The 57,671-nt window shown below is 62.0% G+C and carries 42 protein-coding genes and 1 riboswitch (1 of these 43 running past the window's edge); of the genes, 33 read left to right on the forward strand and 9 right to left on the reverse strand.

The window, feature by feature from the left end; translation table 11 throughout:
* Window positions 1-138: 138 nt before the first annotated feature.
* The 4 genes from C8D82_RS15565 (at window position 139) to C8D82_RS15580 (ending at window position 6,915) form a co-directional block, all read left to right on the forward strand.
* The gene (locus C8D82_RS15565) at window positions 139-906 is read left to right on the forward strand and encodes a prepilin-type N-terminal cleavage/methylation domain-containing protein (RefSeq protein WP_116885212.1); all 768 of its coding nucleotides are present in this window, start codon (window positions 139-141) and stop codon (window positions 904-906) included.
* Between the two features lie 40 nt (window positions 907-946).
* Complete coding sequence (locus C8D82_RS15570; RefSeq protein WP_116885213.1) at window positions 947-3,949, forward strand: sugar-binding protein; 3,003 nt, start codon at window positions 947-949, stop codon at window positions 3,947-3,949.
* Between the two features lie 19 nt (window positions 3,950-3,968).
* Window positions 3,969-5,816, forward strand: a complete 1,848-nt coding sequence (locus tag C8D82_RS15575; protein WP_116885214.1) for a beta-galactosidase — start codon at window positions 3,969-3,971, stop codon at window positions 5,814-5,816.
* An 88-nt stretch (window positions 5,817-5,904) separates the two neighbouring features.
* The gene (locus C8D82_RS15580) at window positions 5,905-6,915 is read left to right on the forward strand and encodes an AraC family transcriptional regulator (RefSeq protein ID WP_133245235.1); all 1,011 of its coding nucleotides are present in this window, start codon (window positions 5,905-5,907) and stop codon (window positions 6,913-6,915) included.
* A gap of 75 nt (window positions 6,916-6,990) precedes the next feature.
* Here the strand turns inward: C8D82_RS15580 and C8D82_RS15585 are convergent, their stop codons facing one another.
* From C8D82_RS15585 to C8D82_RS15600, 4 genes are read right to left on the reverse strand one after another with little or no spacing between them, the layout of a single operon-like run.
* Entirely contained in the window at window positions 6,991-8,400 is a 1,410-nt protein-coding gene (locus tag C8D82_RS15585) for an MFS transporter (RefSeq protein WP_116885216.1), read from the reverse strand.
* A gap of 4 nt (window positions 8,401-8,404) precedes the next feature.
* A complete protein-coding gene (locus C8D82_RS15590) occupies window positions 8,405-10,468 on the reverse strand; it encodes a glycoside hydrolase 5 family protein (RefSeq protein WP_116885217.1) in 2,064 nt (687 codons plus the stop codon).
* Between the two features lie 25 nt (window positions 10,469-10,493).
* Window positions 10,494-11,393 carry a type II secretion system protein gene (locus C8D82_RS15595; RefSeq protein ID WP_419643467.1) on the reverse strand — a complete coding sequence of 300 codons (900 nt, stop codon included), beginning with the start codon at window positions 11,391-11,393 and terminating at the stop codon, window positions 10,494-10,496.
* Between the two features lie 5 nt (window positions 11,394-11,398).
* Window positions 11,399-12,535 carry a GntR family transcriptional regulator gene (locus tag C8D82_RS15600; RefSeq protein WP_116885219.1) on the reverse strand — a complete coding sequence of 379 codons (1,137 nt, stop codon included), beginning with the start codon at window positions 12,533-12,535 and terminating at the stop codon, window positions 11,399-11,401.
* 292 nt (window positions 12,536-12,827) lie between these two features.
* Here C8D82_RS15600 and C8D82_RS15605 point away from each other — a divergent pair, with 292 nt between their 5' ends.
* The 3 genes from C8D82_RS15605 to C8D82_RS15615 are packed head-to-tail and all read left to right on the forward strand — an operon-like array spanning window position 12,828 to window position 18,717.
* Window positions 12,828-13,937: a substrate-binding domain-containing protein gene (locus C8D82_RS15605; protein WP_116885220.1), complete on the forward strand. Its 1,110-nt coding sequence runs from the start codon at window positions 12,828-12,830 to the stop codon at window positions 13,935-13,937.
* A gap of 17 nt (window positions 13,938-13,954) precedes the next feature.
* Window positions 13,955-14,653, forward strand: a complete 699-nt coding sequence (locus tag C8D82_RS15610; RefSeq protein WP_116885221.1) for a prepilin-type N-terminal cleavage/methylation domain-containing protein — start codon at window positions 13,955-13,957, stop codon at window positions 14,651-14,653.
* A 17-nt stretch (window positions 14,654-14,670) separates the two neighbouring features.
* A complete protein-coding gene (locus tag C8D82_RS15615) occupies window positions 14,671-18,717 on the forward strand; it encodes a beta-galactosidase (RefSeq protein WP_116885222.1) in 4,047 nt (1,348 codons plus the stop codon).
* 70 nt (window positions 18,718-18,787) lie between these two features.
* Here the strand turns inward: C8D82_RS15615 and C8D82_RS15620 are convergent, their stop codons facing one another.
* Window positions 18,788-20,062: an aspartate aminotransferase type Ic gene (locus C8D82_RS15620; protein ID WP_116885223.1), complete on the reverse strand. Its 1,275-nt coding sequence runs from the start codon at window positions 20,060-20,062 to the stop codon at window positions 18,788-18,790.
* 434 nt (window positions 20,063-20,496) lie between these two features.
* On the opposite strand from C8D82_RS15620, the gene C8D82_RS15625 reads away from it, so the two are divergent.
* The 5 genes from C8D82_RS15625 to C8D82_RS15645 are packed head-to-tail and all read left to right on the forward strand — an operon-like array spanning window position 20,497 to window position 25,485.
* The gene (locus C8D82_RS15625; RefSeq protein ID WP_261798337.1) at window positions 20,497-20,811 is read left to right on the forward strand and encodes a (2Fe-2S) ferredoxin domain-containing protein; all 315 of its coding nucleotides are present in this window, start codon (window positions 20,497-20,499) and stop codon (window positions 20,809-20,811) included.
* Window positions 20,812-20,858: 47 nt separating this feature from the next.
* Window positions 20,859-22,577, forward strand: coding sequence for a [Fe-Fe] hydrogenase large subunit C-terminal domain-containing protein (locus tag C8D82_RS15630; protein ID WP_116885225.1), 1,719 nt, complete (start codon window positions 20,859-20,861; stop codon window positions 22,575-22,577).
* A 2-nt stretch (window positions 22,578-22,579) separates the two neighbouring features.
* Window positions 22,580-23,770 carry a SpoIIE family protein phosphatase gene (locus tag C8D82_RS15635; protein WP_116885226.1) on the forward strand — a complete coding sequence of 397 codons (1,191 nt, stop codon included), beginning with the start codon at window positions 22,580-22,582 and terminating at the stop codon, window positions 23,768-23,770.
* Window positions 23,771-23,822: 52 nt separating this feature from the next.
* Window positions 23,823-24,101, forward strand: coding sequence for an NAD(P)H-dependent oxidoreductase subunit E (locus C8D82_RS15640; RefSeq protein WP_116885227.1), 279 nt, complete (start codon window positions 23,823-23,825; stop codon window positions 24,099-24,101).
* 25 nt (window positions 24,102-24,126) lie between these two features.
* Complete coding sequence (locus C8D82_RS15645; RefSeq protein WP_165833123.1) at window positions 24,127-25,485, forward strand: monomeric [FeFe] hydrogenase; 1,359 nt, start codon at window positions 24,127-24,129, stop codon at window positions 25,483-25,485.
* Window positions 25,486-26,164: 679 nt separating this feature from the next.
* Here the strand turns inward: C8D82_RS15645 and prfH are convergent.
* A complete protein-coding gene (gene prfH / locus C8D82_RS15650; protein WP_116885229.1) occupies window positions 26,165-26,779 on the reverse strand; it encodes a peptide chain release factor H in 615 nt (204 codons plus the stop codon).
* 1 nt (window position 26,780) lies between these two features.
* Window positions 26,781-27,875: an RNA ligase RtcB family protein gene (locus C8D82_RS15655; RefSeq protein WP_207776153.1), complete on the reverse strand. Its 1,095-nt coding sequence runs from the start codon at window positions 27,873-27,875 to the stop codon at window positions 26,781-26,783.
* 297 nt (window positions 27,876-28,172) lie between these two features.
* On the opposite strand from C8D82_RS15655, the gene C8D82_RS15660 reads away from it, so the two are divergent.
* Complete coding sequence (locus tag C8D82_RS15660) at window positions 28,173-29,474, forward strand: MFS transporter (protein ID WP_116885230.1); 1,302 nt, start codon at window positions 28,173-28,175, stop codon at window positions 29,472-29,474.
* A gap of 1,163 nt (window positions 29,475-30,637) precedes the next feature.
* Here C8D82_RS15660 and gcvH read toward each other — a convergent pair.
* Window positions 30,638-31,012, reverse strand: coding sequence for a glycine cleavage system protein GcvH (gene gcvH, locus C8D82_RS15665; RefSeq protein WP_116885231.1), 375 nt, complete (start codon window positions 31,010-31,012; stop codon window positions 30,638-30,640).
* Window positions 31,013-31,313: 301 nt separating this feature from the next.
* Between gcvH and C8D82_RS15670 the strand changes: the two genes are divergently transcribed.
* From C8D82_RS15670 to C8D82_RS15685, 4 genes are all read left to right on the forward strand, one after another.
* Window positions 31,314-32,426 (forward strand): LacI family DNA-binding transcriptional regulator, encoded by a 1,113-nt coding sequence (locus C8D82_RS15670; protein ID WP_116885232.1) that lies wholly within the window; start codon window positions 31,314-31,316, stop codon window positions 32,424-32,426.
* Between the two features lie 516 nt (window positions 32,427-32,942).
* Window positions 32,943-33,632 carry a DUF1559 family PulG-like putative transporter gene (locus C8D82_RS22370; protein ID WP_207776154.1) on the forward strand — a complete coding sequence of 230 codons (690 nt, stop codon included), beginning with the start codon at window positions 32,943-32,945 and terminating at the stop codon, window positions 33,630-33,632.
* Between the two features lie 19 nt (window positions 33,633-33,651).
* Window positions 33,652-34,764, forward strand: a complete 1,113-nt coding sequence (locus C8D82_RS15680) for a hypothetical protein (protein WP_116885234.1) — start codon at window positions 33,652-33,654, stop codon at window positions 34,762-34,764.
* A 220-nt stretch (window positions 34,765-34,984) separates the two neighbouring features.
* The gene (locus tag C8D82_RS15685; protein ID WP_116885235.1) at window positions 34,985-36,940 is read left to right on the forward strand and encodes a hypothetical protein; all 1,956 of its coding nucleotides are present in this window, start codon (window positions 34,985-34,987) and stop codon (window positions 36,938-36,940) included.
* An 88-nt stretch (window positions 36,941-37,028) separates the two neighbouring features.
* Here the strand turns inward: C8D82_RS15685 and C8D82_RS15690 are convergent, their stop codons facing one another.
* Complete coding sequence (locus C8D82_RS15690) at window positions 37,029-39,017, reverse strand: hypothetical protein (RefSeq protein WP_116885236.1); 1,989 nt, start codon at window positions 39,015-39,017, stop codon at window positions 37,029-37,031.
* A gap of 295 nt (window positions 39,018-39,312) precedes the next feature.
* On the opposite strand from C8D82_RS15690, the gene C8D82_RS15695 reads away from it, so the two are divergent.
* The 16 genes from C8D82_RS15695 to cobM form a co-directional block, all read left to right on the forward strand.
* Entirely contained in the window at window positions 39,313-40,809 is a 1,497-nt protein-coding gene (locus C8D82_RS15695) for a hypothetical protein (RefSeq protein WP_116885237.1), read from the forward strand.
* Between the two features lie 41 nt (window positions 40,810-40,850).
* The gene (locus C8D82_RS15700; protein ID WP_116885238.1) at window positions 40,851-41,792 is read left to right on the forward strand and encodes a type II secretion system protein; all 942 of its coding nucleotides are present in this window, start codon (window positions 40,851-40,853) and stop codon (window positions 41,790-41,792) included.
* 56 nt (window positions 41,793-41,848) lie between these two features.
* A riboswitch (adenosylcobalamin-variant (AdoCbl-variant) riboswitch) is annotated at window positions 41,849-41,929 on the forward strand.
* 77 nt (window positions 41,930-42,006) lie between these two features.
* Window positions 42,007-42,825 (forward strand): prepilin-type N-terminal cleavage/methylation domain-containing protein, encoded by an 819-nt coding sequence (locus C8D82_RS21335; RefSeq protein WP_147835503.1) that lies wholly within the window; start codon window positions 42,007-42,009, stop codon window positions 42,823-42,825.
* Complete coding sequence (locus C8D82_RS15710) at window positions 42,818-44,119, forward strand: radical SAM protein (protein ID WP_165833124.1); 1,302 nt, start codon at window positions 42,818-42,820, stop codon at window positions 44,117-44,119. Before C8D82_RS21335 ends, C8D82_RS15710 begins: the two co-directional genes overlap by 8 nt.
* A complete protein-coding gene (locus tag C8D82_RS15715; RefSeq protein ID WP_165833125.1) occupies window positions 44,116-45,054 on the forward strand; it encodes an ABC transporter substrate-binding protein in 939 nt (312 codons plus the stop codon). Before C8D82_RS15710 ends, C8D82_RS15715 begins: the two co-directional genes overlap by 4 nt.
* The gene (locus tag C8D82_RS15720) at window positions 45,051-45,992 is read left to right on the forward strand and encodes an ABC transporter substrate-binding protein (protein WP_116885241.1); all 942 of its coding nucleotides are present in this window, start codon (window positions 45,051-45,053) and stop codon (window positions 45,990-45,992) included. Before C8D82_RS15715 ends, C8D82_RS15720 begins: the two co-directional genes overlap by 4 nt.
* Window positions 45,989-46,996, forward strand: a complete 1,008-nt coding sequence (locus tag C8D82_RS15725) for a FecCD family ABC transporter permease (protein WP_116885242.1) — start codon at window positions 45,989-45,991, stop codon at window positions 46,994-46,996. Before C8D82_RS15720 ends, C8D82_RS15725 begins: the two co-directional genes overlap by 4 nt.
* Window positions 46,986-47,786, forward strand: coding sequence for an ABC transporter ATP-binding protein (locus C8D82_RS15730; protein WP_116885243.1), 801 nt, complete (start codon window positions 46,986-46,988; stop codon window positions 47,784-47,786). Before C8D82_RS15725 ends, C8D82_RS15730 begins: the two co-directional genes overlap by 11 nt.
* Window positions 47,783-49,042 (forward strand): sirohydrochlorin cobaltochelatase, encoded by a 1,260-nt coding sequence (locus tag C8D82_RS15735; RefSeq protein ID WP_116885244.1) that lies wholly within the window; start codon window positions 47,783-47,785, stop codon window positions 49,040-49,042. Before C8D82_RS15730 ends, C8D82_RS15735 begins: the two co-directional genes overlap by 4 nt.
* Window positions 49,035-50,069, forward strand: coding sequence for a hypothetical protein (locus C8D82_RS15740; protein ID WP_116885245.1), 1,035 nt, complete (start codon window positions 49,035-49,037; stop codon window positions 50,067-50,069). Before C8D82_RS15735 ends, C8D82_RS15740 begins: the two co-directional genes overlap by 8 nt.
* A complete protein-coding gene (locus tag C8D82_RS15745; RefSeq protein ID WP_116885246.1) occupies window positions 50,059-52,584 on the forward strand; it encodes a cobyric acid synthase in 2,526 nt (841 codons plus the stop codon). Before C8D82_RS15740 ends, C8D82_RS15745 begins: the two co-directional genes overlap by 11 nt.
* Window positions 52,584-53,114, forward strand: a complete 531-nt coding sequence (locus C8D82_RS15750) for a cob(I)yrinic acid a,c-diamide adenosyltransferase (protein ID WP_116885247.1) — start codon at window positions 52,584-52,586, stop codon at window positions 53,112-53,114. The genes C8D82_RS15745 and C8D82_RS15750 overlap by 1 nt, the downstream gene beginning before the upstream one ends.
* Complete coding sequence (locus C8D82_RS15755; RefSeq protein WP_116885248.1) at window positions 53,114-53,767, forward strand: precorrin-8X methylmutase; 654 nt, start codon at window positions 53,114-53,116, stop codon at window positions 53,765-53,767. Before C8D82_RS15750 ends, C8D82_RS15755 begins: the two co-directional genes overlap by 1 nt.
* Window positions 53,760-54,791 carry a cobalt-precorrin-5B (C(1))-methyltransferase CbiD gene (gene cbiD, locus C8D82_RS15760; protein ID WP_116885249.1) on the forward strand — a complete coding sequence of 344 codons (1,032 nt, stop codon included), beginning with the start codon at window positions 53,760-53,762 and terminating at the stop codon, window positions 54,789-54,791. The genes C8D82_RS15755 and cbiD overlap by 8 nt, the downstream gene beginning before the upstream one ends.
* Window positions 54,788-55,999 carry a precorrin-6y C5,15-methyltransferase (decarboxylating) subunit CbiE gene (cbiE, locus tag C8D82_RS15765; RefSeq protein WP_116885250.1) on the forward strand — a complete coding sequence of 404 codons (1,212 nt, stop codon included), beginning with the start codon at window positions 54,788-54,790 and terminating at the stop codon, window positions 55,997-55,999. The genes cbiD and cbiE overlap by 4 nt, the downstream gene beginning before the upstream one ends.
* On the forward strand, window positions 56,000-57,671 hold the 5' portion of the coding sequence (cobM, locus tag C8D82_RS15770; RefSeq protein WP_116885251.1) for a precorrin-4 C(11)-methyltransferase. The gene runs 134 nt beyond the window's last position; 1,672 of the gene's 1,806 nt are visible here — the first part of the coding sequence; its start codon is at window positions 56,000-56,002; its stop codon lies beyond the right edge, outside the window.

Genomic DNA, 57,671 nt, shown 5'->3' on the forward strand with positions numbered 1-57,671 from the left:
GACAAAAATCAGAACAGAAAACGCCGGAAAATCTGGCAAAAAACAACGTTTGAATCCGCATGAAAAACACATGGACAAAATTTCACGGATTCAGGATATAGGATAAATCAACTTGCACACAAGAGAAAGGGAACGGCAATGAAGATAGATTTCAAATCATCCGGCGGCAGAACTTGCAACTTTACATTAATCGAACTTTTAATAGTTATTGCAATCATCGCCATTCTTGCGTCAATGCTGTTGCCCGCTCTGAACCGGGCACGTGAGAGCGCCCGCGGCACTACCTGCCTCAACAACAAGAAGCAGGCAATCACGGCGCAGTTGCAATATGCGGGAGATTTTAACGACTATCTTGTCGGCTTTCTCCCCAGCAACGGAACTTCCGGCCTCTGGTGTTCGGTACTCGCCAACGGTCAGGGGACGGACGGCGTATTCAATGTCAAAGGCAAGGGATACCTGAATGAAACGTGCATCCAGTGCCCATCCGTCAGCAACCGCTCCAAACCGGGAGACGATCCCTTCGATTTCTGGCGCAGCTCCTATGGAGTCGACTGGAGTTACAGCAACGGCAGCGAGATGGAGAACAGCCGCCGGGAAACGTTGGGGCGTTACATTCTCAGCGTTGCAAGCCCGGAATCCTATGTCTTTTTTCTGGCGAGAATGAAACGGCCGACAGATACGCTGATTTTCGCCGATACTTACTGGAAAAAGAACAACTCCGGCATTCCGCGCTTTATTTTCGATAAAAGTCTGGACAGCGGCGCCGTCGTTCAAGCTCACGGCGGCCGGGTCGCAACCGCCTTTGCCGACGGACACGCGGCAATGCATACCGGCGTCGAGCTTAAAAACATGCCGTTCAATCTGCAATACTGGTTTAAAAGCACTGCCGGAGACATCGGCAACTGAAACTCCGGCATCCCTTTTATTCTGAAAACAAGGAGAATTTATGTTCAAGCGATTTCTGCTTTCCGCCGCCCTTCTTCCGGTTGTCTGCACCGGAGCCGTTCCGCTGGGGAATTTCAGCACGGCCGCTCCCTGGGTGGTCAACGATTCCGAAAAACGAAACCAGAGTCTGACGCCGCACTCGCTCCCCGGGACCGGCGAAAAGGGGCTGAAGCTGGCCTGGGACGGCTATGCGTTCCCCTATGCCGAACTGCATTTACGCAAGCCCCTGCCGCTGCCGGCGGATTTCAGGCAGGGGAGCGTTTCTCTGCGGCTCCGGCTTCCGGCCCGGGCTCCGGTCCGCAGCGTCAGCTTGCGGCTGGTCGATGCCACCGGGGAGATTTTCCAGTACCAGTTGCGCACCCTGCCGCCGGCCGAGGCGAAAACCCTCACCGTGGATTATCCCGTTAATCTGGCGGAGAGCAAAAACTCCTCCTGGGGCGGAAACAACGATAAAAAATTTGACCTGCCCGTTGCATTGAAGGGGTTCTCGATCGATTTCGAGCGGGAGTCCGGTGCGGGCGAGGCGCTGTTTCTCGGCGTTGAAGCCGCGGCGAAAACCCCGGCGGCTTCCGCCGCCGACAGCATACGCCTGGAGATCGAGACCGGCAATCCGGTTCATGTGCTTACGCCCGAAAAGGCAGATCAGCTCCGCCTCTCTCTCCGTAATACCGGCAGCGTCCGGTTCCGTGGGGAAGCCGAAGCTGTTTTCGAGGATTTCTTCGGGCGTACCTTCTCCGAAAAACTGCCGTCTATCGATCTGGCCGCGGGGGAAGTGATGACCTGCCCGATCAGGAAGCAGCTCCCGGCCTCCGGCCACTGGGATGTCCGGCTCCGGCTGCGGACGGGTGACGGAGAAGTGACGAAAAAACGCTCCTTCGCCAGCTTCAAACCGGCAGGACCGACGCCGGGAAGGGCCGAAGGCTTCCTCTGGGGCATCTCCTCCCATCCTCAGCTTCATCCGGCTCAGGTCCAGAAGCTTGAAGCGCTGGCGGCCGCGCTGGTCGGCGCCAAAGTCGTGCGCGAGGATGTTTACTGGCACCGGGTGCAGCCCGCCCGTGGTCAGTGGGATTTCCGCTCCTTCGACCAGACTGCCGCCATCTTCGCGGAACAGGGCATCGAGCTTCAGGCGATCCTCTGCTACTGCGCGCCCTGGGCCGCCCGCGATCCCGGCGCGAAACGTCCGGACAAGGCGGAACCGGAACCGGAGGCGTGGAAGACGTTCTGCCGGGAAATGGCGAAACGTTATCGCGGCAAGGTCCGCTTCTGGGAGGTCTGGAACGAGCCGGACGTCACCCCGTTTTCCGGCATCAGCTCGGCTTCCTATGCGAAGATGATGCTGAATGCGTACAACGCGGTCAAGGCGGGCAATCCCGACGCCCGGGTCCTGACCGGCGGTTTCGCCACGCTCGCCAACCATCCGATGCTGCGGGAGCCGGGGTATCAGGAGAATGCGCTCAAGCTCGGCAAAGGCGGTTACGACATCCACGCCTATCACGAACACGGGGATTATCCGCATTTCGTGCGGATGGTCGAGGAACGCTTTCTGCCGATGCGGAAGCGCGCCGGCGTCACCGAACCGTGGTGGGCCAACGAAACCGCGCTGACCTCCTCCGGCGGCAACGAGAAGCCGCAGGCGCTGGCCCTCTGCAAGAAACTGATCTACGCCTGGAGCCGGGGCGCGATCGGCTACAATTGGTATGACCTGCGCAACGACGGCGACGACCCCAACCACGGCGAGCACAACTACGGCATGTTGACCCGCGATTTCTATCCGAAGCCGGTTTATACGGTCTACAACACGCTGACCACGCTGTTCGGAGGCAAGGAATTCGTCCGCCAGTTCGATGGGGGAGAAGGGGAATGGCTCTTCCTTTTCCGTGACGGCGGGGAAATGGCGCTGGCCGCCTGGAGTGAAAACGGCGGGCTTCTCCCCGTAATCGTCCGCACCGACGCCGTTTCGGCGGAGGCGGTCGACCTGATGAACAACTCCCGCCCGGTCGAAATCCACGACGGCCGGATTCTGCTGGAGATCGGCTCCGTCCCTGTCACGCTCAGGCTCAAGGGGGCGACGCGGGCGGAATTCGCCGGGAATCCGGTTCGTCTGGAGAGTGCCGATATCGCGCTACCGGGGAAAACGTACCGGTTCGCGGCCAAACTGACCAACCCTCTTGACGAACCTGCGGAGTTCGCATTGGAATTCCGCGCTCCGGCGGGGTTCCGGCCGGAAAAGACGCAGCGGCGCATCACCGTTCCGGCCGGAAAGACAGTGGAACTGGCGTGCGAACTTCGCGCAGATGAAACGCTCCGCCCCGCCTTCGGCGTTCCGGTCAGCCTTACGGCTGACTACCGGCTCTCCGGCGATACCGTCAAAGGGAGCATCGCCATGCCGGTGCGCGTCGCACAGGTCGTGCCGCAGGGAGCGACGGCAGGCAGGGCGCCCGATTTCACGCTGGCGCACCGCCGGCAGGTGCGTGAACTTTTCACCGGCGATCCGTCCCGCGGCCATCTGCTCTGGAAGGGACCGCGCGATCTCTCCGGCCGGGTCAGCCTCGGAACGGAGGGGGCGAACCTGCTGCTGCTGGTTCACGTGACCGACAACATCCACTGCCAGCCGGAACGCGGCGCGAACACCTGGATGGGCGACAACGTTCAATTTGCACTGGAACTGCCCGGCCGGAAAGACGCCTGGGAATTCGGGCTGACCCGGCTGGCGGACGGCTCCCCCGAAGTCTGGTGCTGGAACGCGCCGGAAGGGTTCGCCCCGGCCTCCGCCGCCCGCGGCATTGCCCTCGCCACAAGCCGCAAAGGGACCGAAACCGTCTATCGTGCGAAGATTCCGTTTGAAACGCTCGGCCTGACACCGGAACTCCTGAAAAAAGGCTTCCGCTTCAATCTGCTCATCAACGACAATGACGGCGGCGGCAGGCAGGGGTGGATCAGCATCGCCCCCGGCATCGGGGAGCGCAAAGATCCGTCGCAATTCCCGTTTGTGATTTTCGACTGAACGAAAGGCAACTGCCGTTATGAAATCTCTTTTATCCTGCATCGTGCTGCTGGCGGGCTTCTGCCTTGCCGCGGATTCCCCCTATGGAACATGCGCGCACCTGCAGCGCTGGGAATACGACCGCGCTTCCGAAGAACTGAAACAGATGAAAGCGGCGGGGATCGACCATGTCCGCTTCGATTTTGACTGGGACGCGCTGGAAACGGCTCCCGGCGTCTGGAATTTCGACAAAATGGATTCCCTTGCCGTCATGGCGCGCGGGAACGGTATTCGGATTCTGCCGATCCTGGCTTACGATGTGAAGTGGGCGACTCCCGCCTGGAAACACCTGCCGGAATTCCTGAACTATGTTGGAACCGTCGTCAGACGTTACGGCGATGTCATGCCGTGCGTGGAAATCTGGAATGAACCGAACCTGCAGGGCTTCTGGCGCGGCAAACCGAGCGGGAGGGAATACGCTTCGCTGCTGATTCCGGCCTACCGGAAAATCAAGGAGCTGAATCCCGGCATCACCGTCGCCTACGGGGGAACTTCCCTGATCCCGCTCGACTATATCGAGGACTCTTTCAAGGCGGGGGCGGCACAGGCGATGGATGTGATGTGCATCCATCCCTACCGCTGCAATGAGATGCCGGAGGAGTATCTGGCGTCCGATCTCGCCGGGCTGCGCAGGCTGATGGCCCGATACGGAGCCGGTGAAAAGCCGGTCTGGTTTTCGGAAATGGGTTACTCCACCGTCGAGCGGATGCCGTATCTCTCCCGGGTGCTGCCGCGTCTCTTCGCGGCGCTGGGGATGACGCCGGAAACAACGACCTGCGTGATCTTCCGCGATGTCGATTTCCGGTACGACACCGAAGGGCTGGGATTCCGTATTCAGGATGCGCTGCCGGGCCTGAAGGCAGTCAGGCCGATCGCACTGAAAGAGCTGAAACGGCTCGCCGCCGGAACGGATACGCTTCTGGTCCTGCCCGACAACGAGTCGTTCCCGTCGGAGTTCCTGCCGGACCTGACCGGATATCTGCGCCGCGGCGGGCGCGTGCTGAGCCCCGGCGGTTTGCCGCTCTACTTCGATTTGCGGCGCGACGCATCGGGCGTCCTGCGGAAGGTGCAGGTCAATGAAAAATACATGAAGGAACTTCATCTCGGCTGGTACACGTTCTGGACCCGCCCCGGTACTCCGAAGAAACTGGAGAAACAGGAGTTTGCCGGGCCGCACGATGATGGCCAGGAAACTTTGCCTGTCAACGGGTTCCGCTTTTTCGACCGGACGAACCTCGCGGCGGGCGACCAACTGGAACCGGTTCTGTATGGCCGGAGCGGGGAGTTCCGCGGCATTACGGCGGGCGTATACCATTTCAACAGCGATCTCAAGGGTAAAATCGCCGTCTGCGGCAACCTGAATCCCGGCGTGCCGGAAAAAAAGCAGGCGGAATTTCTGCCGCGCACCATGCTGATCGCTTTCGCTTCCGGCGTGGAACGCATCTACTGGTACAGTTTCCGCTCCACCGAACGGAGCCGTTTTGACGGCGAGGCGCACTTCGGCATCGTCCGCAACGACCTGGCGCCGAAGGATGCGTACCGCGCTTACCGGACTTTGAGCGAGCTGCATCCGGCAGGCTCCACCCGCCCCGAACTCCGGTCGGACGGGCCGCTTTATATCGCCAACTGGAAAACGCCCGGCAATATCCCGGCAGCCGCCGTCTGGAACATTGCGGGTGAACAGACCGTCAAGCTGAAGATCAGGAACGGCCGGCTCTCCGCCGTGCGCGATCATCTCGGCAGGGAAGTGAAACTGTCGCCGGAAAATTCCGTGCTCACCTTTTCCGCCTCTCCCGGCATTCTCTACTTTTCCGGAGTGGAATTATAGAGCTTGCCGGCTCCCCGATACGCAGCGGTTTGACTTATTGCGGAACCGCGTGTATCATAAGCATTGAAAAACAGAAAAGAGGATATCCGTGCTGCGCCCTTACGTTGCCAATGAAAACAATCCGCACATGCACCCGGCGGGGGAAAAGTGGAGAGGGGAGAAACTTTACGACTTCCGATTCTATGAGTTGGAAATCGTCTCCTATTCCCTGCCGCTTGCGGTATTCCGCTGGGATACCTATGTGCGGAGCGACGACTATCACCGCCACTGCGACTTTTACGAGCTGGTTCTCGTTTACAAAGGCTCCGCCCGGAACGACAGCGGGACCGGCACGCTTGAGACGGTTACGGTAGGTAATGTTTTCCTGCTTCCGCCCGGAAGCATCCACCGTTACCAGGCGATTCACGAATTTGCGCACTTCAACATCCTCTTCCGGCCGGAACTGCTGAACCAGATCCGGTTCGACCTTGAAACGCTGCCGGGCTTCCAGGCGCTGTTCCGGAACTTCGGAGCGGCCGGGAATCCGACGGCGATTTCCCCCTTTCTCTTCCTGCCGGAAGCGGAAATCACCGATGTGATGATGTTGCTTGAAAATTGCCGGCGGGAGCTTGAACGGCAGGAACCGGGATTTCAGAGCGCCGCAGTGGCCTCCTTTCTGCATGCCCTGACCGGGATCTGCCGCAAAGCGAGGCTGCAGGGAGGGAGGGGAGAAGAGAATTCCTTCCGGATCAGCCGGGTGGTCGAACAGCTCAACAGCCGGTATTCGGAGGAGTTCAGCGTTCCGCGGATGGCGAAGCTGGCCGGAATGTCCGTCTCCAATTTCCGCCACCGCTTCTCGGAAGTGATGGGCGTCTCTCCGGTCGAATACCTGACCCGGCTGCGGCTGAAAATGGCGGCTCCGCTGTTTATGATGCCGGAGAACATCACCAGTATCGCATTCCGGGTGGGATTTGAAGACAGCAACTATTTTGCACGCCAGTTCCGGAAATATGCCGGGCTGACTCCGACGGAATTTCGCAACCGGCTCAACAACGGTGAAATCACGCTGCAGGAGCTGGACAGCCGCCTCTTCAACCACCTGGGGCGGCAGAATGTCTGAAAACGCTGGAGAACACGGCGCTGCGCCGCTCCCGCGGGGCGCCTCCGGCGAAGCGAAACGCCCCATTGAATCTGTTCAGTCGGTCGGCGGGGGCGTGTAGCGTTCGGCTCCGCCGAGCTGTTTCCAGCGGACGTAGACGAAGAGCAGCGCCGCCGTCGCCCCGACCGTGAAAATCGTGTCCCACACGAAAATGAACCGGTAGCCGAAACGGTCGATCGCGACGCCGCCGAAGTAGTTCGCGAAGATCAGCAGCACGCTGTTCATCATCGCGTTCGCGCTGCTGAACTGGCCGAATTTGTCCGGCGGAAAAAGCTCGATGAACACCGGCCCGTTGCTGACGAACTGCACCGCGTACACCACCGAAATCGCGATCCCGACCACGAAGAACGACGCATAATCCGTCACGTAGAAGTATCCCCACACGTTCGCGGCGATCACGATCACGCCGCTCGCGACGAAAACCCGCAGCGGATGGAGCCTGTCCATCAGATAACCGGTCAGCACCACCACTCCCGCCGAAACCACCGCGCCGACCGCCATCACCTTGCCGAACTGTCCCGCCGTCATCTGCAGCTCCTTGGTCGCGAACAACAGATTGAAGGTTCCCCGGCATACCGTCGACGCGTTGTTCAGCGCCGTCCCCAGAAACAGAAACGTGAAGAACCAGTGGCGGTAGCACTGCCGGAAGTAGATGCCGATCCACTCCGCCAGCCGTTTCGCAACCGGCAGCCCCTGCCGCTGCACCGCCTTCGGCGGCGGGTATTCCCCCTCTTTCACAAAGAAACACATCAGCATGAAGCAGACCAGATAGAGCAGCCCGATTCCGGTAAAGACCTCCGGCGCGTAGTCCACGATGTACGGCATCACGAAGAAGTTGAACAGAAAGCCGCCCGCGGTTCCGGCCAGGTTCAGTCCCGCCATGAACCGCCCGATGAATTGATGCGGAATCACATCCGCGAAGATGTAGTAGTAGATCGACCCGACGATCAGGTTGAAGAACTGGAACACCACCGAGAATACGCAGACCAGCGCGATGCCCAGCGTGCCGATCTCCATGCCCGGAAAGAAGTGCGCGTGCACATATCCGGTGATCGGCGTGATCCAGCCGATCAGGATCAGGAACAGCGTCACGAACGGCGTCGCGAACACCAAATACGGAATCCGCCTGCCCCACCGCGTCCGGGTCCGGTCGCTGGCCGTGGAGAGGATCGGATTCATCACGAAGTTCATCGCCGCCGGGATGCTGCCGACCACCAGCCCGATCAGCGCGCCGGAAGCGCCGAAGCGTTCCAGCGTCAGCGGCAGCAGCGTCGGCACCAGGCTCCCCAGCATCCCGAAGATGTTGCCGCCGAGGATCACCCACGCCGACACCACGAACACTTCAAACAGGGAATAGCGCAACGTGCCGACCGTATACGGCCGCTTCGGATCGGCGGGCGGCCGGGTTTCGGCGGCCGCCTCCGCCGTCAGGATCGCGTCGTCCATCGCGTCACTTCCGGTCCAGTTCGACGATGTCGCAGGCGATGTCGTTCCCCTCGAACCGGAATTCGCCCGGAGCGGCCTGCTCCGTATTGCCGAAACGGCTCCGGAACGTCAGGTTCTCCGGCAGCTTCACCCGCACCGTGCCGGAGGTCCGGCCGGGACCGACTCCGGCCAGCAGCAGCCGGTAGTTTCCGGCGCCGTCGGCGAAGCAGCGCACCCGGAATTTGCCCTCGGACTTCACGGTTTCGGCCACAGGGCCGTCCTGCTCCGCCATCAGGAAGGGTTCGAGCTTTTTCAGCTCTCCGGCGGCCATGCAGGCGTTCCGCCACCGTTTTTCCGCCAGTTCCGGCGAAGCCTCGCTCCCGGCCGGGCCGCGCGGAAAGTCGAAGTAGCTGTAGAATATGAATCCCTTGCCGCCGTGGATCGCCTGCACCAGCGCCAGCGCCAGCATCTCCTTGCCGGTCGGATCGCGGTAGTCCGCCGCCTTGTCCGCCGGGGCGTAAATATTCAGGTTGTGCGCCTGCGGCACGTTCCAGGTCGGCACCCCGGTCGCCTCGGCCAGCCCCATCAGCCGGTCGATCGAGGTCATGTGGTGGTCGTACCCCTCCGAAATCCGCGAGATCGGGTACTGGTCGCCTCCAAAGATGTCCAGCATCGGCAGATAGTCCTCCACATTGGGCTGGTAGAAGACCGCCCAGGTCGGATGGTCGGGGTCGAGCCGGTTCACCAGCTCGCGCCGCCTTGTCATGATCTCCACCCAGTCCACCATCTTCTCGTCGCAGGTGTACCACGCCAGCAGCGCGGGATGGCGGCGGAAGGCTTCGACATATCGCTTCGCGGTTTCGTCCGCGCCCTTCAGGCCGCGGTAGGAGTAGTCGTCCGGCCCGAGCGGGTTGGAGCGGTAGACGTCCTTGATCGAAAAGAGGATCTTAAGGCCGTTCGCATGCAGCTCGTCCAGCGCCAGCTTCACCTGTTCGAGCGGCAGCCCGTCGCCGGAGGCCTCGCCGTCCGGCGCGAGGTGCATGCTGCCGTAGGGCATCACGCAGTTGAAGGGGCTTGCCGCGATGCGCTCCACATCCTTCCGCTTCAGCACGCCGGTGTAGAGGCCGAGCGGCATATAGGGTTTGCCGTCCACGATCGCCCTGCCCCGCGCGTCGATCACGCAGTTGCCGGGCAGCGTTTTGCCGAACCGTTTGCGGATCTTCACCGGGCTTTTCTTCTCCGCCAGAATCAGGCGGTTGGCCGGGTCGAGCAGCCGCGCGGTCAGCATCCCCTCCCCTTCCGGCAGGGCGGGCAGCTCCGTTTCGGCGACCTGCCCTTTCACCGGCACGGTGCGCTCCACAGTGCGTCCGGCGGTTTCAAGTTTGAACTCCACCGCCTGTTCCGGCGACAGCTTCACTCTCTCCGGCAGCCGGAAATTTCCCTTGAGGCGCGAGAAGAAGCGCAGCACGCCGCCGTCCGCGTCGATCAGGTTGTGGGTCGGGTAGACCTGCTGAAACTTCCACTGCGGCCCCAGCTCCTCCACGAACACGTGGTCGAACCACACTTTGCCGGTCGCGCCGCGCGGCATCAGCAGATGGATCACGAAAGAGCAATCCTTTTCCGCCGGAGCGACGGCGATGTTGTACTCCATCGGCGTCCAGCCGCACTCCTTGTCGGCGCTGGTCGGGCACTCCACGTTGCGCAGCCATTTGCCCTGCGCGTCGTAAAGTTCGACGATGATCGAAGCGCCGCCGCCCCTGACCCCTTCATTGCGGAACACGCCGCCGAAACGGTAGGCGCCGCCCGCCTTCAGCGGCAGCGAACGGCTGACCAGCGTGTACTTCGCCGGATCGGTGCGCTCATAGCAGAGCGCCGGACTGCCGTTGACCCCGGCGTTGGGCACCACCCGGATCGCCTTGCCGTCGATCCCCTTCCAGCCGTTCGCGCCGGAGGGAAACTCGCCGTCGGCCAGCACGAATCCGGCGCTGTGTCCGGCCTGGCCGCTCAGATCGCGCCATTCCCCGGCCGGAGCCGCTCCCGCCGCGACGGCGAGCATCATCATGATTGCAGAGCAAAAAAAGTGTTTCATCAGATCAGAATTCCTTAGACCGGGTTTATTTGTAGTAGAAGTTGCCGTCCCACTGCTGCGGGCCGCGGAGGTATTGATCCTTGTTGGCCATCAGCTCCGTGCGCGACATGTTTCTGGCGCTGCCGTCGAGCAGCCCGACGTTCACCGAAACCCCGCCGTGGCGGGCCGCCATCGGATACCAGCCGCTGACCGGGAAGCCGGGGATGTAGAACTCACCTTCGCTGGAAGCGCCCGGCACGAAAAATTCCCCGTTGCAATGGTTGTTGGCCGCTGCCGGCGCGGTGTCCGCGAAGTAAAGCGGCAGCCCCTTTCCCTCCTTGCGCACGAAGTTCATGATCCGCGACAGTTTCTGCGGGCAGCCGTTGTCGCCGCCTGCCTTCCACTGCAAGCCGAAAGTGGACATATTCAGGCCGATCGCGATGCTGTTCTGATCCGGGTACATCGGGTCGGAATCCCACCACGCCGCCTTCGGTTCCGACGGACACAGAAAGGATTTGAAGCCGAAACCGTAGGCGACGTTCAGATAGATCGACCAGCTCACGGTCTCCCCGGCCTTCAGCCCATTCCGGTCCCCCGGCATCGACGTCACCTTGCCGAGGCAGTAGTCGTCGTTGTCCGCCTGGTACATCGTCGCGGGCATGAAAATCTGCTTGATGTTGCTCAGGCATGAAATCGCCTGCGCCTTCTCCCGCGCCTTGTTCAGCGCTGGCAGCAGCATCGACGCCAGGATCGCGATGATCGCTATCACCACGAGCAGCTCAATCAACGTGAACTGCCTTATGCACCTGTCCGCGGGAAACGGCGGACACAGGGGACGGGATTTGCGGCCGGCGGGAAGAAGGCAGGATGTAACGTTTCTTTTCATGTGTACGGATTCCTTCTGTTTAGGGTGATATTGTATTATTTCATCCGGATTCAATTTCATTTTTTTCAGCGGGCGCGGGGCCCGTCGGTCCTGACGATGAACTCCTGTGCCGGAACCACGATCGAGCGGTAGAAATCCGGGTTCGGCGCGAGGTGGATCTCCGACATCAGCTTCACGATCGCCCGGAATTCACAACTGAGCGGATGTGTGACCGCGTTGCAGAAAAACCGCTCCTTGAATTCAGGCACGTTGCTCAGGAAATTGTCGTAACTGATCAGCTGCACGTCGCGTCCCGGCTTCAGCCCGTGTTCGTACAACACATCCAGCACTCCGACCGTCAGGTGATCGGAGAGTGAAAAGATCGCGGTGTCGCACTTGAACTCCTTCAGGAACAGCTTGCCGTACTCCCGGCCGCACAGCACCGGCAAATGGAAGAAATACTCCTCCGGCACCGGGAACGCCAGATTGGCGCTGCCGAATCCGCACTGGTCCGCCATTTCGCACAGCGCCGTATAGCGGTGCTGCGACGTGGAGAGCGTCGGCACCCCGACCACCAGCGCCTTGCGGAAGCCCATCTTCATCAGATGCTCGAGCGCCTTCCTCATTCCGGGGCGGTAATCGAAAAACACCTGATGCCACGGCCCGAATACGAATTCGTCGTCGCCGAACAGGATCACCTCGCCGGGGAAGTTGCGCAGCACCTGCTCCGCCACCAGCCGGTAGCCGGCTTCGGCGATGATGTAGTCGAAGCGGCTCAGCTCCATTCCGAGCAATGGACAGTTTTCGACATTCGGCATCTGTTCGCTGTGGAACTCCACCGCCAGTCCCGCGTCCTCTAGAATCTGCTTGAGCAGCAGCCGCGAATTCTGGCACAGGATATTGTTGAAGGACGGGATTTCGACGTTCAGCGATTCAAAATAGAAAAAACCGATCCGGCTGTGCGGCGGCAATCCCATGTTGCCGCGCACGAAACTGCCGGAGCCGCGCACCCGGCGGATCAGCTTCCGGTCGGCCAGATGCTGCAGCGCCCGGTGGACGGTTTTCTCCGAAACCCGGTAGCGGGAGGCGAGTTCCGCCGTACAGGGCAACTCCACGCCCGCCGCCAGCTGGCTGCCGACGATATTGGCTTCCAGCGCCTTCACGATATCCTGGCATTTATACTTGCGCCCGGTTTCCCCGGTGATTTTCTCGATGGTTTCCATTTGCCGCTTCCGTTTTGTCTGTGATCTGTGGCACGCTATAAGTATGGGCCATTTTTGTCCGAAAGTCAAGTGCAAAGGACACCGTATTCTTCAGGCAATGGACAATCTCGGAAAACTTATGGACATTTTTCCTGCCACGATCGGACACATCCGAAACGCCGGCCGCCATGCCGCATTGTTCAAAATCCGGTTCAAATTTTCCGATTCCGTGAAAATCGCTCCGCCCTTCCCTTGCCATAACCCGAAATCTGAACCATAATATAAACGTAAATCGGAACAACACAGGTAAAATATGAACTATCACAGCAAAACCAACCGCCTGACCGAGGTTTTCATCTGCGACCTCGCCGCCGACCGCTTCAACGGCGAGGAGTACCTGCCGTCGGAACAGCGGCTGGCGGAACAGTACCGGGCCAGCCGCAACACCATCCGCCGGATGCTCGACGCCCTGATCTCCGACGGCACGCTGCTGCGCGACGAAAACCGCCGCGTGCGGATCAATCCGCTTCAGGTACTGCACACAACAGCCCCGGATTACCGGAAGCTGACTTTCGCGTGGGCTTACGCCGCTTATCCGGACCCGATGATCTCCAACGTCACCGCAGGCATTCAGGATTATACCACCGAACAGCGCCTGAACCTGCAATTCGTCACCAGTCAGGAAAGCCATGAATCGGTTCTTGACGCCCTCGCCCATGCGTCCGGGCTCGGTCTTGACGGAGTGCTGCTTCTCAGCTATCCGCAGGAGCGTTACGACACCGTTGCAGACCGGCTGCTGGATTCCGGCATTCCGGTAGTGACGGTGGGGCCGGCCGGGCAATCGCGCGCAAGTTCGCTCACCGGAGACGATTTCGGCGGCGTATTCACCGCACTCAGCCAACTGATCGAAAAATATGACCGTCCGGTGTACTTTATCGCCGCACCGGCCTCCCCCGGCGACCTTGAACATAATGACCGTTATCTGGCTTATATACAGGCGATGAAAAACGCCGGTTTCGAAGAGTTTATTTCAGACCATACCTGCCTGATCTGCAACGGCGATGCCCCGAAATACTGGCCGATGGACCAGAAACTTTTCCGCGCCGCTTATCAGTTCACTCCCCACCTGAACCGGATGAAGCTGCCGGCCTCAGTTTTCTGCGCCGGCGATTATATCGCCCATCGCCTTTATCTGGCTGCCCGTGAAGCCGGCCTGCAGATCGGCCGCGACCTCGCGGTGATCGGCTTCGACGACCTGCCATTCGCGCGGCGGCTTTCGCCGCCCCTTTCCACGATCCGGGTCGATACCCGGCGGCTCGGTTACCTGGCGGCGCAGCTGCTGCACCGCTCGGCTACCGAAGGCTTCACTTCACCCGTCCACCTGAAAGTTCCCGCGGAGTTCATTGAACGAGAATCCCTGTAAACACGAAGGAGAATTCCATGAAAAGTAAATTCACATTAATCGAACTTTTAGTAGTAATAGCAATCATTGCGATTCTTGCCGCAATGCTGCTGCCGGCCCTGAACCAGGCTCGGGGCAAAGCGCATGAGATCAAATGCATCGGCAATGAAAAACAGATATTTACCGCATTGTCGCTGTATGTCAATGATTTCAATGACCGGCTGCCTCCTCATTTCACGTCAGTGATCGGCAGCGGCGGAGAGATCCGTTCCCTTTCGGAGGGAGGCGGTCTCGCCTATCCGAATATCGGCCTCGGTCTTCTCGCCGCAGGCGGCTACTGCGGAGGAGGAGCGGACTATACCAGACGCGTCATGGATGGAATGACTCCCAGGCCCAAGATTTTCAAGTGCCCGTCCAATCCTCAGGAGGGATGGCTGCAAAACATCAACTTTGCCGATTATCCCTACGCCCGCGATTCATCCGACATCACCTGCCAGATTCCCAGCTTCAACAAACCTTTCAGCCGCCTGAAAGGAGAAGTGCTTTCTTATTGCGTGACGGGAGAGGTCCTGCTGCGCAACGGGGTTGAAGGCAAATACCTCGGGACGCTTCCCCTGCACAACCGCGGCATCACAGTTGCACGCGCCAACGGTTCCTGCGGCCGCGTGGCGCTTGATGTATATCGCAGCGGCAGCAATCTCGAAGCACGCCTGAAACTGATTGATCAGATGAACTGAATAACAGAAGGTCAGATATGAAGATGAAAAGAGTGCTGGCGGCAATGGCTTTTTTCTGCCTTTCCGCAGGATTGGCGGCCGATATCGTGCGCAACGGATCGTTTGAAACATTCGGCGGCAACGGTGTGCCCGCCGAGTGGAATTTCCGGCTCAACAACAATGCTCCCGTAACCGTTTCTCCGGCGACTCCCGGAATTGAAGGCGAGAAAAGCCTGCGTATCGTCAGCCGCCTGACGGAAAAGCGGCCGAACGTCTTCGGCGTCCTGACCCAGATAGTCAAGCTCAAGCCGGACACCGATTATACCTTGACCTTCATGGCCCGCGGGCAGGAGGTGAACCATGTATCCTGGGCCATCGGAAAAGGCTGGACGATCCGTCACACGGTAACCGGAGTGACGAATGAATGGGCAGAGCACACGTTCTCATTCCGGGTTCCCGCCGATCGGATGGAAGGAGCGGATAACTGCGGACTCCGATTGATCGTCGAAGGGCGCTGTACGGAATTGGACCTCGATGATGTCCGTATCGTTCCCAAAAGCAAAGATGCGGTCGGCAACGGTTCGTTTGAAGGGAAACCGGGTGAAATCCCGAAAGGCTGGTCGTTCCGGGTTTCCGGCAACGCACAGGCAACCGCGACGGTCGACAATTCCGCGGCTTCCGCCGGAAGAAGTTCGCTTCGGCTCGTCAACCGGACACCGCGCAACGCGAACGTCTATGGCGCCCTCTCACAGACCGTCCGACTTTTCCCCGGTATCGATTATGTGATGCGGGTACGCGCCAAAGGCGAAGGCTCCAGAGTCAATATCGCGGTCGGAGTCAAATGGCTCCATCGGCTCGACATCACCGCTCCCGGCCCTGAATGGCGGGATTATGAGCTGCAATTCAGACTGAATGCCGATGAAGTCGACAAAAACAGCAATGCCCCGCTTGTGATCATCACGGAAAATATCACCCCGGGCGTCTGGCTCGACGAACTTTCCATTACTCCGCGGGAAGCCTGGAATCTTCCGCCTGCCGCCTGGCAGGAAAACCGCGTCACGCTGGTCGGTCCGTTACGGCAAAAGTTCGATACCATCCGGAAGATTCCGAAAGGCACGCCGACCCTGAAACTGCCGCTCTCCGCGGAAAATGCAGCCGGCGCCACGCCGGAGGTCAAGGTTTTTTCTGCGGAAACCGCCCTGCTGTTCGATGCCGACGGGCTGGTGTTTCTGGCGGATGTAACCGATGACATCGCACGTCCCGGCCACGGAGCAACCATGTGGAAAAACGACAGTCTCCAACTGCGAATCGACCGTGCCGCCCTCCGGCGTCCCGCTGCCGCGGAAAGCGATCTGGAGATCGGCTTCAGCGTCGACGGCTCCGGCAAGGTACGCAACTGGTGCTGGGACGCCGGCGACGAACCCCATGCCGGAAAGGAACTGCCGCCGGAACTGGTCCGGGCTTGCGGCTTCCGGACGGCCGGCGGCTATTTTCTGGCTGCTCATTTAAGCTGGAGGCTTCTCGGGGATTTGCGTAAAACCGGTAAATTCGGCTTCAGCATCGTCGCCAATGATTCGGATGCGCCGGCGCATCGCAACGTCTGCTTTTTGACTCCCGGCGTACATGACGCCAAATACTCCGACCGGTATATGCAGGCTCTGCTGGACGCGGGGGAACCGGTTTTCTGGGCGGCAGTGCCGCCGACGCCGTCTTCGAAAGAGCTGACGGGAACGCTGCTGCTCTCCGGCACGGCCGGCGATGTGCGCTTTTCCGTGGAATTCACCGACGCCGCCGGGAAAAAGACGCTTCGCGACATCGCAACGGTGCCGGGAGTGGTTCCGGGGGAACTCGTTCGGCTTCCCTTTTCGCTTTCCATCGATGCGCTTGCCAAAGGGAACTACACCGCCGAGTTCCGGATAAACGGCGAAAGCGCCGGAAAAATCACCTGCGTCAAAGCCGATCTGTACAGCCGGCAGCTTGAAGCCGTCAATACGCTTTGCGGAGAACTGGAACGCCTCAAAGCCGCATGTGACGGCATTCAATCGGAATATCTTGATGTGCCGCTGGACATCCTCGGCCGGCATCTTCCCCGACTGCAAAAACGGCTGGCGGAAGCCGCAACCGACGACGAAAAGAAATACTATGCCGAACAGGCGGCAATGACCCGGCAGGATATCACGGATGCGCTTGCGGATCTGAAGAAACGCCTGGAACAGCTCCGGTCCGGCGGCAAACTGCCCGAAGCCCGAAAATTTCATTCCGGCACCGTCACACTCGAAAACGGCTGGCCCGTCGCCACGGTCGCCGATGAAAGCGGCAAGGCGTTCCGGCAGCCGGTTGTCTTCACCGGTTACGGCCATTTTACCGACATCGACCGCGATATCGCGTTTTTTCAAAAACAGGGAGCCAATGTGGTGCAAATTGAAATCGGTCCGCGCGCCCTTTTCCCCCGGGAGGGAAAAACGACTGAGTTCGAACCCGATTTCACCATTGTCGACTCCCGGCTTCTCCCGCTGTTGAAAAAGGCGCATGAAAATAATGTGAAGATTGCCTTGCTGATTTCGCCGCACTATCATCCGGAGTGGCTGTTGAAGAAATATCCGGAACTGGTTTCCTCCGCCGGGTTTCTCAAATACGAAGTAACTCATCCCAAAGCCCGCCAGATGCTTCAGGCATATATTGCGGCACTGCTTGGCCGTTTGAAAACAAGTCCCCATGCGGATGCATTGCACAGCATCTGCCTTGCCAACGAACCCGTTTACACCGGCTGTACTCCGGGCAATCCTTATTCAGCGGCGGAATTCGGAAAATACATGGAGCGGAAGTATGGTCCGGTTGCAAAATTCAATGAGATAACCAATCTGAATTTCAACAATTATCATGAAGTTGCCGAAGCCGCTTTCCACAATGCTCCGGTTGCATGTTATGAATTCTACACCTTCGCCCGCGAAACCTTCGCCGGCTGGCACCGGATGCTGGCTGAAGCCGTGAAGAAAGCATGGCCGGAGATGCCGGTTCATACCAAAATCATGGTCTTCAGTTCCCCGTTTGAATATGTGGCCGGAGTCGACCCGGAACTGATGGCGGAATTCAGCGATTACAACGGCAACGACAACTACTTCTATCGGCGCGGCCCTTATATCGCCGACTGGAATGTAACGGCAATGACGCATGAAATGCAGATTTCCGCCAAACCGGTTTCGATCGCCAATACTGAGAATCACATCGTTCCGGACCGTGAGACCCGGCCGGTTTCAAACGACCATGTTTATACGGCGCTCTTCCAGCAGTTCGTGACCGGTGCAAGCACACTGGTCACCTGGGTATGGGTTGACTTCGACTACAGTGCCGCCAGACAGAATCCCAGAAGTGATTTCGCAGGCAATATCCGCCTGCGCCCCGGCAATCTTGTCGCGCACGCCCTGGCCGGGCTCGACGGGATGCGCCTTGCGCCGGAGTTACGCAAGTTCTTCGATTACAAGCCGGAAGCCGCCATTCTCTACTCTCCGACTTCTCTGATTTTTGCGCCGGACACATACCGGAGGGAAGTCGACGCGCTCTACACGCAGCTCTGTTTCACCGGCTACCGGGTGCGGTTTCTCTCCGAACGCCGGCTGGCGCGCGGCGAATCCGGCGGCGTAAAGCTCCTGTTCGCCGTCGGTGCGAAAAACATCACCCGGGAAGCCTTCGACGGGCTGAAACGCTTCGCCGCCTCGGGCGGACGGATCGCCCGCGATGCCGAAAGCCTGACGCACGACCAGTACAACAATCCCCTGCCGGTTCTCCCCGACACCGAAAAAGCGGCGGCTTTCACCCCGGAGCAGCTCCTCGCCCAGCTTCACCGTCACATTGCGCCGCTGCCGGTTTCGCTCACGGGGAACCGCAAAGGCATCTTCTTCCGCGCCGTGCCGGACGGCAAGGGGAACTGGCTGGTCAACCTGGTCAACTACAATTTCGAGCCGCGCCCGGTCCGGCTCGAAGGGAACGGCTCCTGGACCGACCTGATCGGCGAACGCCCCTTCCATCCCCGCTTCACGCTCGCGCCGCTGAAGCCGCAGCTCCTGCGCTTCACCCCGGCTGAATAAACAGTCCAGAAAAAACCGCCCCGGAGGAAGTTCTCCTCCGGGGCGGCTCGATCTATGAGCAGGGAACGAACTACTTCGATTCCAACAGCTTGTTCACTCCGGCCAGCTTCACGCAGACGCAGAACAGCTCCATCGCCTTCTGCAGCTCTTCGCAGGTCGGATAGGTCGGCGCAATGCGGATGTTCCGGTCGCGCGGGTCTTTCTTATACGGGAACGCCGCGCCCGCGCCAGTCAGCTTCACGCCGGCCTGCTGCGCCAGCGCAACCACCGCTTTCGCACAGCCGTCCGGGACATCGACCGACACGAAATAGCCGCCGAGCGGCTTCGTCCAGCAGGCGAGGCCGGTTCCGGCCAGCTCCCGCTCCAGCGTATTGAGCACGATGTCGAACTTCGGGCGCAGCTCGTCCGCCAGCAGCCGCATGTGCCGGCGCACCCCTTCCGCGTCCTTCAGGTAACGGACGGTGCGGAGCTGGTTCAGCTTGTCGTGGCCGATCGTCTGCACGCTCATGTGCTTGCGAATCTCCTTGAGATTCTCGGCGCTCGACGCCACCAGCGCGACGCCCGCGCCCGGGAACGTGATCTTGGAGGTCGAGAAAAAGTAGAGCACCCGGTTCGGGTTGCCCGCCGCTTCGCAGGCGCCGAAGATATCTTTAAGCTTGCACTCCCGGTAGATATGGTGCACGCCGTAGGCGTTGTCCCAGAAGATCCGGAAATCCGGCGCCGCGGTCTTCATCGCGGCCAGCCGGTCCACCGTTTCGTCGCTGTAGCAGACCCCCTGCGGGTTGGAATAGAGCGGCACGCACCAGATGCCCTTGATCGCGTCATCTTCGGCGACCAGCTTTTCGACCATGTCCATATCCGGGCCGTTCTCGGTCATCGGCACCGGAATCATCTCGATTCCAAGGTCCTCGCAGACCAGAAAATGGCGGTCGTAACCCGGACTCGGGCACAGGAACTTCACTGCCGGCAGCTTGCGCCACGGCGTATGGCCGCCGGTTCCGAATACATAAAGGCGCATCATCGCGTCGTACATCAGGTTCAGACTGGAATTGCCGCCGACGATGATCTTGTCCACGTCGATGCCGAGCAGGTCGGAAAAGAGGCGGCGCGCTTCGGGAATCCCCTCAAGGCCGCCGTAATTGCGGGCGTCGATGCCGTCGCAGGTGATGTAATTTTCGAGTTTATTGAGAACGGGATTGGTCAGGTCGAGCTGGGAGCCGGAGGGTTTTCCGCGCGACATGTCGAGTTTGAGATTCTCCGCGACATAACCGGCGTATCGTCGGTCAAGCTCCGCCTTGCATTCCTGCAGCTCCGCCCTGGAACATTTGCTGATATCCCGGCCCATAATAACTCCTGTGATCCCCGAAAAGTTGCCTTCCTTCGCTCGCGGCGCCGCTCTCCGGCATTCCGTCTGCTCCGCAATGCCCGCACCGGCGGGTAAGGCGTTGTTAATGTTTCAATTTTAGACGATTACAAAAAAATCCGTATATGGTTCATGTATGCGACAAAATTCTAATATATCATAAAGAACCTTTATTTTCAATTGCGGAACGGTTGTTTTTTGATATTTTCACGCGATATGCAAGTTTTCAAAAATGGGATTTCGCCTTTGGCGGCCAAGAGCGAAATCCCGGTTCGGTATTTTTTTCTCCAGATTGATTCTCCGTTTTTCCGGTTTTCCAAGCAAATTCCAGTGGTTGGGAACCATTTCATCGCATTTCTTCGATATTTTTTTATCGAACTACTTGAAAAAAACGGATTCCGATGTAAATTTCCATTGTGCTTTTTTTGCGCAAGATCCGGATCCGAACACAATTTTTCAGGAATACAACCATGGCGAAACCGAAGATCGTGATCTGTCTGGGCAGCTCCTGCTTTGCCCGCGGCAACGAAGAAAATATCCGGGTGGTGGAAGCATACCTCGCGGAGAACTCCTACCGGGATGAAGTGGAGGTGGAGCTTTCCGGCACCCTGTGCCAGGCGCGCTGCGCCGACGGCCCCAATGTGATCATCGACGGCGTCACCTACAGCAAGGTCGATCCCGGCGTGATGCTCGATCTGCTGCGCAAGACCCTGCCGCCGCGCGGCAACTGAAGCCGCAAACACTCCGGAACCTCAACCGTACCAGGGAGAAAACCATTATGAATCTGCATTTTCCGGTGTTCACCACCGAAAATATATGTCATGACTGCTATAAATGCATCCGTCACTGCCCGTGCAAGGCGATCCGGATCGTCGACGGCCGCGCCGGGGTCATTCAGGACCTCTGCGTCGCCTGCGGCATGTGCGTGAAGGTCTGCCCGGCCCACGCCAAGAAGATCCGTCCCGACCTCGCCCGCGCCCGGATGCTGCTCGGCAGCGGCAAGAGGGTCTACGCTTCGCTGGCCCCCTCTTTCGTCAGCTACTTCAAAAACCTGCCGCCCGGCGCGCTGGCCGCGGCGATCAAAAAGCTGGGCTTTGCCGGAGTCAGCGAAACCGCGCTCGGCGCGCAGGCGGTCAGCGCCGAAACCGGCGCGTTCCTCGCCAAGGCGGAGCCGGGAGTCTACATCTCCAGCGCCTGTCCGGCGGTAGTGGATTTTGTGAAGAAATACGCTCCGGCGTATGCGCCGAATGTGACTTCGGTGCTGTCGCCTCTTTTGTCCCACACCAAAATTTTGCGGCGGGAGTTCGGCGACGATATCGGCGTGGTCTTTTTCGGCCCCTGCGTCGCCAAGAAGAACGAGTCCGACCGCCACCAGGAGCTGCTCGACCTCGCGCTGACCTTTGCGGATCTCGAAGAGTGGCTCGCCTCCGAAAACATCGACCCGGCCCGCATTCCCGCTTCCGACTATCAGCCGATGGTGCCGGAATCCGCCTCCGAAGGCAAAATCTACGCGGTTGAAGGCGGCATGAACGACACGCTGCGCGATCCCGCCGGGGATGTGCGCTATCTGGCGGTTTCCGGCCTGGTCAACCTCGGTCGGATGCTGCGCGACGATCCCGAGGCCGCGAAATCCAGATCCTGCAAAATCTTCATCGAGTGCCTCGCGTGCGCCGGCGGCTGCGTGAACGGGCCGGTGATGCCCAAGCAGCAGGGCGGCACTTTGAGTTCGGTGATTCAGGTGGCGCGCGACTACGACGGCAGCACCAGTTTGAACCGGCCGACCGACCTGCCGATCCGGGAAACCGTCACCGCCGAACCGCAGCTTGAACCGGAAGTGGACGAGGCCGCGATCAAGAACGCGCTCGCCTCGGTCGGCAAATTCACCCCCGCCGACGAACTGAACTGCGGCGGATGCGGCTACTTCAGCTGCCGCGACTTCGCGAAGGCGCTGATCGCAAACAAGGCGGAGGTCGAAATGTGCGTCTCCCACCTGCGCCAGCTTGCGCAGAAGAAGAGCAACGCATTGATCCGCTACATTCCGGCCGGCGTGGTGATCGTCGACCGCCATTTGAAGATCGTCGAATGCAACCGCCATTTCGCGGAGCTGTTCGACGAGGACACCGTGCTCGCCTACGACTCCTGCGGCAGCCTCGCCGGAGCCGAACTGAGCGCATTCGCCGACTTCAGCGACCTGATGGCGGCGGCGCTGCTCTCCGGCGGCGAAGTGCAGCGCCACAATCAGGTCTGCGGCGACAAGATCCTGAACATCAGCATTTTCACGATTTCGCCGCATCAGTGCGTCGGCGCGATCATCCAGGATGTGACCAGCATCGAGCTGCACCGCGAACAGGTTTCGGAAAAGGCGCGCGCGGTGATCCGCAAGAACATCATCACCGTGCAGAAGATCGCCCGCAACCTCGGCGAACACATGGCCGAAACCGAAATCCTGCTGCGCGAAGTGGCCGGAAGCTATACTGAAATCAAGGGGAAACGCTGACCATGCCGGACAACGACGTATTTGTCGAAATGGAGTGCTGCCAGCTCTGCCACGACGGCGAGGATGTCTGCGGGGACGATTACCGCTTCGAGCGGCTGGAAAACGAGAACCGCCACCTGGCGGTGCTCTCCGACGGGCTGGGCAGCGGCATCAAGGCGAACCTGCTCGCGTGCATGACCACCACGATGGCGCTGGAATTCATCCGTTCCAACATGGATGTGCTGCTGTCGGCGGAGATCATCATGGATACGCTGCCGGTCTGCGAGGTGCGCCGGATCAGCTATGCGACGTTTTCGATCTTCGACCTGCAGATCGGCGGCAAGTCCCGGATCATCGAGATGGACAACCCGCCCTTCATCCATCTTCGCAACGGCAACGACCTCAAGGTGAACCGCCAGAGCATGGTCTCCGAACGGTGGCCGGACCGGCGGGTCCGCCTCGCCGAAATCTACGCGATTGCGGGCGACCGGCTGATCGCCTTCTCCGACGGCGTCACGCAGGCGGGACTGGGGCAGCCGGGCAACAAGTTCGGCTGGCGGCGCGAGGGCGCGCTGGCCTTTATCCAGAAAGCGATCGAAAAGGACCCGGCCATCTCCGCGCGCGACCTGTCGCAGATGGTGGTGATGGCCGCCCGCGGCCAGAACAAGGACAACCGCTGCATCGACGACATCAGCTGCATGGTGATTTACCTGCGCAAGCCGCGGCGGATGCGGCTGCTGACCGGGCCGCCGTTCCGGGCCGACTCCGATGCCGCTTACGCCGATCTGGTCCGGAACTTCGACGGCAAGATCGTGCTCTCCGGCGGCACCACCGCGAACATCGTGTCGCGCGAACTGGGCCGCCCGCTGGAAGTGGATATGAAGCTGGTGATGAAGGCGGGCAGCCTGCCTCCGCCGGCGAAGATGAAAGGGGTGGACCTCGTCACCGAAGGCATCCTGACGCTGACCGATGTGGCGCAGCGGTTGGAAGCCGATCCGCCGCTGACAACACCGGTGCCGCTGGTTTCCAAAGAGCTGATCGCGCTGTTCCGCGCCAGCGACGAAATCGAATTCGTGGTCGGAACCAAGGTGAACGAGGCCCATCAGGACCCGAGCCTCCCGGTCGACCTCGAAATCCGCCGCAACATCGTGAGGCGGCTCAAGCATATTCTGGAGACGAAATACCGCAAGCGGGTGCTGCTCCGTTATTTTTAGAAACCCAGGCCGCGGCGCAGGCCACGGTCAAAACATACAAGGAAAACATGATATGAGCGAGACGAATAAGATAAAGGTCGAGATCTGTCTGGGAACCACCTGTTACGTGCTGGGATCGTTCCGCCTCTCCGCGCTGGAAGAACAGCTTCCGCCGGAACTGAAGTCGAAAGTGGACATCGTCGGGTGCGCCTGCCTCAATGTCTGCCACGACCGGAACTACGGCAATGCGCCGTTCGTCAGGATCGGCGAACGCATCGTCGACAACGCAACGGTCGAAAAGGTGATCGGCGTGATTCAGGAAATCGTCTCCGCCGGAGGAACCAATGAATAATGCCGAACGGACTCGCAGAGAGTTAATGATCCGATTCATCCGGGAGTTTTTCGACGGGACGCTGGCCGATTCCATCGACCGCATTCCGGTTGAACTGCGCCCGCGGACGGAGGAGCCCAACCGCTGCTGCGTCTACAAAGACCGCGCCATGCTCAAATACCGGCTGATGGCCCTGATGGGCTTCGGCATGGAGGAGGAGAAGGACGAATCCCGCCAGCTCAAGGAGTATCTGGCCGACGCCGTCGAGGGGCGCAACCACACCGGCCCGGTGCTTTCGGTCTGCACCGTCGGCTGCCACGGCTGCGTCGACAGCCACGTGCAGGTCAGCAACAGCTGCGTCGGCTGCTTCGCCCGTCCCTGCGTCGGCGTCTGTCCGAAGCAGGCGATCCAGGTGATCAACCAGCGTTCGACCATCGACCGCACCAAGTGCATCAACTGCGGCAAGTGCATGACGGTCTGCCCGTACCACGCGATCATCCGCAATCCGCTGCCGTGCGAAGACGCCTGCCCGGTCGGAGCGATCGGCAAGGGCGAGGACGGCCGCGTGCGCATCGATTTCAAGAACTGCATCTACTGCGGCAAGTGCTTCCGCGCCTGTCCGTTCAGCGCGATCATGGAGCGTTCGCAGCTCGCCAACATCCTGACCGCGATGAAAAGCGGCCGCCCGGTCGTCGCGATGGTGGCCCCCTCGGTTTCGGACCAGTTCCCCGGCACCATCGAACAGCTCTTCACCGGCCTGCGCAAAGCCGGCTTCACCGAAATCCTCGAAGTCGCGCTCGGCGCCGAAATGACCACCGAGCACGAAGCCGAAGAGTTTTACGAACGCATGGAGCGCGGCGACCGGCTGATGACCAGCAGCTGCTGCCCGGCCTGGGTGGAAGCCGCCAAACGCCACATCCCGGACATCGTGCCGATGGTCTCCTCCACGCCGAGTCCAATGGGCTACGCCGGGCAGCTCGCCCGCGAAAAATATCCGGATGCGCTGACCGTCTTCATCGGCCCGTGCATCGCCAAGCGCCGCGAGGCCCAGAACGACCCGAATACCGACTTCGTGATGACCTTCGAAGAACTCGGCGCGCTGTTCGCCGCCCGTGAAATCGACCTGATTTCCCTTGAAGGCGAGCAGCTTGAACGCCCCGCATCCGTCTTTGCCCGGAACTTCGCGCACAGTTGCGGCGTCAGCGAAGCCATCCTCGAACAGATGGGGCACGACAATCCCGATGCCAACTTGCCGAAAATCGACGGCAAGTTCATCAACGGCCTCGACCGCAAATCGGTGAACCTGCTCAAGATGTACGCCAAGGGCAAACTGCCCGGCAACTTCGTCGAAGTCATGGCCTGCTCCGGCGGCTGCGTCGGCGGTCCCTGCTCCCTCGCCCGCTAGCGGTGCTGAGGAAGCCTCCGGCGGCCGGGGGCGCTTCGCCCTTGCCCGTCGGAGACAGTTGTGCGCTATGCGCCCAGCTACCGGTGCCTGATTGAAAATCAGACCGCGTAGCACACAAGGTCTGCCGCCCGGCAGGGCGGGCTGACCTGCCTGCCGCGAAGGCGGCATGGCTTTCCCCACCGCGAATCGCCGCCGTCGTGGCGGGAAGCGAAACAGCTCCTGAAGGACCAGAGCCTGCAATACCTTTGTATCGCGGTACTTCAAGTCGAGCCGAAGAAAAATCACGGCTGGCCGGAATCTTCGCCTGTTTTGAACCCCTCTGTCGTGAAAGGGGCCTGAAACTGCGCATCATTCCGGCGGAACGCGAACTGGACTTTCCGGTATCGGAATGTGTCCGGCCTCCCACCTTCTTTACCGAACCGTCTGAAATGCTACGAGGAAGTGATCATGCCGCTGATACGGAGCCTCGGACAGAAACTTTATCATTCTTACGCCGGAACCGGTAGAACGGTTTCTCATGCTGAAATGCTACGAGGAAGTGATCATGCCGCTGATACGGAGCCTCGGACAGAAACTTTATCATTCTTACGCCGGAACCGGTAGAACGGTTTCTCATGAATCAAAGCGGGCCGGATTCCCCTCTTTAGATCAGCGGCAATTCGACAGTTTCCAGACTCCTCTACAGTTCATCTTCCCGGAACACCCGGACCGGCTTGCCGCGTTCCAGCTCCCGGTGCGCCCGCCATGCCTCCAGGCCGAGCCGGGCGGAACCGGCGCTGCCGCGCGTCGCCACTTTCGCCGCCAGCCGCGCCAGCGCCAGCTCCCGGTTGCGCAACTGCGAGCGTTCCTCGCCTGCAACCGCGCACTGGCCGGTCGGACGATGGAACGCCTGAATCCGGGTGTTGCTGGTATTCACGTGCTGTCCGCCCGGCCCGCTTGAACGCGACGCCGAAAACTCCACGTCGTTCGGATCGAACGCCAGTTCCGGCTCCGCCTCAAAGAGCCGGATTCCGGCATACCAGTTGCGCCGTTTGTGATGGGGGCGGAACGGACTGGCGGCGATCCACTGAATCGTCCCCAGCCACGGCGCGACCGACACGGCCGCGCCCTCCCCTTCCAGCTCGAACAGCACCGATTTGACCAGCGACTTTTCCCGGTTGCCATTCAACGCCACCTCGCGGAAGCGCACCTCCCGCCGCAGCTCCGAAGTCAGGCGTACCATCAGTTTCGCGACCAGAAGCTCGCACTCCTCCGGTCCCTGCCCGGAGGAGATTTCCAGAAACAACCGCTTCATCTCATTCCCCCTCCTTCGGACTCTTCCAGGTCAGCACCGGCCTCAACACGCCGATCACCCGGATCACTCCGGCGGCGGCGAGGTCGTCCACCACCGTTTCGATGTTTTTATACGCCTCGGGCGCCTCTTCATAGAGCAGCTGCCGGTCGGAGCAGACCACCACGCTGCCGAGCCGGGTGCGTTTCAGGTTCTCCGGCTTGAAGCGCGTTTCCAGCCGGGAACGGGTTCCCTGCCGGTTCCACTTGCGTCCGGCCCCGTGCGCCGCCGACCAGAGGTTGCGGGATTGCTCCCCCGCCGGTTCAACCAGATAGCTGAATGTGCCGCGCGAGCCCGCGATCACGAAAGGAGCTCCCTCCGCCGTCGCCGCCGTCCCCTTGCGGTGAATCCAGCCGGAACCGGCGGGAGCGGGCAGGATGCTGTTATGGCAGTTGTCCGAAACCAGTTCCCCTTCCCCTCCCGCCGCCGCCAGGAAGCCGGCGGCGATCAGGCGGCGGTTCAGCTTCGCCCACTCCAGCAGCCGATCGTGGGCGGCGAGATATTTCCGGCCCGGTTCGCTTTCGGGAACCAGGCCTCCTTTCGGCGTCCGTTCCAGCAGCGCCTGACCGTGCCCACGGCTGCCCGAATGAACCAGCAGCCAGAGGTTCCTGCGGTCGATTCCGAGCGTTTCCGCCCGAACCGGATCACGCACCTCCTCGAAACCGGTCAGTTCGACGAAATGGTTGCCGCGCCCGGCCGTGCCGAGGTCACGCCGCAGCCACGCCGGCCACTGTGCCGGAAATTCATACTCCGGCGTTTCGGGAAGATGGGCGAGCAGCCGGCGTTCCAGTTTCGCCGCCTTGAATTTTCCGGCCGCGAGGCCGGTGCGAAAGAGGGCGATGCCGCAGCCGACGTCCCCGCCCGCCAGTTCGGGATAGATCACGCCTTCGCTGAGCAGCGCCGCCCCCACTGGAGCGGAAAGCCCCGGATGCAGGTCCGGCATTCCCGCCGCGGCGATCATGCCGGGCAGTTCCGCGGCGCGTTTGAGCTGTTCGACGGCCCGCCCCTCCATCCAGGTCGAGGCGGAATGAAAAAAGACAATCTTGTCCTGTGTATTCAAAATAGAAATTCTCCGGAAATACAATTACAGTGAATAAAAAGCAGAAACCCGCCGATCACTGACCGGAGAATGCAAGAGGCAAAAGAAGCACACCGCCGCAGACCGGCTCAGTCGATCGGAAGACCCGCAAGTTTTGAAGTGAAGTTCGACATTATGCACCTCCATTGAAGTTAAAACCGCTTTACTATACCATTCGGACAGCGTGGTGTCAAGCCGTTTTTCCGGCGGAAACATTTTTTCCGCATTGACGTACCTTTTTCCGGCTGCTATATTAAAGGGAAAACAGGATGTCATACCATGATTTTCAAGGAAGCGCTCTCCCCAGAGCGGCAGGCGTCGTCACAACACAACTACTGCATGTTCAACGTGATCAACGGCCTCTCCTATATGTGCCTCGGAGAAACCGTATTGATCCTGCTCGCGGTGCAGCTCGGCTGCCCGGACTACTTCATCTCCACCCTCGGCGCAATGCTCTACTTCGGCTTCCTGCTGCTGCCGCTCGGCAAAATCATGACCGCCCGGGTCGGCGCGGCCCGGGCGCAGGCGTACTTCTGGGTCGCCCGCAACGGAGCGGCGCTGATGGTCGCATCCGCATCGGTCTTCGGTTATTTCAGCATGATGAAAACCGCGATGGCGCTGCTGCTGATCGGTTCATTCTTCTTTTACGGCTTCCGGGCCGCCGGAGTGGTGATGTCCCAGCCGCTGATCGGCGACTTCACCGACGACCGCAACCGCGCCCGGGTAATCGCGGTCAGCGTCGGGCTGTTCTACGTTTCCTGCCTGATCGCGCTGCTGACCATCAGCTTCGTGCTGCATCTCAGCCCCAGTTTGTGGACCCTGACCGGTATCGTGGTGGTCGGAGCCTGCCTCGGCTTCACCTCGTCGCGCTTCCTCGCCCGGATCGACGAAACCGAAAACATCCGCCGTTCCGCCCGCCGTCCCATCCTGCCGGAATTGAAGAACATCCTCGGCACCGTCACCATCCGGCGGCAGATCATGGCCGGATTCATGGTCAACCTCGGCGTGATCATGCTCGTACCGGTTTCGATGCTTGCGCTGAAACGGGGCTACGGCGTCAGCGACACCGACGCGCTGATGTTCGCGCTGGTGCAGTTCACCGCCTGCGCCGTGATGTCGTTCCTCTCCGGAAAAGTCGCCGCCGTGATCGGCCCGCGCAAAACCATTCTGATCGGCTACATCCTGCTGCTGTCGATCGGAGTGCTCTGGCTGGTCGCCCCCTCCTCCCTCAACGGCTTCTACATGGCGCTGCCGTTCTTCTTCGCCGGCGGAACCATGGTCAGCATGAACAACTCCGTGACCCACTACTTTCTGCAGACCGTACCGCCCGAAAACCGCGTTGCCGCCTCGATGTTCGTGTCGGTCGTCACCGGGGCCTGCTCCGGAGTCGTCGGCATGATCCTCGCCGGGTTTCTGCTGAAACTCTGCATCACCGATCCCGGCGACCTGCTCGCCGGCTACCGCGTTTATTTCCTGGTCGCCGCCCTGCTGCTCTCACCCGGCATCTGGCTGATCAGCCGCCTCACGCCCCTGCCCTCCGAAAAGCGCAGGCTCCCAAAAAGCTGGCAGGACGTCCGCTGACGCTTTACCCGCTTTTACCGGAGCGGCCACCTGCCTCCGGCGGTCCGGAGCGCTTCGCCCCCGGAACCCCAGACCGGCAAGGTGCCGGCGCCGGGTACGGTTTCGAGGTTTTTGCTGCGCAAAAACCTCGAAACCGGGTTGATGGATAAGGCTGAATCACCATTGGTGCGGCGTGTAATAAGGCCAAAACGCCATTTACACAGCGCACAAATAAGGCTGCAAGGTCACTTATGCGGTACATAAATAAGGCTGCAAGGCCATTTACGCGGCGCACAACAAGCGCGGGCGGCAAGGTGCCGCCGCCGAGTGCGCACGCCAATGCCCCTCCGGGGGGCGTGCGGCGGCTGGCACGCGCAAAGCATGGTCGGTCTGTATCACCACTTATACAGTACATAAATAAGGCTGCATCACCACTTACGCGGCGCACAACAAGCGCGGTCAGCGCCGCGAACGGCGGCAAGGTGCCGCCGCCGGGTACGCACGCCAATGCCCCTCCGGGGGGCGGGCGGGCAACTAGTACAGGCAAGGCATCGGTCGGTCTGTATCACCACTTATACAGTACATAAATAAGGCTGCATCACCACTTACGCGGCGCACAACAAGCGCGGTCAGCGCCGCGAACGAATGTGAGGGAATTACTTGCCTCTGGCAAGTAACGAGGAACGATAGTGACGAAGCCGAACGTAGTGAGCGAAGCCCCTCCGGCGTAGTGAGCGTAGCGAACGGTGAGGAGTTGGCCGCCGCAGGCGGACAAGTAAGCGGCGAAGCCGCGCCCGCGAGCGGAAGTGCTCCGCAAACAGACCAGCCTCCGCCATCGGCGAGGGGGTCCGGGGGACGTGCGCGACGTCCCCCGGAGCCATCCGCAGGCCGAAAGCGCGGTGCTCGCTACCCTCCGGGCAGTTTCGCCTGTGCTTGCACTCAAAAGTTGTTACCCTCCGGGCAGCTCTGCCTGTTCTTGGTGCAATGCAAAGTCGAATATAAAACTCATGTACGATTTGAAAGCGGAGATGAATCTCCGCACTCCAAAGACGCTTCGCGTCGCGGGAGCAAGCCTTCCGGCGACGCACTCCAAAGACGCTTCGCGTCGCGGGAATCTGAAAATAAAAACAGCCGCCCTGAGATCGGGGCGGCGGATTCGTACATCGAAAATCAGGATGAAACAATCAGCGGCGGAGCTTGCGCAGGTATTTCTGATAGGCGTCTTCGTTCATCATATCATCCAATTCGGAACTGTCGAAATTGGTCAGGCGGCAGAGCCAGCCCTTGTCTTCGGGGGATTCGTTGATCAGGCCCGGTTCGTCGGCCAGCGCCTCGTTGACCTGCGAAACGGTCCCGCTGATCGGGGAATAGATTTCGCTGGAGGAATTCACCGATTCCACTTCGCCGAGCCGGTCGCCGATGATGAAGTCGTCCTCTTCCTCCGGCAGTTCGACGTAGGTGATGTCGCCGAGTTCATCGACTGCGTATTCGGAAATACCGACCGTCGCCTCATCACCGACGATCTCCACCCATTCATGATCCTCTGAATAATATTTCATTCCGTAAATATCCTCATTTAGCTTTTCATGACCCTGTTGATACGGGTAAAAATCAATTAACGTGTTCCGGCAGTAATTGACCACAAAACTAATAAATTTCAAGCTCTCATCCATAAAATATCATATTTTTTCTTGTTTTCAGCAGCCTGAAATGGAAAACTTCCATCAGCCGCCTTTCTTCCGCCTGGACCGGTAACAGCCAAGAAAATCCGATATTTTTCCGATTTGCTCTTGCTTTTTGAACAAAAATGATTCATAATATGGCTAGAATTGAACAAGATTGTACAAATCGGAGATTGTCATGTCTACAAGTCCGCGTCGGAAAGTCATCGAAGCGATCCGCGAGCAGATCACTTCCGGCCGCTATACGGCGGGCTCCCGGCTGCCGACGGAGCTGGAACTGGCCGATGAGCTGGCCGTGGCGCGCGGCACGGTTCGCAGCGCCCTGCGCGAACTGGCCGAAACCGGCGTGGTCGAACTGCGCCGGAAGATCGGCTGCTTCGTGGCGGAGCACAATCCGCTTCAGCCGCGGCATCCGCATCGGCTGGCGGCATTCGTGGTGCCGTCCATGCCGGGACGCCACTCCATGTACGGGCGTCTGCTCGAAGGGCTGGAACAGGCCGCCTTCGCCGCTGACTGCGACCTGAGTTTTTTCAATCTGGCCCAGAGTTCCGAAAAAGCCCTTGCCGTGGTGGAAAAGCTGAAAACCAGACCGCTGGCGGGCGTGATCTTCAGTCCCCTGGTTGTATCGGATTACTATCGGGTCAACAGTGAAATCCTCGATCTGTTTGAAGCCGGTCGGATTCCCTATGTGACGATTGACACGCCGGTGGCGCGGGGCGGAATCATCCGCGGAAATTTCGTCGGAAGCGACGGTTACCACGGGATGCGGCTGCTGGTCCGGACCTTGGCCGGACAGGGTTTCCGCCGCTTCGGCAGTCTCCGGGTATTCGGCGGCGTTTACACCTCCGACCAGCGTTATCAGGGCGTCACCGACGAGCTGGCCGCGCTCGGGCTGCCGTTTGAAGCGGCGTTCCATCAGGAGATCGCCGATGTGCCGCTGCCGGAACAGGGACGCGAAAAAGTGCGCCGGATGTTCCATTCCCGCTCAAACTTGCCGGAGGTGCTGTTGTGTACGCACAGCATTCTCGCGCGCAATGCCGCGGATGAGCTTGCCCGGCTCGGTTTCCGCGTTCCGGAGGAGATCACGGTGGTCGGCTTCGACGCCCCGAACGACCAGGAACCTTTCGGATTCGCCGCAATGCGCCAGCCGTTTGTGGAAATCGGCCGCCGGGCGATGGAAATCCTGCTCGAATCACCACCCGGCTCCATCCGTCAGGAATTCATCCCCTGTCAACTGGTTCTCAATCCAAACGTCAAGGAGACTGCCGCACCGTCCGTCATCACAGCTTGAAACTCCCGGTTCCCTGCGCATCCGAATTTCAGCCTGCCCCATATTCAACAATAACGGAGGAATGCAGAAATGAGACATAGCTTCTTTACCTTAATTGAATTGCCGGTTATTAAAACTTGTCAAATATACAATCTCTTTCCATATACCGCTCGGCGTAAAAGAGAGGGGTTCGGGGGAGAGAAAGCGGCGACTTGCGCCGCGTCTCTCCCCGTACCAACCAATCTGAACATTTCTTTTATCCTCCGCAAGCCCTCACGTCTCTGCCAATGCTCTGCAAGCGGCAAGTCGGAGCAAAAACGTGAAGTTGCCTTTCCGCAGAAAAGCGGGAAGGCAACTTCACGTTATTGCGGATCTTCTTTCTCCGCCGAGCGACCGCTGCTCCGCCTGTCGACCGTCCCGTACCCGGCACCGGCACCTTGCCGGACGCAGGGGGCGCGGGGGGCGGCGGACACGCCCCCCGTATTCCGCCGTTTAAGGCCGACCACCGCAAAATTTACGCTTATCGAGTTGCTCGTAGTGATTGCTATTATTGCGATTCTGGCCGCGATGCTGCTGCCGGCGCTGAACAAAGCCCGCGATGCCGCCCGCCAGAGCAGTTGCGTCAACAATATGAAACAGCTCGGCACCTACTCCGGCATGTACGCACATGAATCCGGCGGCTTTCCGGTGCCGGGAGCCAACGGCGCCAGCGATCCGTACGGCAGCGTGAATCCGGGTTTTGCCTGGTATTTCATGACCGCTTATCAGGGAACCGATCCCTACACCGGAGCCACCAGACCGGGAATCTTCCTCTGCCCGACCGATTCGCGCGGTTCATGGGTCGACGAGGGCTGGACCAAGCTCCCGAACAGTTCCTACGGCGCCGGATACGGCATGTACAAGAAGGCGGTCAAGGACTCAATGATCAGGACCTCCTCGCGTTTCCTGCTCTTCGGCGAATGCAACTACATCGACGGCCCCAAGATCGAGAACATGCGGATTCACGAGAAAAAAACCGGCTTCATCAACGGCGCCAACTCGGTTCTGGCCCCGCACTCCGCCAACACCGTCATGACCATGGGGGACGGCCACGTCGAAACCCTGCGGTACGTCAACTCCAATCTCTGCACCGAACCGGGCGGTTCGGAAGCGGTTCAAAGCATGATCGACCGGCGCTTCGACCCGACTTACGCCAACTGGGGCCTGAAAGTCCCGCGCCTTCCGTAAACACAACTCTGGAGAATGTATGAAAACCCCGGAAACCTCCCGCAACTTCACCCGCCGGCGCGATCCGGCAAGCGGCGCCGCAAGCCTGATCCTGACCGGACGGGTCGCCGCCTGCCAGCAGTCGTTCTATTTCGTCAATGACGGCTTTTCGGCGGATGGCCGTTACCTGTGGTTCTACTGCGCAAACCCGCCGTCGAAGGCCTACTGCCTCGGGCTGCTCGATTTTGAATCCGACCGGATGCACGTCTTCCCGGAAACTCAGTTTCTCGACGCCTCCCCCGCCGTAAAGCCGGAGACCGGAGAGGTCTGGTTCTTCAGCCGCACCGAACTGTGGAAACTCGCACCGCACCCGGAGGCCAGACCGGAATATGTGAACCGCCTCCCGGATGAGATCGTCCGGGGCCGCAATCCGGTGCGCGTCGCAACCCACATCACCTTTTCCCCCAGAGGCGACGCCATCTGCATCGACGCCGGATTCGGCCGCGAGTGCTTTCTCGGCGAAATGCCGCTCGACGGCGGCCCCTGCAATATCTGGGAACGGATTCCGTTTTACGCGAACCATGCCCAGTTCTCCCCCGTCGATCCCGATGTGATCCTGTTCTGTCAGGACGGCTGCAACGACATCGTGACCGGCGAGTCCATCCCCTATACGCAGCGCATCTGGACCATCCGCCGCAACGGCAAGGCCGCCGCCTTCTTCCCCGGCGAGGAAACTCCGATGCACGGCCACGAATGGTGGAGCGCCGACGGCAGATACATCTGGTTCGTCCACTACGGCCACGGCACCTTCAAGGCGGACCTGAACACTCATGAGTTGATTCGCGTCCGCCCCACCCCGCTGCCAATCTCCCACTCCCACGCCGACCGGACCGACACGCTGCTCGCCACCGACATCTGCTGCGAAGAATGGGACCACATGAGCGTACTTTTCACCGACCTGACCAACGGGAAGGAGGTATTTCTGGTCAATGCGATGCCGAAAATTCCGTACATCAAACGCAATTACCACTGTCATCCGCACCCGCATTTCAGCGTTTCCGACCGCTACATCACCTATACGACAACGCTCAACGAACAGGTCAACGTCGCCGTCGCCCCCGTCGCCCCGCTGCTTGACCGCACACGCGGCTGACCGCGGGACTTTGCCTCCGGCGGCCGGGGGGCGAAGCGCCCTTGCCACCGGAGGTAACTTGTGCGCTACTGCGCCCAGCTACCGGAGCCTGATTGCAAATCAGGCCGCGTAGCGCACAAGGTCTGGAGGCCGTAAGGCCGCAAGACCCGCCTGCCGCGAAAGCGGCATGGCTTCCCGATGACCCGGATTTTTGACAGACAACAGCGAAAGGAACAACGATATGCGTATTTTCTCTACCCATCTGTTAGGCGGGCTGATGCTCGCCGCGACGCTCGCCGCCGCGGCGGCGGAACCGGTTCCATTGAAGGCGCAGGGCGACAATTTCGTCGATCCCGCCGGCAAGCCCGTGAAACTCTGGGGCATCAACCTCGTCGCGTTCTACCCGGACCGCCCGACGGCGGCGGCGACCGCGAAAAACCTCGCGTCGCTCGGCATCAACTGCGCCCGCCCCCACCACATGCTGCGTCCTTCCGGCGACTGGAATCCCGGCATGGCCAGCGGCGCGCTGATGGATTACCGCAGCGATTCGATGACCCCCGCCCCCGAAGCGTGGGACCGGTTCTTTTTCCTGACGAACGAACTGCGCAAAAACGGCATTTACCTGCTGCTTTCCGTCGGCGACACCCGCCATTACCGCCCGGACGACGTGAAGGTGCTCGACGGCGGCGAAGCGGACAACCTCGCGTGGCGGAAATCCGTCGAGGAGATGAACCGACGCCACTGGAAAGAGGCGATCGACGCCCGCAAAATGATGCCGCTCTTCGACGAACGCGCCGCCCGCGTGGTCGAAAACTACGCCCGGCGGCTGCTCACCGCGGTCAATCCCTATTCCGGCCGCAAATTCGCCGACGATCCGCAACTGCTGACCGTCGAACTCCTGAATGAATTTGCGCTCGACTATGTGGTGATCTGCAACAACCGCCTGCCGGAGTACCAGCACCGTGAACTCACCGCCCAATGGGAGGCCTACCTGAAAAAACACGGCACAGCCCCCTGCGACTTCTACACCGTCAGAGCGCCGGAACAGGTCAGGCTGCGCGCCGATTTCATGCGCGAAGCCCAGACCCGCTATTTCCGGCGGCTGGAGAAAGTGATCCGCGAGTGCGGCTACCGCGGCTCCATCCTCTTTTCCAACCTGTGGGAAGGCGAACCCGCCGCCCGCCTCAACGCCGAACTCAACGGCTCCATCGAGGATCACTGTTACGCCGACCCGCGCGTCTACCTCGATCCGAAGGATTTCGTCCATCAGAAAACCCTCACCAAAGTCGCCGGCAAGCCCTATATCCTCGGCGAATTCAACCACAGCGAGGGAGGCCGCGACCTCGACGACCAGAAGCGGAAACGCGCGATGCTGCCGCTGGCCGCCGCCGCCAACGCCGCGTTTCAGGAGTGGTCCGGCATCGTCTGGTTCGCCTGGTGTCACGGCGGCGGCGCGGTCGGCTCCGACGGCTGGGCCAGACGCGAGGGGCGCGTCTCCTCGCTCGGCAACCTCGTCGAAGACGGCATGACCCTCGACCACCTGCGCACCGCCGGGCTGCTGTTCAAAAACGGCATGGTCCGCCCCAGTGCTTCCCCCGTCCGCCGGCACCTCGACGACATCCCGCCGGTCCGCGACTATCACGGGCTGATGCGCGGCCGGACCGGCTACAAACCCGGCTGGCAGAGCATCCACGCCATCCATAAGGTATTCGGCAAACCAACTCCCGCCGCCGACGCCGCCGCGATGAACAGGATTTCAACGGAAAACCCGCCGGAGCCGCTCGTTTCCGACACCGGCGAAATCATCCGGGATTTGAAGCGGCGTCAACTGCTGGTGAAAACACCGTTCGCCAACGGTTTCGGCGGCGAATCCGGCGAATCCGGCTCCGTCGCGCTGCCGGTGCTCGGTTACCGGGGCCAGCCCGGTTTCGTGACCTTCCTGCTGGTCAGCGCCGACGGCCGCAGCCTCACGCAAAGCGAATCGCTGCTGCTGAGCCGCACCACCCTCGACGCGCAGGGCAAGGAGGCTGACGACGGCGTTTTCACCCTGACCGGCCTCTCCGGCGACTTTTGGACAGGACGGATCACCCGTCCCCGCGAAGCCGCCGGCAAAACCGTGACGCTCCGCCGCAGCAATGGAATCTGGGAACTGCCGGCAGCCGGCTGGCATGAAATCGAACTTACCGCAACCGACTGAAAGAAACCGCGGCCGTAAAAAAGCAGCGACGCAACCTTGGAGTGCGGAGATTCATCTCCGCTTTCTAAAGACGCTTCGCGTCAGGGAATTATGCCTCCGGCTTTTTCGTGCTCAGACAGGCCGGTTCCGCAGCGCTTGCCGAAACGGCGGTCGACGGCACGATCTGGCCCGGCACGAAATCCCGGTGTTCCGCAATCGGGCAGAACATCGAAGGATCACTGCTCTCCGCCAGACAGAACTTCGTGATTTCGATCTTATGCTCCCGGCAGAACGCGGAAAGGCGGTCCACCTTCTCCCGCGAAGCGAGGTCGGTGGCGATGATCACCTTGTCGAACGGAGTTTTCCGGTAAATTTCCTCTAAATCCTGAACGCCGCCCATCACCTTGACGCCGTAGACGTAGAAGCCCTGCAGCGCCGGATCGTCGTCGAGCATCCCGACCAGCTCCTCCGGCCGCTCTCCCCACGCGTGGCTAAACAGATAACCGATGTAGAGCCGGCAGTTCAGCCCTCCGCCGTACACCAGCGTTTTCAGCACCCGGTCCACCGGCTGGTATTGCAGATAGAGTTTCCGGAACAGGAAGTTCTCCGCGTAATTCAGCATGAAACGCTCCAGCTCGACCAGTACGATATTGAACAACACGAACAACATCGCCCCGCTGACGAACCGGGTGTGATTCGTGCCGTAATCATTCACCAGATAAGGGAATTTGAACACGTACAACAACAGAATCGACACCACCGATCCCATCCCCAGCATGATCGCCAGATGCCAGTAGTTGTACAATCCGGCCCGCAGCCAGTAGACCCGGTAGGTCTTGGAGCAGCACAGTGTCACCGCCACCGGCACGAAGAAAAACAAAAACAACTGGAACGTCGGCAGCGTCCGGGTCATGAAAAAGCAACTGACCAGCGCCGAACAGGTCACGATCAGAAAGTCGATGAACGGATGCGTCATCGTCATCAGCACCCCCCGGTGCGGCTTCGACAAACCGCGCTTGATCAGCTCCGCCGAGTCGTAAAGCTCCACCACCGCCAGGCGGCGCACGCAGATCACCACCGCCACGAGCAGGATCATATACGCGATCGCCGGAGCCGAATCCCGCAGCAGCAGGAACGCCAGCGCCACCGCGGAAAAGAGGCAGGCCAGCAGATACATCATCAGCGCCACCGTGGTCTGCTTGCGGGTCTGCCGCAGCAGCCGGTGGTGCAGGTGATCCTGGTCGCCGTCCATGATGCCGCCCGCCTCCGGATTCAGCAGCTTGCGCGTACTGCGCCGCCAGATCGCCAGACAGACGTCGAAAAGCGGCACGCCGACCGCCAGCAGCGGCAGCAAAAGCGAGGTGAACGTCACCACCCGGTCAATGGTGGAAAGCCCGATCACCGCGAAAATCAGCCCGATGAACGTGCTCCCGGTATCGCCGAGAAAAATTCTGGCCGGATGAAAATTGTACCGCAGAAAACCGAGACAGGCCCCGGCCATGATCAACATGCAGACCGCTCCGGCCGGATTCCCGCCGCCGATCAGGAACCAGATCGCCATGCAACAGGATGAAACAATAGCCAAACCGGCGGCCAGCCCGTCCAGCCCATCGATCAGGTTGAAGGCGTTGATGATCCCGATCACCCACACCGCGCACAGAATCAATGACACGAACCACGGCAGCTCGATCCCGCAGACCACGTAACGCAATTCATCCCCGCTGAACCAGATGATTCCGGCCACCAGAATCTGCACCAGCAGCTTGACCATCGATTTCAGCTCAAACCGGTCATCCAGCATTCCCAGAATGCCCAGCACCGTTGCCGGAACCGCCAGACGCGCGAACAGCTTCATGCCGCCTTCAGCCAGTTTACTGTCCAGCGCGAAAAAGAACAAAGTGATGAAAAACGCCAGAATCACCGCAATCCCGCCGCCGCGCGGGATGGGTTTGGCATGGATATGGCGGCCGCCCGGTTTATCGATGTAGCCGAGTTTCGGCAGCAGCCGGATACAGATGCCGGTAAATACCAGCGACAGGAACAGCGCCATCACCGGAAAGATGAACAGTCCGGCATAATGTTCGAAAAAGCTCAGCATAATTTCTTATTTATTCCGGGAAACGGCGGCATTTATGAAAAACCACCTCCCGGCTGACGGCGAAACCGTCCCTTCCCCTAAACGTTTCGTTTCAGCGTTATGATTTGCAGACGCGTTACAATATATTGCCATTCGCGGCTCAAGTCAAGTTGAATCGTTCCTCGCCCTGCCGTATTGCGCTTTTTTCTCCGCCCCCATCCCGGCCCGCCGGTTGCAAAAGTCCGTTCGGGTGTTATATTAAATGGATATCGAATTTGTATTTCAACGGCTATTGCAAACACTTTGAGGTATCATTTTGGCACAGACAGAGAAGCTCATCACTCCCGCTTACATCTTCGACTTCCTCAAGCGGAAGCGGCACCGGATCCTCTTTACGGCAATCATCAGTTTCTGCGTACTGTTCCTGATCTGTCTGCTGGCATTGTTATTGTTGCCCTCCGACCGGGTCTTTTCCCAGAAAATCCGCATTCAGCTCAACAGTACCAACAACGGCAGCACCATCACCTATCCGAGCGGCAAGACCTTCAACCAGCTCGATATCATCAGTCCGGCAGTGCTCAAGCAGGTCTACACCGATCAGAACCTCGCCTCGGTCATTCCGTTCGACAAGTTCCAGAATCTGTTCTCCATCGTCAGCTATTCCCGGAAACTGGCGCTGCTGGATGCCGACTTCGACCAGAAGTTGGCCAAACGCAACCTCTCCGTCGTCGATCTCAACCGGCTGGAAGCCTCTTATAATAAGAAATTGGCGGCACTGGACAAATCGACTTACCGGATCAATATGGAGCCGAGCATCCACCTGACCAATGAGAAATCCGTCCAGATTCTCGCCGCCATCCCGCAGACCTGGATGACCCTGTACCGGAAGATGGAAGGCGACAAGCTCCCGCAGACCGACTTCGACACCAATTTTGAAAAGAAACTGCGCACCGAACTTCAGACCAGCCGCCTGATCGCGCTCGACCGCGCCACCTACTACAACGATCAGCTGCTGAAGCTGTGCGGCACCCTGCAGCCGCTGCTGGAAAACCGCAACATCAGCCTCGCCTCCGGCGAATATCTCAGCGATCTGGTCGAATCGCTGCAGTGCATCCGCAAATATCAGCTTGACCTGCTGCGCCAGATGATACTGACCAGCAGCAATCTGCGCAGCGATCTCGACCTTTATTTCATCAAGAGCCAGATTCAGTATCTGGAGCAGGAGCTTACTTCGCGCCGGGCGCAATACGACAGCATCGGCAAATCGCTTTCCATTGTGCAGGCGCCTTCCCGGAGCGCAGCTGCGGCCAAAGCGGACGGAGGCCCCCAGCAGATCAGCCTTGATTCGACCGTCTTCACTCAGATTGCCGATCTGGTGCGCAGCGACGCCAGCAACGAGACCCGCCGGAAGCTGGCCGACCTGAATGTAACCATCGGTCAGGATATCGCCCGCCTTCAGGCCCGGCTGCAGTATTACCAGCAGATGCTCAGCGATCTGGAACGCTCCAAGAACACCGCGGGTAATGTCGAGCTGTTCAATCAGGAGTTTGTGAAGATGGTGAACAACCTGATCGCCACCAGCGCCAAGATCAGCAGCTTCAAGCAGCTGCTCACCAGGGACTATCTCTCCAATCTTGAGTTCTACAGCCCGACCAGCCAGGTTTCGCTGCTGAAGGCCCGTCTGGTCTCCCCGCTGAAGCTGATCGTATTCACATTCGGAATCTGGGTTCTCTTCAACCTGCTTCTGATCGCGATCGATTTCGCCCGCGATTTCTACACGGGCCGCGACGACAACTCCCCGCAGGAAGCATAACCCTCAATCAACGGCTCCAGAGGGCGGCGAAACAAAACATCATGAAACGCCAGTCAGGCTCCGTTCAACGCTCTGCGGGCGGCAGGTTGGCATGCGAATCCTCTTTCCACCGTCGACCGACCACGCCCCCGTACCGCACCGTCCCCAACCCGGCGGCGGCGCCTTGCCGGACGCGGGGAGCGCGGCACGAGGCGGACACGCCCCCCGCATACCGCCGTTCGAGGCCGTTCACCCTCATTGAGCTGCTCGTGGTCGTGGCGATCATCGCGGTTCTGGCGGGGATGCTGCTGCCCGCGCTGAACCAGGCCCGCGAAAAGGCGAAAGGGATCAAGTGCCTCGGCAACCTGAAACAGATCGGCACCGCAAACCAACTGTACGCCGACGATCACGACGACCTTTTCGTGCCCTACACCACCAGTACCGGGATGGCGGGCGCCGGGGACTACTGGCTGGGCGAGAAACTCGACTCCGAATACTTCGACCTGACGACCAGCCCGCTGCTCGGCCCCTACTACGGCAACGCGAAATACCTGACCGTCTGTCCGGGGGCGGTTCTCGAAGGCGATCCAACCCATGTGAAGGGGGGCGGCTACGGCTATAACGGCAAGTGGCTCGGACGCCACGGCAGCAGTTCCTCGCCGCCGGTCACGTTCAAGCGTTCCACGATGCGGGCGGTTTCGACGACCGCCGCCTTTGCGGACTGCGCCAACCACGGCAGGACCAACACCAAGCCGCTGGCTTATTCGCCCTACCTCGACCCCAAAGTGCATCCGGACGGGGACCGCACCAGATACGGTTCCACCCACTTCCGTCACGGCGGGATGGCCGGTATTGCGTGGCTGGACGGGCACAGTTCTTCCGAACCGGTCGGCAGCCTGAATCCGGAACCCGGCAAATCGGATAAAATCGGCTGGCTCGGCGCCGAGGACGAGGACTTCTACAACCCGATGCGGCGCAGCGACCGGATCGATCCGGCGGATTGAGCGTTTTTTCCGGCATTTTTCCTTTGTAAAACCGGGTTCCGGCAGTATATTATAAGTCCTCAAGGACCACAGCAGGTGAATCATGGTGAAATTCCGTGGCTGTCGCGCAACCGTATAGTCGGATCCCGCGCTGAGGTCGAATTTTCAACCGATTCCGGCGCAAAGCGAACGCCGGGATTCCAAATTGTGCGCGCAACACAAGAAGGAAAAGACCATGCAGAAAAAAATCTCACTCCAACGCCGTCACCCCATTCACCGACGAACCGCCAAGTTCACCCTCATTGAGCTGCTCGTTGTCATAGCGATCATCGCGATTCTGGCGGGGATGCTGCTCCCGGCGCTGAATCAGGCCCGCGCCAAGGCACAGGCGATCAAATGCCTCAGCAACCTCAAGCAGATCGGTTCATCCAACCAGATGTACGCCAACGACTTCGACGACCTGTTCGTCGCTTACAGCACTCCCGGGGAGCAATACATCATGGGCGGCGACGGAGATTTCTGGTTTGGAGTCAAGAGCGGCGACACCTATGACCTGACGACCAGTCCGCTTCTCGGCGTCTATTACGGCAATACCGAATACCTGACGGTCTGTCCGGGAGCTGTGCTTTCCAGCAACGACCTGACCAAAGTGACCGGCGGCAGCGGCTACGGTTACAACGGCAAATGGCTCGGACGCTACGGCAGCAAAAGTTCCCCGAAAATTATCCTGAAACGTTCCGCAATGCGCGTGACCTCCCGGACGGTCGCATTCGCGGACTGCGCCAACCACGGGCGGAGCGGCGCCGATTCCCTGACGATGACCCCCTACCTCGACGCGCGGAAACAGCCGGACGGAAAAATCACCACCAAAGGCTCCACCCACTTCCGGCACAGCCGCATGGCTAATGTCGCATGGGTGGACGGCCACGCTTCCGCCGAACCCGTCGGCATTCTCAACGACGGTCTCGGGCGCGTCGACCTGGTCGGCTATGCGGGGGCGCAGGATGTCGATCTTTACAACCCGACCCGCCGGAGCGACGACCCCAATGAATAATCCCGCCCTGTCCAGAAAACCTTCCCGCGGCCTGATGGGCTTCCCGTCGGAACCGCAGGAGCATCCGCAGACGGTATGGGCGGAGGCGCTCGCCGATGACGACGGCGGGCGGCGGACTCTTTATCTGCACATCCCGTTCTGCCGGAGCCGGTGCAGTTTCTGTTTGTTTTACTCCGGTTCCGCGACCGATTCCGAACGGGCCGGTTACGTGCGGCTGCTCGCCAAAGAGCTGAACGACTGGGCGGAACGGCTTCCGCCGTCACCGATCAACGCGGTCTACTTCGGCGGCGGCACGCCGAGCGATCTGGCCCCGCAGGAGATGGAGCTGCTGCTCGGCATCCTGCGGAGCCGCTATCCGCTCGCAAACGACTGCGAAATCACCCTTGAAAGCCGGTTGAACGGCCTCACCGACCGGAAAATCGACGCGGCCATCGCGAACGGCGTGAACCGTTTCTCACTCGGCGTGCAGACCTTCGACACGGAACTGCGCCGCAGGCTCGGACGGGTTTCGGACCGCGAAACGGTACTGGATACGCTCGGACGGCTGACCGCCCGGAATCAGGCTTCCGTCGCGGTCGACCTGCTCTACGGGCTGCCCGGCCAGACGCCGGAACTGCTGCTGGCCGATCTCGAAACCCTGCTCAACTCGGGTGTTTCCGGCCTCTCTTTTTACCGGCTGAACGTGCGGCCGACCTCGGAGCTGGCCGGCCAGCTCGCGGCGGGAACCATGCCGCCGGTTCCGCCGGAAGAAACGATTTACCGGCTCTACGAGCTGGCTGAAGAACGGCTGGAGGCGGCGGGAGTGAAACGGCTCAGCTTCAAACATTTCTCTTTCGATCCGCGCGAACGCAACCTCTTCAACGAGATTTCAGCGTGGAAAGTCCCCTGCCTGCCTTTCGGTTTGAAAGCGAGAGGGCGGCTCGGCGCGTACCAGTTCAGGCAGACCGTCGATATGGCCGTGTACCGCTCCTGCGTTGAAACCGGGGCAAAACCGGTGGAACGGGCGGGGAAACTGCCGCCGGACTATCCGGTCGCATTCCGGCTGACGGGGCAGTTGAACAGCCGCATGACGGCCGATCCGGCCTTCATTGCCGCCGCAGCACCGCCGGAATTGCGCGAAACAGTCCGCCGGGTGCTGTGCAAACAGCTCTCCGAACTGGAACGCGAGGGTTTGACCGCAGCAACCACTTACGGCGGCTGGAAGCTGACCCGCATGGGCCGTTTCCGCTTTTATCCGGTTGCGACCCGCCTGCTGGAGGAAATCGCCAAATGCTGGGAGATGGAATCGAAATGAGACTCCTGTCCTTTTTCTGTTTTTTCTTCACCCTGTGTGCGGTTCAAGCCGCAGCGTCTGGCATCGTGTCGGAAACGGCGGAAAGCATCCGTTACCGCCAGCCGGACGGCCTCGAAGTCACCCTGCCGAAACATCCGAAACGGGTAGTGGTCGGCTACGGTTCGCTGGTGCCGGTCTGGTACTGCGCCGGAGGCACGGCGGTCGCGATCCCGGAAGTCCAGTCCAAAAATGCGCTGCCGGAAGCGGCGCGCGGCCTGCCCACCGTCGGCACGTTCAGCACCCTGAACACCGAGAAGGTGCTGGAACTGCGCCCCGATCTCGTGGTGCTGATCAACAAGCTCAACAGCCACCTGCGGCTGCGTAAACTGCTCACGGCCATGAAAATTCCGGCATTTACGGTCAAATACGACAACTACCGGGATTTTGAAGCGCTGACCGACCTGTTCCGCCGGCTGAACAATACCGATCCCGCCCGGTGCGCGGCCGCCCGGCAGGTCACGGACAGCGTGAACCGGATCGTCGCGCAGGCCAGACAATATCCCGCGCCGCGTTTCACCACCGTATTCGCACAGGCCGCCGGTTTCCGGGCCGAAACCGACCTTGCCAACACCAGCTGCATGTTGTCGATGCTCGGCGGCAAAAACACCGTGCCGCCTTCCGACGGGCTGCGCACCGGTTTCAGCATCGAACAATTGCTGCTCGACAATCCCGACGTGATCTTCGTGGTGATGATGGGCAACAACAAGGCACTGGAAAAGAAGTTCCGTCACGAGATCATGAGCCAGAAAGCGTGGCGGGAGCTGGATGCCCACAGGACGGGGCGGGTGCATTTCCTGCCCTCCGACCTCTATCTCTATCTGGCGGGGCCGCGCTTCCCGGAGGCGTTCCTCCATCTCGCGCAGCTGCTCTACCCCGGCAGGGAGTTCGCCAGATGAAACGATATGCCGGATTCCGCCTGGCGGCGATTCTGCTGCTGTTGATTTCCGCGCCGTTCTGCGGCGCGGCGGAGCCCGGTATTGTTTCGGAGGATGAAAGTTCCCTGACGTTCCGCCAGAATGACGGCACAGAAGTAATATTGCCCAGGCGTCCCGGCTCTACCGTGATCTGCTACAGTTCGCTGGTGCAGGTCTGGTATGCGGCGGGGGGAACCGCCGTTGCGATTCCGGCGGTCCCGACGCGGGACACCCTGCCCGAGGCCGCCCGCGGCCTGCCGCAGCTCGGCACGCACAACACCATGAGCGCCGAAAAAATCATGATGCACCGTCCCGATCTCGTGCTGCTGAACGACAAGCTGCCCGGCCACCGTCAGTTGCGCCGGACGCTGGCAGAGCTGAATATTCCGGCGGCCTGCATCGACTACCGCAACTACCGGGATTTCCGGGAGATTTTTGAATTGTTCCGCCGCCTGAACGGCTCCGGCGCCAGCGCCGACGCGATCACCGGCAAGGTGGATGCGCTGTGCGCGCAGGCCCGGAGGCTCCCCTCCCCGGCATTTGCGTCGATCTACATCGGCGTCGGCATCCGCGCCGAAACCGACCGCGCCAACGCGGCCTGCATGGCGGCGCTGCTCGGCGGCAGGAACATCGTGCCGCCCGGCAGATCGTCGCGCGGGCCGTTCAGCTATGAACAACTGCTGCTGCGCGATCCCGACGTGATCTTTCTGGTGACCACCGGAAACGTCGCCGGGGCGCGCGAGGTATTCCGAAAGGAGTTCGAGGCGCGGCCGGAGTGGAAATCGCTGCGGGCGGTGAAAAACAACCGGGTCCACTTCCTGCCGCCGGATCTGTTCCTCTATTTGCCCGGAAGCCGTTTCCCGGAGGCGTTCCGGCATCTTGCGAAACTGCTTTATCCCGATCAGGAGTTTATCGAATGAGTTTCAAAACCTTTTCCCGTTCCCACGCGGGACGGATTTCCATCAATTTCGCGCTGCTGGCGCTGCTCTGTCTTGCGGTGCTGGTCAGTCTGCGCTTCGGGTCGCTGCGGCTCGGTTTCGGGCAGATCCTCGAAACGCTGTGGTGCCGTTCGGGGGATATCCCCTATCAGATCATCTTCAACATCCGGCTGCCGCGCATCCTCCTGGGAGCGCTGGTCGGCGGCAGCCTTGCCGTTTCCGGCGCGATCCTGCAGGGGGTGATGCGCAACCCGCTGGCCGCGCCCGGCATCATCGGCGTATCGGCGGGCGGCGGGCTGGCGGGCATCCTGGTGATGCTGGCGCTGCCGCAATTCGGACATCTGCTGGTGCCGGCGGCCTTCGCCGGCGCGCTGGCCACGGCGGTGCTGGTGTATCTGCTCGCGTGGAAGCGCGGCGTGAACCCGGTCCGGCTGATCCTCTCCGGCGTCGCGGTGGCCGGGATGCTCGGCGCATTCAGCAGCACCATTCTGCTGTTGAATGCGGACAAGGCGGGCGGCGTATTGGATTTCTCAATCGGCACCTTGTCCGCCCGGAGCTGGCCGCAGATCGAACAGGTCTGGCTCTACATGGCCGCCGGATTCGCCGCCGCGATGCTGATGTCCAACAAGCTCAACATCCTCGCGCTCGGCGACGAGGTCGCGACCGGGCTGGGGATGCGGGTCGAACGCATCCGCCTTCTGCTGCTGGCGACCGCCGCGCTGCTGGCGGCGGCTTCAGTCAGCGTCGCGGGGCTGCTCGGCTTCGTCGGGCTGATCGCGCCGCACATCGTGCGCATCCTGATCGGTTCGGACAACCGCTATCTGCTGCCCGGCGCCGCCTTGTTCGGCGCGCTGATGGTCGTCGCATGCGACACCGTCGGGCGCATGGCGATGGACCCGTCGGAACTGCCGGTCGGAGTCATCATGTCGCTGCTGGGGCCGCCGTTTTTCCTGTGGCTGCTGAGGAGGCACAACTATGAAGCTTGAAGTACAGGAGCTCCGCGCCGGGTACGGCGCCAAGCTGGTGCTCGACGGCGTCGGGCTTACCGTCCCCGAAGGGAGCATCGTCACGCTGCTCGGTCCCAACGGCTGCGGCAAATCCACCCTGCTCAAGGTGATCGGGCGGCTGCTGAAGCCGAAATCCGGCAATGTGCTGCTCGACGGCAAGGCGGTCCACGCCTGCGACACCGCCGCGCTGGCGCGCCGGATGGCGATCCTGCCGCAGCTGCACCACGCCTCCGGTGAAATCACAGTCAATGAACTGGTCGGTTTCGGGCGCTTCCCGCACCGCACCGGGCTTGGCGTGATGAATGCGCACGACCGCGAGGTAGTCGCCGAGGTGCTCCGGATGACCCGGCTGACCGAACTGCGGAACCGCCGCATCGCAACCCTCTCCGGCGGCGAGCGGCAGCGGGCGTGGATCGCGATGACCCTCGCGCAGCAGCCGCAACTGCTGCTGCTCGACGAGCCGACCACTTTTCTCGACATCCGCTGCCAGTTCGAGATCATCGAGCTGGTGCGCGACCTGAACCGGCGGCTCGGACTGACCGTGCTGATGGTGCTGCACGACCTGAACCTCGCGGCGCGCTGTTCGGACCGGCTGGTCACCCTGAAGGACCGCAAGGTCCGCCATGCCGGAACGCCGCAGGAGATCCTCCGCCCGGAGATTCTCCGCGAAATCTTTGAAATCGAAGCCGAAATCACCACCGGGAAAGACGGCGTCCCGTACTTCATCCCGACCGGAACCGCCCGCAACCCACAGGAGGACCGCCAATGAAAACCCTTGTCGTCTACTCCAGCCGCACCGGCAATACCGAAAAGCTCGCCCGCGCGATCGCCGGGGCGCTCGGCCCCGACTGCACCCTGAGTTGCGCCGAAGACGCGCCGCCGCCGGAGAAATTCGACTTCATCGCCTTCGGCTTCGGTGTCTACCGGGGCTGGCCGGACGGGGAGCTGCGCAGCTACATGCTCCGCGCGAAGCCGCGGTACGCCGGGATCTTCCTGACGCTCGGCGCGTACCCGGATTCCGAACACGCGCAAGTCTGCCTCGCCCGCGCCGAGGGGATGCTTCCGGCCTCGAAGGTGCTGGCCAAACTCGCCTGCCACGGCGCCTACGCTCCCGGCATGGTCGAACGCATGAAGGCCCGCCCGGCGGGAAGCGCCCACGGCTGGGACGAGGAGCGCGCCGTCCGGGTAGCCGCCGCCGCCGGACATCCCGACGCGGATGACCTCTCCCGCGCGCAACAATTATTCAAAGCAGCGCTCGCCAAAGCGGTTCCGCCGCCGGATGACGGCAAAAAGGCGCTGGTCGCCGCATGGTTCGGCACCGCCGTCGATGCCGCGCGCGAAGCGTATGACCTCGCCGAGTCGCAGCTTCCCGTCAAGCCGCTCCGCGCCTACACCTCGCGCTTCGTGCGCCGCAAGCTCGGCGGTGAAGTCCCGTCGCTGCCCGGTGCACTGCAGCGGCTTTACCTCGACGGCGTACGCCATGTGAAAGTGCTGGCGGGGCTGCTCGCGGCAGGCGAGGAATACGAGCTGCTGCGCTCCGACCTCGAAGCGTTCCGCAATCCGCTGACCGGCTTCGATTCGCTGTCGGTCACCGCGCCGCCGTTGTCCACGCCGGAGCGTTTGCGCCGTTTCCTCGACGCGGTCACGGCGGAGCTGCCGGACGCGCCGGTACTGTTCATGGGCCACGGCCACGCCGACGGCCGCAGCGATTTCCAGTACGATGCGGCGGCGGCGGAGCTGGCGAAGTACAATCCGGCCTGGCGTCTCGGCTGCGTCGAAGGGGGCCGTTCGCTCGACACGCTGCTGCCGGAGCTGAAAAAAGCCGGAGTGCGCCGGCTTGAATTGCGTCCCTTTCTGCTGGTCGCGGGCGACCACGCGGTGAACGACCTCGCCGGAGCGGAACCGGGTTCATGGAAGTCGCAGCTGGAAGCGGCGGGCATCGAATGTACCGTTGAACTGCGCGGGCTCGCCGCTTATCCCGCCGTCGCCCGGTATTTCGCGGAGGAAGTGGAACGTCTTGGGTAAGCACCGGAAAAAACGGCCTTTACGCCTGCTCGCAGCCGCAGCGGTTTCCGCCGCGGCCACGCTCGGTGCGGCCTCCTGCCTCAAGCCCGGCACGCTCGGAGCCAATTTGAATACGGTTCTGCACATCCTCGTCGAAGTCGGGGCGCTGACGCTGGCAGCGGCGGTGCTGGAGGCGCGGGGACTCCTGCGCCGGATCGGGATTGTTTTCGCGCCGCTGGTGCGGTTCAGCCGGCTGCCCGCCTCCGTCGCGGCGGCGATGACCGCGGCACTGGCGTCAGGTTCGGCCGCCGCGCTGATGCTCGCCGACGCCCGCGAAGAAGGGAAGCTCGGCCGACGCGACATGATCTACGGCGCGCTGGCCTGTTCGCCGGTGTCGATTTTCATGTTCAACCTGACGGTCATGTTCCCGGTGCTGGCGATCCTGAAAACGGCGGGGATGTGGTACTATCTCGCCAGCTATCTGTCGCTGGCGGCGATGCTGCTTTGCGTACTGTGCACCGCCCGGCTGACCGCGCCGTGCCGGGGCGTCCCGCCGGAATACGCCGCCGCCGGAGCCGAAGTTGCCCCGTGGCCGCAGGCGTTCCGGCACGGTCTCGCGCGCACCGGCAGATTCCTGCTGCGGGTCGCGCTGCTGACCATGCCGGTCCTGCTGTGGACGGCGGCGGCGGTGCAGCACGGCGTTTTCGACTTCACCGGCAAACTGCCCGCCGGAGTGCGCGACTACCTGCCGCCCGCCGCGTGGACGGTCTTCGCTGCCCGTTTCGGCGGGATGCTCAGCGCGGCGGGCGCGGCGGCGGAATTGCTCAAACAGCAGCTTTTATCGACTCCGCAGCTGGTATTGGTGCTGTTGGCGGGTAATATTATCAATGGGGTCATCCGCACGCTGCGGCGGGGCATCCCGGTTTCGCTCGGCATCTATCCGGGTGCGGACGGGATGTTGATTGCAACGATTTCGACTGCGCTGCGCGCGGGGATGACTCTGATTGCGCTGGGTATAACCATGGTGGTGATCCATTATGAATCCTGATATTCAACACGGCGGCGACCTCGCCGAACTCGCCCGCAGGGCGAACTGCGCCCCGGCCGAACTCGCCGATTTCAGCGTGAACCTGAATCCGGCGGGTCCGCCGCCGGGAGCGTTCGAGTGCTACTTCCGCAGCTTCGACCTGCTGAACCGCTATCCCGAACCGCACGCGGAGAGTCTGGTGCGGCTGATCGCCGCGAAGCTCAACCGCCCCGACGCCGAGGTGATCGCCGGGAACGGCTCAAACGAACTGCTCGGACTTGCGCCGGAGGCGTTCGCGCCGCCGCGGGCGCTGATCGTGACGCCGGGCTATCTCGAATATGCGCGCGCCTGCGAAAAGGCGCACGTCCCGGCCGAGGAGCTGCGGCTCACCCGTGCCGACGGCTTCCGGCTTGATCCGGCGCGACTGGCGGCGGCGGTTCGGCCGGGCGACCTGGTGCTGCTCGGCAATCCCAACAATCCGACCGGGCAGCTCACGCCGCGCGCCGGACTCCTGCCGGTGATCGAGGCGAATCCGCAGGCGCTGTTCCTGATCGACGAGGCGTTCATCGACTTCGTCCCCGAAACGGAATCGCTCGCGGCGGTGCGGCTGCCGAATCTGCTGGTCAGCCGTTCGCTGACCAAATTTTACGCACTGCCGGGGCTGCGGATGGGATTCCTGACCGGCCCCGCGCCGCTGATCGCGAAGCTCCGCGCCCGGCAGGGGGTCTGGAGCACCGCGACACCCGCGATCGAGATGGCGAAGTTCCTGCTCGGATTGCCGCCGGAATGGGGCGAAAACTCCCGCCGCGAAACCGCGAAACTGCGCGAACGGTTCGCCGCTAAACTCGCCGCGCTTCCCGGAATTGCGGTCCATTTGTCGGACGCGAATTTCCTGCTGCTCGAAACCGATCGTCCCGGCCTTGCGGAGCGGCTGCTTTGCGAACACCGGATCGCAGTGCGCTGCTGCGCGAACTATCCGGGGCTGGGGCCGGAGTATGTGCGCGTCGCGGTCCGGCCGGAAAAGGAGCAGGACCGGCTGCTCAACGCGCTCGCCCCGAAAACCTTCGCGCTGCCCCGCCGCCGCACGCCCGCCTTGATGCTGCAGGGGACCTGCTCCAACGCGGGCAAGAGCATCCTGACCGCCGCGTTCTGCCGGATTCTGCTGCAGGACGGCCGGCGCGTCGCCCCGTTCAAGGCGCAGAATATGGCGCTCAACTCCTATGTGACGCCCGACGGCGGCGAGATCGGCCGGGCGCAGGCGGTACAGGCCGAAGCGTGCCGCCTCGATCCCGACGTGCGGATGAATCCGATCCTGCTCAAGCCAGAAAGCGACCTCGGCAGCCAGGTGATCGTGAAAGGGCGCGCGATCGGCCACATGAAAGTGCGCGAATATTACGCGAACAAGCCCCGGCTGTGGGAGACCGTCAAAAGCTGCTACGACAGCCTCGCCGCCGAATACGACGCGATCGTACTCGAAGGCGCGGGCAGTCCCGGCGAGGTGAACCTCAAGGCCAACGACATCGTGAATATGAACATGGCCGCCCACGCCCGGGCGAGGGTGCTGCTGGCCGGGGACATCGACCGGGGCGGCGTGTACGCCTCGTTTCTCGGCACCTATGCGACGCTGACGCCCGCCGAACGCGAACTGCTCGCGGGTTTCGCGGTCAACAAGTTCCGGGGCGACCCGTCGCTGCTGGCCGACGCGCACAGCTATCTGGAGCGGGCCACCGGCAAGCCGGTGCTCGGCGTGGTGGACTGGCAGCCGGACCTCGGGCTGCCGGAGGAGGATTCGGTGAATTTCTCCTTCATCCGCCCCGCGCCGAAATACGACCGGACGCTCGACCTCGCGCTGATCCAGCTCGGCCATATCGCGAATTTCACCGATTTCGTGCCGTTCGAGCTGGAGCCGGATGTGACGGTGCGCAAAATCCGCCATGCCTCCGAGCTGGGCGAACCGGACATCCTCGTCCTGCCCGGCAGCAAGAGCGTCGCCGCCGACCTCGCGATGCTCGACCGCGAGGGCTTCCGCCCCCTGATCCGCGAACTCGTGGCGCGCGGCTGCCACTTCGTCGGCATCTGCGGCGGGCTGCAGCTGGCGGGGCGGGAGTTCCTCGACCCGGAAAAGGTCGAATCCGGCGTGACCCGTGCCGAACCGCTCGGACTGCTCGACCTCGTGACCGTGATGCGCCCGGCCAAGCGGCTGTGCCGCACCCGCGCGGGCGAGTTCTCCGGCTACGAAATCCACCACGGCGAAACCGGATCGCGCGATCCTGCCGTCACGGTGCGGCGCGCGCCCGACGGCAGCGCGATCGGCTTTGAGAAGGGGCGGATCTTCACCAGCTATCTGCACGGCGTCTTCGACGATGACGCGTTCCGCCGCCGTTTCCTCGACCGGGTGCGGCTCGGCCGGGGCTGGCGGCCGCTCGGCGGCGTGACCGCCCGCTACGGCACCGAGGAGGCGCTGAACCGGCTCGCCGACCATGTCCGCAGCCGGTTCGATATGAAGTATATCTATCAACAGATGGGGTTGAAGTGATGCTGAACGAAAAAGACCGCGACGCCGGGCTGCTGTTCAACCTGACCGGCGACGGCAAAGGCAAGACTTCGGGGGCGCTCGGCATGACGGTGCGGGCGCTCGGCTGGGGCTGGCGCGTCGCGGTGGTGCAGTTCATGAAAGGAGACCGGGAGACCGGGGAGCGCAGCTTTTTCCGCACCCGTTTCCCGGAGATGATCTTCGAGCAGTACGGGCTGGGGCTGCTCTCCCGCCCCGGCGACCACGCCGGGATGGCGCAACGCGGCTGGGCGCGCGCCGGGGAACTACTCGCGGAATTTCCCGGCGAACTGCTGGTGCTCGACGAACTCAACAACGCGCTCGCCCACGGCTTCGTCGACCTCGACGAAGCACTCGATGCGCTGAAACACCGCCGGGAGGCGCTGAATGTGATCGTGACCGGGCGGTATGCGCCGCCGGAGCTGGTCGAACTCTCCGACCTCGTCTCCGAAATCCGCGAGATCAAGCACCCCTACCGGCGCGGCATCCCGGCGCGGAAAGGATTGGACTACTGATGGAACACCGACTGTTGTGGGACCTGACCGGCCCCGAAATCGAGGCGGAGAGCTTCCGCCGGATCGACGCCGAAGCCTCGCCGGAGCAACGGGCGCGCTTCACCGCCGCCGAATGGCATGTCGCGCGGCGGCTGGTGCACACCACCGCCGACTTCGGCATTCTCGACTTTCTGAAATTCACTCCGGGCGCGGTGGAATCGGGGCTGGCGGCGCTGCGGCGCGGCGCCTTGATCTACACCGACTCCAATATGATCAAGTCGGGGCTTTCGGTGCCGAAACTGCAGAAATTCCACCCCGGCTACACCCGCGACGCGATCCTGTGCCCGGTCGCCGATCCGGCCACCGCCAGGCTCGCCGCCGAACGGTCGATCACCCGCGCGCTGGCGGCGGTCGAGCTTCACGCCGAACGGCTCGACGGCGCGATCTTCCTGTGCGGCAACGCCCCGCTGGCGCTGGCGGGCATGGTGAAGCTGGCGCTCGAACGCGGCATCCGCCCGGCGCTGGCGGTCGGCATGCCGGTCGGCTTCGTGAACGTGGTCGAATCCAAGGAGTACCTGATGGAGACCGGCCTCGAATACATCACGCTGGCCGGGCGGCGCGGCGGCAGCCCGCTCGCGGTCGCCACGTTGCACGGGATCATCGAAAATGCTTAGAAACGGCTACACCACCGGGAGCTGCATGACCGCCGCCGCCTGCGCCGCATACCGCGCGCTGAAAACGGCGGAGCGCCCCGCGTCGATCGAACTGCGATTGCCGAATGGTGGCCTTCTGACCGTCCCGGTCGCCGAAGTGCGTCCCGGTTTCGCGGCGGTGATCAAGGACGGCGGCGACGATCCCGACGTAACCACCGGCCACCGCGTCGAAGTCGCGGTCGAACCCTTTGACGGCGTTCCCGGCCCGCGCGATTACTCTGACGGCAACCTGGTGCTGACCGCCGGGAGCGGCGTCGGCGTCGCGACCCGTCCGGGGCTGGCGGTGCCGGTCGGCAAATGGGCGATCAATCCCGGCCCGCGCCGGATGCTGCGCGACAACCTCCGCCCGGAGCGCCGGATGCGGATCACGGTGTCGGTGCCGGACGGGGAGGCGCTCGCCGCCGAAACATTGAATCCGGCGCTCGGCGTCGAGGGCGGCATTTCGATCCTCGGCACTTCGGGGATCGTGCGCCCCTACTCCAACGCCGCCTATGCGGCGACCGTCGCGCTGCAGTTCCGCAGTCTCGCCGCCAGCGGGTTCACCGTCGGAGCGACCGCGACCGGCAGCCGCACCGCCGCCGCGCTGCGCCGCGACTACCCGGAGCTTGCGCCTCAAGGGGTGGTCGAGATCGCGGACTTCATCCATGTCGCGGTCCGCGCCGCCGCTTCCGCCGGGCTGGAGAAACTGATCGTCGGCTGCATGCCGGGCAAGCTCTTCAAGTATGCGTGCGGCGAAAAGAACACCCACGCCCACAAAAACCGGCTGCTGATGGGCCGCCTCGCCGAACTGAATGTGCCGCTGCCCGCCGGAGTCGATCCGGCCCGCTTCGAAAGCATGGGCGAACTCAAAGCCGCGCTCGCGCCCGAAGCGTACCGGGCGGCGCTGGAGGCCCTGAAGCCCCTCGCGCTCCGGGTTCTGCGCGGCTGGGGCGGCGCGCTGCCGGTCGAACTCGCGCTCTACAATGAGAAAGGAGAACGGCTGTGAATCCCATCCATGTCATCGGCGTCGACGGCACGCCGTGGAACGAAATCGCGCTCGGCCTGCTGCGCGCCGCCGACACCGTCTGCGGCGGCAGGCGGCTGCTCGAACGGCTGCCCGGCGACTGCCGCGCGGAGCGGATCGTCCTCGATGCGGCGCTGCTGGCCGACTTCGACGCGGTGGCGGAACGCGCCCGGCGCGGGCATACCGTATTTCTCGCCTCCGGCGACCCGCTCTACTGCGGGATCGGCGCCACGTTGCGCCGCAGATTCGCGCCGGAGGAACTGGTGATCCACCCCGCCCCGACCGCGTTCCAGCAGCTCTTCGCCCGCCTCGGGCAGCCGTGGGAGGAGGCGCGGCTTTTCAGCGTGCACGGCAGCGGCGCTCCGCTGCCGTGGCGGCGGATTCTGGCGGCCCCGCTCGCGGCGGTCTACGGCGACCACCGCCGTCCGGCGCGCGCGCTGGCGGAGGAGCTGGCCGAACGGTTCCCGGAAGCGGCGGCGCGTCCCGCCGCGGTCGGCTGCGACCTCGGAGAAACCGGCGAATATGTGAAAATTGCGACGCTCGGCGAGCTGGCGGAGGATGCCGCCGCCGCGCGTCCGCTTTCGGTGCTGGCGCTCCTGCCCGGCCCGCAGCGGCCCGAACTGCCGCTCGGACTGCCCGACGAAGCCTACCGCCACCATAAGAATATGATCACTCACCCCGAGGTGCGCGCTGTGGTGCTGGCGAAGCTCCGCCTGGCGCCGGGCGTGCTGTGGGACATCGGCGCGGGCAGCGGTTCGGTCGGTCTTGAAGCGGCGGAACTGTGTCCGGGCCTCGAAGTCCACGCCGTCGAAAAGGACGCGGAGCGGTTCGCCGACCTCGAAGCCAACCGCGCCGCCGCCGGAGTGCCGGGACATCACCCCCACTGCGGCGGTTTCCTCGAAGTCGAACCGTCGCTCCCCTCCCCCGACCGGATTTTCGCGGGCGGCGGCGGCGCGGAGCTGCCCGTCATCCTGCGGACCGCCTTCTCCCGGCTGAAGCCGGGCGGCGTGCTGGCCGCCACCGGCGTGCTGGTCGAAACCGTCGCGGTGCTGTCGACCGAGCTGGCCGAATACCGCACCGAGCTTGTAACGTTGAATCTCAGCCGGGCGCTGCCGCTCGGTTCACAGGAATATTTCAAGGCGGAAAACCCGATCGTCATCGCGGTCTACCGCAAACCGGAGAATCCATAAATGGCAGGAACCATCACTTTCGTCGGAGCCGGGCCGGGCGCGCCTGACCTGATCACGCTTCGCGGCGTCGAAGCCCTGAAACGCGCCGACCTCGTGATCTACGCGGGGTCGCTGGTCAATGAGCAATTGCTCGACTACGCCCCTCCCGCCGCGCGCCGGGTCAACAGCGCCGGACTCGACTTCACCGCCGTGATCGCCGAAATCAAGGCCGCCTATGAAGCGGGCAAGGCCGTGGTGCGGCTCCACACCGGCGACCCGGCGATGTACGGCGCGGTCGCCGAGCAGTATCGCGAACTCGACCGCCTCGGGCTGCCTTACAGCGTCGTCCCCGGCGTCAGCAGCGTATTCGCGGCGGCGGCGGCGTTGAAAACCGAATTCACCATGCCCGGCCTGAGCCAGAGCGCGATCCTGACCCGCGACGCCGGGCGCACCCCGGTGCCGGACGGCGAGGCGCTCGAAAAACTCGCCGCCTGCGGCTGCACGCTCTGCATCTTCCTGAGCGTGGCCGGAATCCGGCAGCTGACGCAGAAACTCCTCGCGGCGGGCCGTTCGCCGCAGACCCCGGCGGCGGTGGTCTACCGCGCCAGCTGGCCCAACGAGATCGTGGTGCGCGGCACCGTCGCCGACATCGCCGGCAAGGTCGAGGCCGCCGGAATCAAGCGCCAGTCGATCATCATCGTCGGCGAGGTGCTCGAACGGAGCGGCGAACTTTCCAGTCTGTACAACAAGCACTTCGCGCACGGCTACCGCACCGCCGATCCGCGCGACGGCTTCCACGGGCGCTGCGCGCTGTTCGCGCTGAGCGCCCAAGGGACCTGCAAGGCCGTCGAAATCGCGGCGGGGCTGGGCGACGAAGCGAAGGTGTTCGTGCCGGAAAAACACGCACACCTCGTCCCCTGCGCACGCCTCGAAACCTACCCGGAGGGGGGCTTCGCCGACACCTACACCGGCGCATGGAAGAGATTTGACGCGCTGGTGATGGTGATGGCCGCCGGGATCGTGGTGCGCCACGCGGCAAAACTCTGCCGCAGCAAGCTGCACGATCCGGCGGTGGTGGTCTGCGACGAGGCGGGCGACTATGCGGTCAGCCTGCTCTCCGGCCATCTCGGCGGCGCGAACCGCCTCGCGCGGGCGATCGCCGGGATCACCGGGGGCAAACCGGTGATCACCACCGCGACCGATGTGCGCAAGTTAATGGCGTTCGACGAACTCGCCGCCCGTTTCCGCTACCGGCTGCTGAATCCGAAAGCGCTGGTCAGGATCGCGACCGCGATGCTCGACGGCGAAGCGCTGGAGCTGACCATGCCGCCCGCGCTGTTCCAGAACTTCTACGCGGACAACCCGGAGTTCCGTTATCAGGGCGCCTCTCCCGACGGCGCGATTCAGGTCCGCCACGCCGCGAGCGACACCGTCCTGCGCCTGGAAAAACTCCGCTACGCCGTCGGCGTCGGCTGCCGCCGCAACGCCCCGGCGGAGGAGATCGCCGCCGCCGTCGACGCCGCGCTCGAAACGGCGGGGCTGGTCTACGACGACATCGACTGTTTCGCCTCCATCGACCTCAAGCAGGATGAAGCGGGGCTGCTCGAAGCCGCGAAAAATGCCGGAAAGACGGTGCGGTTCTTCACTGCCGCCGAACTGAACCGGATCGAAGTTCCCCATCCGTCGCTCGCCG

This window comes from Victivallis vadensis (genome assembly GCF_003096415.1).
In the GTDB taxonomy this organism is placed as follows: Bacteria; Verrucomicrobiota; Lentisphaeria; order Victivallales; family Victivallaceae; genus Victivallis; species Victivallis vadensis.

What these genes read in the sequence shown, in the direction of transcription:
- C8D82_RS15565 (WP_116885212.1), top strand. Translation starts at nt 139, where the DNA reads ATGAAGATAGATTTCAAATCATCCGGCGGCAGAACTTGCAACTTTACA.
- C8D82_RS15680 (WP_116885234.1), top strand. Translation starts at nt 33,652, where the DNA reads ATGAAAACCCCGGAAACCTCCCGCAACTTCACCCGCCGGCGCGATCCG.
- C8D82_RS21335 (WP_147835503.1), top strand. Translation starts at nt 42,007, where the DNA reads ATGCAGAAAAAAATCTCACTCCAACGCCGTCACCCCATTCACCGACGA.
- C8D82_RS15600 (WP_116885219.1), bottom strand. Translation starts at nt 12,535, where the DNA reads ATGGAAACCATCGAGAAAATCACCGGGGAAACCGGGCGCAAGTATAAA.
- C8D82_RS15735 (WP_116885244.1), top strand. Translation starts at nt 47,783, where the DNA reads ATGAAAACCCTTGTCGTCTACTCCAGCCGCACCGGCAATACCGAAAAG.
- C8D82_RS15645 (WP_165833123.1), top strand. Translation starts at nt 24,127, where the DNA reads ATGATCCGATTCATCCGGGAGTTTTTCGACGGGACGCTGGCCGATTCC.
- C8D82_RS15660 (WP_116885230.1), top strand. Translation starts at nt 28,173, where the DNA reads ATGATTTTCAAGGAAGCGCTCTCCCCAGAGCGGCAGGCGTCGTCACAA.
- C8D82_RS15670 (WP_116885232.1), top strand. Translation starts at nt 31,314, where the DNA reads ATGTCTACAAGTCCGCGTCGGAAAGTCATCGAAGCGATCCGCGAGCAG.
- C8D82_RS15755 (WP_116885248.1), top strand. Translation starts at nt 53,114, where the DNA reads ATGGAACACCGACTGTTGTGGGACCTGACCGGCCCCGAAATCGAGGCG.
- C8D82_RS15730 (WP_116885243.1), top strand. Translation starts at nt 46,986, where the DNA reads ATGAAGCTTGAAGTACAGGAGCTCCGCGCCGGGTACGGCGCCAAGCTG.
- C8D82_RS15615 (WP_116885222.1), top strand. Translation starts at nt 14,671, where the DNA reads ATGAAGATGAAAAGAGTGCTGGCGGCAATGGCTTTTTTCTGCCTTTCC.
- C8D82_RS15745 (WP_116885246.1), top strand. Translation starts at nt 50,059, where the DNA reads ATGAATCCTGATATTCAACACGGCGGCGACCTCGCCGAACTCGCCCGC.
- C8D82_RS15685 (WP_116885235.1), top strand. Translation starts at nt 34,985, where the DNA reads ATGCGTATTTTCTCTACCCATCTGTTAGGCGGGCTGATGCTCGCCGCG.
- C8D82_RS15690 (WP_116885236.1), bottom strand. Translation starts at nt 39,017, where the DNA reads ATGCTGAGCTTTTTCGAACATTATGCCGGACTGTTCATCTTTCCGGTG.
- C8D82_RS15630 (WP_116885225.1), top strand. Translation starts at nt 20,859, where the DNA reads ATGAATCTGCATTTTCCGGTGTTCACCACCGAAAATATATGTCATGAC.
- C8D82_RS15700 (WP_116885238.1), top strand. Translation starts at nt 40,851, where the DNA reads ATGAAACGCCAGTCAGGCTCCGTTCAACGCTCTGCGGGCGGCAGGTTG.
- C8D82_RS15715 (WP_165833125.1), top strand. Translation starts at nt 44,116, where the DNA reads ATGAGACTCCTGTCCTTTTTCTGTTTTTTCTTCACCCTGTGTGCGGTT.
- C8D82_RS15720 (WP_116885241.1), top strand. Translation starts at nt 45,051, where the DNA reads ATGAAACGATATGCCGGATTCCGCCTGGCGGCGATTCTGCTGCTGTTG.
- cbiD (WP_116885249.1), top strand. Translation starts at nt 53,760, where the DNA reads ATGCTTAGAAACGGCTACACCACCGGGAGCTGCATGACCGCCGCCGCC.
- C8D82_RS15605 (WP_116885220.1), top strand. Translation starts at nt 12,828, where the DNA reads ATGAACTATCACAGCAAAACCAACCGCCTGACCGAGGTTTTCATCTGC.
- prfH (WP_116885229.1), bottom strand. Translation starts at nt 26,779, where the DNA reads ATGAAGCGGTTGTTTCTGGAAATCTCCTCCGGGCAGGGACCGGAGGAG.
- C8D82_RS15635 (WP_116885226.1), top strand. Translation starts at nt 22,580, where the DNA reads ATGCCGGACAACGACGTATTTGTCGAAATGGAGTGCTGCCAGCTCTGC.
- C8D82_RS15610 (WP_116885221.1), top strand. Translation starts at nt 13,955, where the DNA reads ATGAAAAGTAAATTCACATTAATCGAACTTTTAGTAGTAATAGCAATC.
- C8D82_RS15590 (WP_116885217.1), bottom strand. Translation starts at nt 10,468, where the DNA reads ATGAAACACTTTTTTTGCTCTGCAATCATGATGATGCTCGCCGTCGCG.
- C8D82_RS15585 (WP_116885216.1), bottom strand. Translation starts at nt 8,400, where the DNA reads ATGGACGACGCGATCCTGACGGCGGAGGCGGCCGCCGAAACCCGGCCG.
- C8D82_RS15640 (WP_116885227.1), top strand. Translation starts at nt 23,823, where the DNA reads ATGAGCGAGACGAATAAGATAAAGGTCGAGATCTGTCTGGGAACCACC.
- C8D82_RS15575 (WP_116885214.1), top strand. Translation starts at nt 3,969, where the DNA reads ATGAAATCTCTTTTATCCTGCATCGTGCTGCTGGCGGGCTTCTGCCTT.
- C8D82_RS15750 (WP_116885247.1), top strand. Translation starts at nt 52,584, where the DNA reads ATGCTGAACGAAAAAGACCGCGACGCCGGGCTGCTGTTCAACCTGACC.
- C8D82_RS15710 (WP_165833124.1), top strand. Translation starts at nt 42,818, where the DNA reads ATGAATAATCCCGCCCTGTCCAGAAAACCTTCCCGCGGCCTGATGGGC.
- gcvH (WP_116885231.1), bottom strand. Translation starts at nt 31,012, where the DNA reads ATGAAATATTATTCAGAGGATCATGAATGGGTGGAGATCGTCGGTGAT.
- C8D82_RS15570 (WP_116885213.1), top strand. Translation starts at nt 947, where the DNA reads ATGTTCAAGCGATTTCTGCTTTCCGCCGCCCTTCTTCCGGTTGTCTGC.
- C8D82_RS15595 (WP_419643467.1), bottom strand. Translation starts at nt 11,393, where the DNA reads ATGAAATTGAATCCGGATGAAATAATACAATATCACCCTAAACAGAAG.
- C8D82_RS15725 (WP_116885242.1), top strand. Translation starts at nt 45,989, where the DNA reads ATGAGTTTCAAAACCTTTTCCCGTTCCCACGCGGGACGGATTTCCATC.
- C8D82_RS15620 (WP_116885223.1), bottom strand. Translation starts at nt 20,062, where the DNA reads ATGGGCCGGGATATCAGCAAATGTTCCAGGGCGGAGCTGCAGGAATGC.